The sequence below is a fragment of the Eikenella longinqua genome (assembly GCF_001648355.1).
In the GTDB taxonomy this organism is placed as follows: Bacteria; Pseudomonadota; Gammaproteobacteria; order Burkholderiales; family Neisseriaceae; genus Eikenella; species Eikenella longinqua.
In genome coordinates this window covers 273,746-328,717 of the sequence record NZ_LXSL01000028.1, presented here as the reverse complement: position 1 = coordinate 328,717, position 54,972 = coordinate 273,746, and the positions used below count along the sequence as shown (strand labels likewise).

The window sequence follows — 54,972 nt, the reverse complement described above, 5'->3', positions numbered from 1 at the left end:
AAGCGAAGTTGGACTTGGAAGAGGTGTTGCTGGGGTAGGGGAGTAATGATGTAGTGGGGCATTTGGGTGGATTTCGTTTAATTTGAAAGGAGGGGATGGTTTTGGCTTTGCTGAGGCGGTGTTTGCCGGTTTTCAGGTAGCCTGCTTGTGTTAAAAATAAAAAGATGATGTGTATTTTTGTGGTTATAGTGTGTGTTTTGTTTTAAAATATACCGCTTAAACTGTGCGCAGTCTATGTTGGACGGACCGGCGGCGGTTGCTTTTCATATTAAAAATAAATCGGACACGGCGGCAAGGCTTTGCCGGCAAAGCCGATATTGAAGTGTACAGCCATCTTTATGGAGGGTTTTCATGGAAACACAAACCTATAACTACAAGGTAGTGCGGCAGTTTGCCGTGGTGACGGTGGTGTGGGGTGTGGTTGGGATGCTGGTTGGGGTGATTGTGGCGGCTCAGCTCTATCTCCCCCAGCTGAATTTGTCTGAAGTCGGCCCGTGGTTTCACTTCGGCCGTCTGCGCCCGCTGCACACCAATGCCATTATTTTTGCGTTCGGCGGCTGCGGCTTGATTGCCACGTCTTATTATGTGGTGCAGCGCACCTGTAACGCCCGCCTATACGGCGGCTGGTTGCCGGCCTTCACTTTTTGGGGCTGGCAAGCAGTGATTGTGCTTGCTGCCATCACCCTGCCGTTGGGCTACACCCAGGGCAAGGAATATGCCGAATTGGCCTGGCCGATCGATATTTTAATTGCCGTAGTGTGGGTGGCTTATGCCATCGTGTTCTTCGGCACCATCGCCAAGCGCAAAATCAAGCATATTTATGTGGCCAACTGGTTCTACGGTGCTTTCATTTTGGCAGTGGCGCTGTTGCATATTGTGAACAATATTGCCGTGCCGGTGGGCTTGTTCCGCATGACCTCCTATCCGATTTACGGCGGCGCCATCGATGCGATGGTGCAGTGGTGGTATGGCCATAATGCGGTGGGCTTTTTCCTGACCGCAGGCTTCTTGGGCATGATGTATTACTTCGTGCCCAAACAGGCCGGCCGCCCGGTGTATTCCTATCGTTTGTCGGTGGTGCACTTCTGGGCGCTGATCTTTACCTATATGTGGGCCGGCCCGCACCATCTGCACTACACCGCTCTGCCCGACTGGACTCAATCTCTGGGCATGGTGTTGTCGCTGATTCTGTTTGTGCCTTCTTGGGGCGGCATGATCAACGGCATCATGACCCTCTCCGGCGCGTGGGACAAACTGCGCACCGATCCAATCCTGAAATTCCTGGTGGTTTCCCTCTCTTTCTACGGCATGTCTACCTTTGAAGGCCCGATGATGTCGATCAAAACCGTGAACGCCTTGAGCCACTACACCGACTGGACGGTCGGCCACGTGCATGCCGGCGCCTTGGGCTGGGTGGGTTTCGTAACCATGGGTTCGATTTACTATCTGATTCCGCGCCTGTTCGGCCGCAAAGAAATGTACAGCACCAAGCTGATTGAAGCCCATTTCTGGATTGGCACCGTGGGTATCGTGCTCTATATCGCTTCCATGTGGATTGCCGGCGTGATGCAGGGCTTGATGTGGGGGCAGCTCACCGACAACGGCACTTTGGCTAACCCGGATTTCGTTACCAGCGTGGCAGCCACGATGAAGTATTACCTGATTCGTTTGATGGGCGGCTTGCTGTATCTGTCCGGCATGCTGCTGATGGCCTACAACGTGTACCGCACCGCAACGGCGGGCAAGCCGGTGGATGCCGAGATCCCCGCGCTTACGCACAGCCAGCAGCATTAACACGATAAAATAACAGAAGAAAGAACAGGCTACCAAAATGCAACTACAAAAACTTGCCGAAGGAAAAGTAGGCTACCTGATTGTTTTTACCTTTCTGCTGGTGAGTATCGGGCTGTTGGTTGAAGTCGTGCCGCTGTATTTCAGCCCGGTGGTAACCGAGCCCATTCCCGGCGTGAAGCCCTATACCGCTCTTCAGGTAGCCGGCCGCGATATTTATATTCGCGAAGGCTGCTACAACTGCCACTCGCAGATGATTCGTCCGTTCCGTGCGGAAACTGAGCGCTATGGCCATTATTCCGTGGCCGGAGAATCGGTGTACGACCATCCCTTCCAATGGGGTTCCAAACGCACCGGTCCGGATTTGGCTCGTGTGGGCGGCCGTTATTCCGACGAGTGGCATCGCCGCCACTTGATGGATCCGCGTTCCGTACAGCCTGAATCCAATATGCCGGCTTTCCCCTGGCTGGCGCGTAAGCGTGTGGACGGTGCGGAAGTTGCCCGCCATATGCGCGCCTTGCGTGCGGTAGGCGTGCCTTATTCCGATGAGGAAATCGCCGCCGCCCCGGCCGAGGTGGAAGGCAAATCCGAGATGGAGGCAGTTATCGCCTACCTGCAAGGCTTGGGTTTGGCGCTGAAAAATAACAATATTGGAAAACAATAATAAAGGCAGGGTAATCGATGGAAGCGGGTATCGTATGGGCTAAAGTGTCGCCCTTCTTGGTTGGTATCGTATTCTTGGCGATTGTGCTGATCGCGTTCAGCCGTAAAACCAAACAATACTATCAAGATGAGGGTTGGCGCGTGGTGGAGGATGAAGACAGCGTTGTGTCTGCCGAATCTTCCGCCGACAGCCCCGATATGCCGCATTCAAGAGATAACGGAGCACAATAATGAATACATCCCACTTCACCAGCAATTTTTGGAACTACTATATCGCCGTCATTGTCGTGGTCAGCTTTATCGGGCTGTTGTGGCTGATTTTGTCGCAAAACAAGGTTAAGCTACCGCCCAAAGGCGAAGACGTGAAAACCACCGGCCACGCTTGGGACGGCATCGAGGAATACAACAACCCGCTGCCGCGTTGGTGGTTTTATCTGTATATCCTGATTTGGTTGTTCGGTATCGGCTATTTGTATGTGTATCCCGGCTTGGGCGACTACAAAGGCGCCATCGGCTGGACCAGCACCAACCAATACGAAACCGAAGTAAAAGAGGCTAATGCCCAGTTTGCGCCGGTATATGCCAAATTTGCCGGTATGAGTGTGGAACAGGTGGCCGCCGATCCTCAGGCGCAGCTCATCGGTAAAGACCTGTTTGACACCTATTGCATCCAGTGCCACGCGGCCGACGCGAAAGGCCAAACCGGCTTCCCCAACCTCACCGACAACGACTGGCTGTGGGGTGGCTCGCCCGAGCAAATCCACCAGAGCATCGCGAAAGGCCGCATCGGCGTGATGGCAGCATGGGGGCCGGCATTGGGTGAAGAAGGCGTGAAAAACGCCGCCAACTATGTATTGTCTCTGTCTGGCGCGGCACACGACGAAGAGCGTGCCAAACGCGGCGACGCCATTTTCCACGGCCCGCCCGCCAACTGCTTCGTTTGCCACGGCGACAAAGGCCAAGGCGTGCCCGGCGCCGGTCCGAACCTGACCGACAAAGTCTGGTTGTGGGGCGGCAGCGAAAAAGCCATCATCGAAACCATCACCAACGGCCGCCACAGCCAAATGCCGGCCTGGGAAGGCTTCTTGGATGAAAACAAAATCCACATCCTGACCGCCTACGTATGGGGCAAATCCCATCCCAACGGCGCAGACAAGCCGGCTGCCGTGCCCGCTTCCGCCCCGGCAGCGCCGGCATCTGCCGCCGCTGAAGCCTCTGCTGCTTCAGGAAGCGCTTCGGCCGCAGCAAAATAAACCCTGTCGCCGCATAGCTGAGGCTACCTGAAAAACAAAATCCCGTTTTTCAGGTAGCCTTTCCCTTATCCCACGTTTACAATATACGGCCGAAATCATTGCATTCCCGCCCAAGCGGCCGAGCCGCCCCGGGAAGCCACCTTTTGGCAACCGCCGAACTTTCACAGGAGCAACGCCATGCTAGACATCCAACTCCTCCGCCACGATGCCGCCGCCGTAGCCGCCAAACTGGCTCAGCGCGGATTTGTTTTCGATTCCGCCGCCTTTGATGCCTTGGAAACACAACGCAAAGCCCTGCAAATGCGCACCGAAGAATTGCAGTCGCGGCGCAACAGTGTGTCCAAACAAATTGGCGCGCTGAAAGGGCAGGGCAAACACGCCGAAGCCGAAGCTGCCATGGCCGAAGTGGCGCAAATCAAAACTGATTTAGAACAAGCCGATACCGATTACCAAGCCGTGCAAGCGCAAATCGACGCCCTGCTGCTAGGCATTCCCAACCTGCCGCACGACAGCGTGCCCGTGGGCAAAGACGAAACCGAAAACGTAGAAGTGCGCCGCGTGGGCGAGCCGCGCCAATTTGATTTCGAAATCAAAGACCACGTGGATTTAGGCGAAAAACTCGGCCTCGATTTCGAAACTGCCGCCGCCCTTTCCGGCGCCCGCTTCAGCCTGATGAAAGGCCCGGCCGCCCGCCTGCACCGCGCCCTGGCGCAATTCATGCTCGACACCCACACCCAGCAGCACGGCTACACCGAATGCTACACGCCCTATATCGTGAGCGACAGCACCCTGGTCGGCACCGGCCAGCTGCCCAAATTCGGCGAAGACCTGTTCCACGTTACCCGCGGCGGCGACGAGAGCAAAACCACGCAATATCTCATCCCCACCGCCGAGGTAACGCTCACCAACACCGTGCGCGAGCGCATCCTGCCCGCCGACGCCCTGCCCATCAAGCTCACCGCCCATTCGCCCTGTTTCCGCAGCGAGGCCGGCTCGCACGGCAAAGACACGCGCGGCCTCATCCGGCAGCACCAGTTCGACAAAGTGGAAATGGTGCAAATCGTCCACCCCGAAGCCTCCTACGCCGCGCTGGAAGAAATGGTTGGCCACGCCGAGCGCATCCTGCAACTGCTCAAGCTGCCCTACCGCGTCATTACCCTGTGCACCGGCGACATGGGCTTCGGCGCTGCCAAAACCTATGACCTGGAAGTGTGGGTGCCCGCGCAAAACACCTACCGCGAAATTTCCAGCTGCTCCAACTGCGAAGACTTCCAAGCCCGCCGCATGAAAGCCCGCTTCAAAGACGAGAGTGGCAAAAACCGCCTTGTGCATACCCTCAACGGCTCCGGCCTCGCTGTCGGCCGCACCTTGGTGGCCGTGCTGGAAAACCACCAAAACGCCGACGGCAGCATCAACATCCCCGCCGCCCTGCGCCCCTATTTGGGCGGTTTGGAAAAGCTCGTTCCGTAAATTAAAAGGCTACCTGAAAACTGATTTTCCGTTTTCAGGTAGCCTTTAATGCTGCCAACTACCTGATTGAATGATAGATTTACACTGCCACTCCAATATCTCCGACGGCGCCCTGCCACCGCGTGAAGTGGTGCGGCTGGCGCACGCCAACGGCTGCACCCTGCTCGCCCTTACCGACCACGACCATACCGGCGGCCTGGCCGAAGCGCGGCAGGAAACAGACGCCTTGGGCATGCGCCTGATTAGCGGCGTGGAAATCTCCGTGAGCTGGCGCAAGCGCACCATCCACATGGTCGGCCTGAATTTCGACGAGCACAACAGCGGGCTGCAAAATCTGCTTGCGCGCGTGCGGCAGGGGCGGCTCGAACGCTTTGCCCGCATGGCCGAAAAACTCGAGCGCAGAGGCATGGCCGGCGCCTATGAAGGCGCGCTCGCGCTGGTGCCCAACCGCGAAATGGCCAGCCGCACCCACTTGGCGCAATGGCTGATCGAGCAAGGGCATGTGCGCAACAAACAGCAGGCCTTCAAAAAATACCTGGGCGATGGCAAACCCGCCTGGGTAAAGCACGAATGGGCATTGCTGGAAGAGGCGGTGGCAGCTGTGCTCGGCGCAGGCGGCATCGCGGTGATTGCTCATCCCATCCGCTACGGTTTGTCGGCCACCGCGCAGCACAATTTATTTAACGAATTCAAAGCACTAGGCGGACAAGCCATCGAAGTGCACAGCGCCACCACCAATCTGAACGACCGCCTCAACTACGCCCGACTGGCCGAGCAGTACGGTTTTCTCGCCAGCGCCGGCAGCGATTTCCACCGCGTGGGCGACTTCGGCAGCGGCAGATTGGGCGCCTGCCCGCCGTTGCCGGAGCGTTGCCGGCCGGTTTGGCAGGAATTTTGCTTGTAAACCAGAATCGGGCGGCCGCGGCCGCCATGCCTCATCCTAGGAAAACGGTATCAGAAGGAAATAACATGTTGAAACAATTTGAAATCAACAACTACGTGAGAAAACAGCTGCAAGATTACCTCAACGAGAAAAAACTCACGCTGGAGCAGGCCATGGCCGAAGAAGCCAGCAACAACGAGATTGCCGCCATCGTGCACGGCGGCCTGCCCGGCATGGTGCGCAAAATTTATTCGCTGGGCAAAATGCAAGCTTTCTTCTGGGAAAAGCGCGATTTAATTCAGGGCTTTATTGCAGAACGTCTGCAAGCGCCCGCCAAACCGGCCAAGAAGAAATAAGCCGCGTCGGCGGCGTTTGGCTTGAAGCACGGGTTTGAACGGCGCCGGGGCTTCGTTTTCAGGTAGCCTGCCTGTGCGGGCTGCCGCCAATAGTTTCCACGTCAGAGCAGGGCGTGGGAAGTCAATATTTAGCAAATGAGAAAGGGTTGAAATGTTTTTAGTATGGTTGGCAATTATTTTGGGCGGCGTGGTGGCTTTCTTCTTTTTCCGCAACCGCAAAATCGAGCAGGAATTGGAACGCGAGCGCCGCGAAGAAGAAATCGAAAAGATTTTGGAACGCAAACGCAAAGAAATCGAGCAGGATAAAACGCTGAACTGATCCGTTTGGGTTTTGGCCCGCACGGTTTGCTTGGCAAATCCGTGCAATGCCGCCTGTCAGTCGGCCGCTTTCGGGCGGCCGATTTGCTTTGCTTTCAGGGTAAGGCTACCTGAAAGCGCAGCTTCAACGAAGTTAAAACAAAATCTTGCCGCAGCCGAAATAAAGTTTCTGCAAAGTTAAGCTAACTTGTCGGCTTCGGGCGGCTGCTTCTGCATACCAAACGCCAACGGCTTAATTCCAGCGTGGCAACGCGGTACAATTGGGCGCAAGCCCAATCTGGCATATAACAAGCGCCATGTTCCACATCCTCAAAACCATCTGGCAAGGCCTCAACCAGTCCGGTCGTACCTTTCCCCACCAGCTTGCCCGCCACGGCTTCACTTCAGCCGCGCAATTCGGCAACGAGAGCAATTACACGCTGAATTTCTGCAAAACAGATTTTCAGGTAGTCTGCACCCCCCTCCCACCCCATTACGGAGCCAACCATGCCATCAGATCCCCTTGCCACGCTGCGCCAAAAAATCCACCAAGCGCGCGACGGTCTGCTCGCCGCCGTGCGCCGCGCCGGCTTGCCCGACGACAGCTTTGCTTGGCTGTATTTCGCCGACAGCACCACCGAAGCCTTTCCCGACGGCTGCACCATCGCCTACCGCCAAACCGCCGCGCACGGCTCATACCGCTACATCATTGCCGAGCGTGGCAGAATACTGCGCGACGACCGCTCAACCAGCCTGCACCGCTTTCTCTACTACCCCCTGCAAGACATCACCCACCAAGCCGCCTGCCGCCACGAGCTGGACCACCGGCAGCCCAACCAAGATTTCCGCCGTATCCTGTTTGTCAAGCAGCTCAAACTCTTGGCAAAAATCCACCCTGATTACGCCGCTCGCCGCCAAGCCGAAATCGACGCCATATTGCGGCAACACCCCTATCGCGACGATGCAGCCTGAAACGCCCAATCCGATTTCTGTTTCGCAGAAATTCCGTTACGCTACGTTTTATAGTGGATTAAATTTAAATCGGGACAAGGCGGCGAGCCGCAGACAGTACAAGCAGTACGGCAAGGCGAGCCAACGCCGTACCGGTTTAAATTTAATCCGCGATAGCTTCGCAGAAACCCAGCCTTGCTCCACAAAGACACCACTTCCAGGTAGTCTCCCTCCCCAGCCAAAGGCTACCTGAAAAATAACCCCACAAAGGACCCCCATGGCCAAAGCCCCCAAAACCCTCTACACCTGCACCGAATGCGGCGGCACCGTGCCCAAGTGGCAGGGCAAATGCCCGCACTGCGGCGAATGGAACACCCTGCAAGAAGGCATTGCCGCGCCCGAGCCGAAAAACGCCCGCTTCCAGTCGTGGGCGGCGGACACCTCGCAAGTGCAGGAATTGTCCAAAGTAACCGCCGCCGAAGTGCCGCGCGAGCCCACCGGCATGGGCGAACTTGACCGCGTGCTCGGCGGCGGGCTGGTGGACGGCGCGGTCATCCTGCTCGGCGGCGACCCGGGCATCGGCAAATCCACGCTGCTCTTGCAAACCATTGCCCTGATGGCGAAAAAGCGCAACGTGCTGTATGTGTCCGGCGAGGAATCCGCCCAACAGGTCGCCCTGCGCGCCCAACGGCTCGGCCTGAACGCGGACGGCGTGCATCTGTTGGCGGAAATCCGTTTGGAAGCCGTTCAGGCTGCCTTAAAGCAGCACCAACCTGCCGTGGTGGTCATCGACTCCATTCAAACCATGTATTCCGACCAAATCACCTCCGCGCCCGGCTCCGTGTCGCAGGTGCGCGAGTGCGCCGCGCAGTTCACGCGCATGGCCAAGCAGATGGGCACCGCCATGATTTTTGTCGGCCATGTAACCAAAGACGGCGCGATTGCCGGCCCGCGCGTGCTCGAACACATGGTGGACACCGTGCTGTATTTCGAGGGCGACCAGCATTCCAACTACCGCATGATACGCGCCATCAAAAACCGCTTCGGCGCGGCCAACGAGCTGGGCGTGTTCGCCATGACCGAAACCGGCCTCAAAGGCGTGTCCAACCCCTCCGCCATCTTCCTCGCCAGCTACCGCGACGACGTGGCGGGCTCGTGCGTGCTGGTTACCCAAGAAGGCAGCCGCCCGCTGCTGGTGGAAATCCAAGCCTTGGTGGACGACGCGCACGGCTTCACGCCCAAACGGCTCACCGTGGGCTTGGAGCAAAACCGCTTGGCCATGCTGCTGGCCGTGCTCAACCGCCACGCCGGCATCGCCTGCTTCGACCAAGACGTGTTCATCAACGCCGTGGGCGGCGTGAAAATCAGCGAGCCAGCGGCGGATTTGGCGGTGATTCTGGCGATGGTGTCCAGCTTCCGCAACAAGCCGCTGCCCGAAAAAATGGTGGCCTTCGGCGAAATCGGCCTGAGCGGCGAAGTGCGCCCCGTGGCGCGCGGGCAGGAGCGGCTGAAAGAAGCGGAAAAACTCGGCTTCCAGCGCGCCATCGTCCCCAAGGCCAACCTGCCGCGCAATAAAAAAGAATTCCCCAAGCTCGAACTCTTCGGCGTGGAGCGGCTGGACGAGGCGGTGCGGTTGTGCAGGGATTTGGTAGATTAAGTTTCAGGTAGCCTGCAATCGGCGAAAGGCTACCTGAAAAGTATATCTGTAAGGCTGAAATGCACACGGTAAATTTATGATGAACCTATCCCCCATTATCGAAAAACTGCACCGCGCTTACACCGATTTCCTCGCCTGGAAAACCGCCGAATTCGGCAGCCTGCCCGAGCAGGAAATCGGCGGCGAATGGGAATGCAACTATGCCGCCATGCCCGAAGTGTGGGCGGCGTGTTTCGATTTCGCGCAGCAGCTTCCCGCGCACCAATGGCAGCCGGAGCAGGCCGCGCAGCTGCTTTATCCTCACCGCCCGCGACAACGAAAGCGAATACATTGCGGGAATGCTGCCCGAGCCCGCCCTGCTGCGCCTGTGCGACACCTATCGGCAGCAGCCCGTGTACGATGCGGGCTGGCAGCTGGCTGTACAGCTCCCGCGCCTGTCCGACCGTGCCGCCGCATGGCAATGGGCGGAATATTTCTGCAACGACCCCGACGAATACACCTGCCGCCGTGCCCTGACGGTATCCGGCAGCCTGCACGCGCCGCACACCGAACGCTACGCCGAATGGTTTTGGCAGCGCGACACTTTCCGCCATACCAAAGGCTGGGATGCCGAGGAATACCAGAGAATCGCCGTGTTGCAGGCTTTGGCCGCGATGGGCTCGCCCTTGCTGCCCCAATATTTACGCTTGGCGCGGCAAGACGGGCGGCAGTATTTGGTGCAGCAGGCGCAGGCCTTGGGCGGCTAGGCAGCTTTTGGTTTCGCAGAAAATGCGCTGCCGTTTTTCAGGTAGCCCCTTATTCAAAATTCTTTGACATAGAGAGCAAACATCATGACCCAGTTTCCCATCCGCACCCTGCAAGCCGCCGGCAAAACCGTTTATCTTGCCGAAACCGCAGACTGCCGCCCCGACAGCCCGCTGGTGCTGACCTTCCTGTCCCAAAAAGAAACCGCAGAGCTGGCCGCCCTGCTGCCTGAAATCCCGCTGCGGCTGGCGGCGGTGGACGAACCGGATTGGGAGGCGGCGTTCACGCCGTGGGCGGCACCGCGTGCGTTTAAGGGCGCGGCCGATTTCGGCGGCGGGGCGGATGATTACTTGGCCATGCTGGAACAACGGCTGCTGCCGCAGTTGGAGGCGGAGTTGGCAATACAGCCCGCATGGCGCGGGCTGGCGGGCTTTTCGCTGGGCGGGCTGCTGGCGGCATATGCGGCCTACCGCAGCGGTGCGTTTGCCCGTCTGGCGGCGGTGTCGGCTTCGCTGTGGTTCGACGGCTGGCCGGAGTTTGCCGCCGAACACGCCTTCCGCACGCCGCCGCAGCGCGCCTATTTTTCGGTGGGCGACAAGGAGAAAAACAGCCGCAACCCGCGTTTGGCCTGCGTGGAAGACAATATCCGCGCCACGGCCGAACTGTGGCGGCAGCGCGGCGTGAACACGCGCTTCGAGCTGAACCCGGGCGGCCATGTGGCCGAGGTGGCGCAGCGGATGGCGCGGGCGGTCGCTTGGCTGGCGAAATAGGTTTCCGCTTCGCCGAAGCTCAAATTGGCTGCGCGAAGGCATGGTGTTCACTGCGTTGAGGTTTACGCTTTTAGGTTGCCTAGGGCGTGCTTGAGGCTACCTGAAAAATATAGTGGATTAACTTAGACTAGGGTTGCGTTGCCTCGCCTTGGCCGGATTTTTGTTAATCCACTATAATTTGCATGAAAATCAGTGGGTAATATTTTCAGGTAGCCTAATGTGCGCTAGAGGCTACCTGAAAACCGGCAAACGGATTGCGCACGCATGAAAAAACAGCCCGAAGGCTCGGGCTGTTTGCGTATCCGGTGGAAAGTTTAGCGGCAGGACAAGCCCAAGATGGTGGGCGGGTTGCCGTTGGACAGTTTGATGCGGCAGGTGGTGCCGGAAGTGCCGGATACCACGGCGTAGCGCGCGCCGCCTTCGCTGCGGACGCTCACGTTCATCGGCTCTTTCACGCCCATGGATTTAGACGTGTGCGCCAGGTTTTGCACCAAATCCGGCGGCAGGCCGGAAGAATCGTTGGCGATTTTTACGCTGTCGGCCGCCCATGCGGACGCAATAGGCAGCAAGGCCAGCATCAGAATAGTCAGTTTGCGTTGCATAGTGGTTCTCCTGTGAAAAACGGCTGCCTTTAGCGGCAGCTGTGGGCACTCTACTACATCGGTATGCGGTTTGACAACGTTTGTGCGCCATTTTTACCCGATTGCACGGCGGCGCTGTCGTGTTTTGCGGGAAACGGGGCGGGCAAAGCAAAAAAATCTGCTTTTTTATAAACAGTTTGGCGTATAGTGCAGCCTGACCTTGCCAAGCGGGCGATAGCAAACTGCCTGCCGCCGCTTAAATATTTTCAATGGATTCAAGCATGACACAAAATCTGGCAAACTGCCTGCCGGCCTATCATCCGCCCGTGTGGCTGCGCGGCGGGCATATGCAGAGCATCTGGCCCAAGCTCGTGCGCATCGGCAGCCCGGCCTACCGGCGCGAGCTGCTGCCCGACAGCCGGGGCGAAACCGAAGTGGCCTACGATTTTGCCGACGGCAGCCGCGCCGACGCGCCCTTGCTGATGCTGTTTCACGGGCTGGAAGGCGGCAGCGAAAGCCACTACGCCCGCGCCCTGATGCTGGCCGCGCAAAGGCAGGGCTGGCACGGCGTGGTGGCGCATTTCCGCAGCTGCGGTGGCGTGGAAAACCGCGCCCGCGTGTTCTACCATTCCGGCGACACGGCCGAAGTTGCGCATATGCTCGGGCTGATGGCGGCGCGTTATGCCCGCGTGTATGCCGTGGGCATTTCCTTGGGCGGCAACGCGCTGGCCAAATACCTGGCCGAGCAGGGCGCCGCCGCCATCCCGCAGGCTGCCGCCGTGGTGAGCGCGCCGTTGGATTTAATCGCGGCTTCACGGCGGCTGGAGCAGGGCTTGAGCAAAATGCTGTATGCGCCGTATTTCCTGCGCTCGCTGCTGCCCAAAGCCGCCGCTTCGGCCGCGCGTTTCCCACAGATTGACGCGGCGGCGGTGCAGGCCTCGGCCAACCTCACCGACTTCGACAACGCTTTCACCGCGCCGCTGCACGGTTTTGCCGATGCCGCCGACTACTACCGCCGCGCCAGCGCCAAGCCGCTGCTGCGCCAAATCGCCGTGCCCACGCTGATTCTGAACGCGCGCAACGACCCCTTCATTCCCGCCTATTCCCTGCCGGATGCGGGCGACGTGTCGGCAGCGGTAACGCTGTTGCAGCCCGAATACGGCGGCCACGCCGGCTTCCCCGGCCGCGCCGATTTGGATTGGCTGCCGGATACCGTGTTGCGCTATTTCGATTTGGCTGCGCCCGCAGAGTGAAGCCGAGTGATACAGGCTACCTGAAAACGATGTCTTGCGAAGCAAGGCGGAGTTTCTGCGAAGCTAAAACGCGGCTTCAACGAAGTTAAAATTGCCACCCACATTTTTCAGGTAGCTTCAAACAAATGAACATGAAAAGGAACACGCCATGAGCACCACCCAAACCTACCTCGCCGGCCTGCAACAAGCCTACGCCCAGCGCGGCGGCGCAGACGAATGGGCGCGCTTTGCCCAAGTGAAACAAGGCATCAGCCCCGCCGATGCCGCCGCTCTGCAAGCCGCCTATCCGCACACGCCCGCCTCCCTGCTCGAGCTGCTCACCTTCGCCGACGGCACCTACTGGCACGAATACCAAGGCCAAACCTTCAGCCTGTTCCTGCTCGGCTCCGACGTGATGGAATACCCCTACTATCTGCTCTCCGCCCGGCAGATGCTGGAAAGCAAATCACAGCAATATCTGTCCGACTACATCGCCCGCGTTTACCCGGCCGAAGACGTGGCCGTGGATGATCGCCTCACCCGCGATGCCGATAACGCCCGCTGGCTGCACTTCTCCGACTGCATGAACAACGGCGGCACCTCCCAGCTCTTCATCGATTTCACCCCGTCGCCTTCCGGCAAGGTAGGGCAGATTGTCCGCTATCTGCATGACCCCGACGAGCTCTACGTGATTGTCGACAGCTTCGATGAATATTTGCAGCACCTTATCGAAGACGGCTACGACTTCATCCAAGAAGACTATTTTTAAGCAGGGAAAGAGGCTACCTGAAAACCGAAAATTTTCAGGTAGCCTTTGTTAACAAACCGCAAAAATCTGCCAGCCGAGCCAGCCGAAAGCGCGTATAATGCCGGGCGTTTGCATTCACCAACCAGAAACAAGAGAGACCGCCATGACTATCCGCTACAAACGCGTTTTATTGAAACTTTCCGGCGAGGCCCTGATGGGCAACGACGCCTTCGGCATCAACCGCACCACCATCATGGGCATCGTGAAGCAGATTGTGGAAATCGCCCAGATGGGCGTGGAAGTGGGCGTGGTAGTGGGCGGCGGCAACCTGTTTCGCGGCGTAGCGGCGCAGGCCAGCGACATGGATCGCGCCACCGCCGACTACATGGGCATGCTGGCCACGGTGATGAACGCGCTGGCGCTGAAAGATGCGTTTGAAAGCCTCGGCCAGCCCGCGCGCGTGCAGTCTGCGCTTTCCATGCAGCAGATTGCCGAAACCTACGCCCGCCCCAAAGCCATCCAGTATCTGGAAGAGGGCAAAGTGGTGATTTTCGCCGCCGGCACCGGCAACCCCTTCTTCACCACCGACACCGCCGCAGCCCTGCGCGGCGCGGAAATGAACTGCGACATCATGCTCAAGGCCACCAATGTGGACGGCGTGTACACCGCCGATCCGAAAAAAGACGCTTCGGCCACCCGCTATCAAGACATCACGTTCGACGAAGCCATTGTGAAAAACCTGAAGGTGATGGACGCTACCGCGCTGGCGCTGTGCCGCGAACGCAAGCTGAACATTGTGGTGTTTGGCATTGCCAAAGAAGGCGCGCTCAAACGCGTGGTGCGCGGCGAGGATGAGGGCACGTTGGTGCACGTTTGATTGATTGCCGTGGCATCGGTTTCAGGCCGCTTTCCGTTGGGAGGGCGGCCTGAAGTTTTGGCTTGCACCGTTTTCAGGTAGCCTCTTTTTGTGCATGAGGCTACCTGAAAAATTTGGCGTGCAGGGAGGGGCGATAAAAAACGCCCGTTGCGGCAACGGGCGTGGTGTGCTTGGGAAGCGGGTTTATTTTTCCAACAGGGCGCGCAGCATCCAGGCGGCTTTTTCGTGGGTCTGCATGCGGTTGGTGAGCAGGTCGTTGGTGGGCTCGTCGCTGGCTTCGTCCACGGCGGGCAGCAAAACGCGGCAGGTGCGCACCACGGTTTCCTGGCCGTCCACCAGTTCACGAATCATGGTGGTGGCGTCGGTGTTGGGTTTGGCTTCTTTGATGCTGGTGAGCGCGGCGTATTCGCTGTAGGAGCCGGGGGCGTAGTAGCCCAGGGCGCGGATGCGTTCGGCGATTTCGTCGATGGCGGCGGCCAGCTCGGTGTATTGCTCTTCAAACATCAGGTGCAGGGTGCGGAATTGGGGACCTTCTACGTTCCAGTGGTAGTTGTGGGTTTTGAGGTAGAGGGTGTAGCTGTCGGCCAATACTTTGGTGAGGCCTTCGGCGATGGTTTTGCGTTGGGTTTCGGTCATGCCGATATTGATGCTCATGTTTGACTCCTTAAATGGAAATTGAACGGGAATGATGGTGCACGCTGCGGTGCGCTTTGATTGCTTTGTTGGGCGGGATTGTAGGCTTGTTGTTTGTTTTAGTCAATTAAAAATTGCTTTTCGATTGATTTTTTATTTTAATGCGCTTGGGCGGATAGGTTTTATCAACGGGCGGGCGGCTTTATACGGCGCGGAAGCCGGCATTTTCAGGTAGCCTTTTGCCTGCCCGGGCGTGATGGGCGGCGTTTTGCGGCTGGGGTATAATGCCGGCTGTTTGTTTCAATCTTTGGCCGATTGTTGAGGAGGGATGATGTTTCAATCGTTGAAAACGGCGGTGGCGGGGGCGCAGATTTTGTTTGTGGCCTTCGGGGCGATGGTGCTGGTGCCGCTGCTCACGGGGCTGAACCCGGCGATGGCGCTGCTGGGTGCGGGCATCGGCACGCTGCTTTTTCAGGTAGCCACCAAGCGCAAGGTGCCGATTTTTTTGGGCTCGTCGTTTGCTTTTATTGCGCCGATTATTTATGCCTTGCAGGAATGGGGCATGGGCGGCACGATGTTTGGCCTGTTTGCGGCGGGCTTTATGTATTTTGTGTTTGCGGCGCTGATTAAGTATTTCGGGCTGCCGATGGTAAACCGTTTGCTGCCGCCGGTGGTGATTGGGCCGGTGATTATGGTGATCGGGCTTTCGGTGGCGGTGGTGGCCAGCAGCATGGCGATGGGTCAGGCCGGCGGCCGGCAGGTGTTGGACTACGGCCATTCGCTGCTGCTTTCGGGCTTTACTTTTGCGGTAACGGTGATGGTGGCGGTGTTCGGCAGCAAGATGATGAAGCTGATTCCGATTTTGATCGGGGTGGCGGCGGGCTATCTGGCGGCCTTGGCGATGGGCATGGTGGATACCGCGCCGATTGCGGCGGCGCCTTGGTTTGCCGTGCCGCATTTCCATTCGCCGCAGGTGAATTGGCAGGCGGCGCTGTTTATGCTGCCGGTGGCGATTGCGCCGGCGATTGAGCACATCGGCGGCATCATGGCCATCGGCAAGGTAACGGGCAACGATTATGCGGCCGACCCGGGCCTGCACAAAACGCTGGCGGGCGACGGCTTGGGCGTGTGCGTGGCCGGGCTGATCGGCGGCCCGCCGGTTACCACTTACGGCGAAGTAACGGGCGCGGTGATGCTCACGAAAAACAGCAATCCGGTGATCATGACTTGGGCGGCGGTGTTTGCCATCTGCATGGCGTTTTTCGGCAAATTCAATGCCTTCCTGGCTTCGATTCCGCTGCCGGTGATGGGCGGGGTGATGATTTTGCTGTTTGGCACGATTGCTTCGCTGGGCTTGAAAACGCTGATTGATGCGCGGGTAAACCTGATGCAGCCGAAGAATTTGGTGATTGTGAGCTCGGTGCTCACGGTGGGCGTGGGCGGCATGGAGATGAAGCTGGGCAGTTTCAGCTTTGCTGGCGTGGGCCTGTGCGCGCTGCTGGCAATTCTCCTGAGCCTGCTGCTGCCGGATGTGCGGCATGATGATTAGCGGATGAATTGGACGGCTTGAGGCTACCTGAAAAGTGTTTGGGCGTAGCTCAAACCGGATTTCGGCGAAACGGAAAGCGGCCTGCCTAATATTTTCAGGTAGCCCCAAGCCGTGTGAATAATATATTGAAAGAACAATGAACAGAAAACAAAACAAATGGTTGTGGCTGCTGGTGTTGCTTTGTATGGCGGCTTATGTGCACTTTGCCGAACAGCCGGCCAAGCCGGAGCAGGCCGCCGCGCCGCAACAGACCGCTGTAATCGAGCAGCCGCGCGCGAACTCTGCCGGCCACGCGGGCGGCGCAGGCAATCCCACCGGCGACAACGGCGCCGAGCTGATTGCCCGCGCCTTTGCCGAGCAGCGCAGCGACGTGCAGGTAACCGGTAGCGGCAAAGTGCACCGCACCCTGCCGGACGACACGCAAGGCTCGCGCCACCAGCGTTTCATCATGAAGCTCGCCAACGGGCAAACCGTGCTCGTGGCGCACAATATCGACCTCGCCCCGCGCATTCCGCGTTTGCAGCGCGGCGACACGGTGGGCTTTTCCGGCGAATACGAATACAACGCCCAAGGCGGCGTAATCCACTGGACGCACCACGACCCGGCCGGCCGCCATGCCGACGGCTGGCTGGAACACAACGGGCAGCGCTATCAATAGCCGGCCCGCAAAAGGCTACCTGAAAAATCAGCGAGAGGGGAAACGGGTTTTCGCTTCGCAGAACCCGGCCTTGGCTATGCCGAAACATCGTTTTTCAGGTAGCCTCCATCAGAAAACGTCTCAACCACAATAAGAAAGGAAGCATCATGCAAGATTTCCGTACCCGTTCATCCGGCCGCAGCACGGTGGAAAAATTCCGTCAGGCCTACTATTCCTCCGCCCTGCAAGGTGATAGCGACGACGACGGCATGAAAGTGGAGCTGGCCGAACCGTGGCGGCGCGTGGTGGCTTTTGCGCTGAATGCGGTGTTGATGTTTGTGTTTGCCCTTGGGGTGGGCTTTATCCTCGGTTTTGTGGGCAGAGCGTTGGGGAAAAACATCACCGACGGCTGGAATAATGCCGTGGTCGGATTGGTGGTGATGCTGGTGTACGCCATCGGCCAAACCATGATGATGGTGAAAACCGGGCAGAGTTTGGGCAAACGAATCATGCGCATCCGCGTGATTAGCGCAGACGGCGAGCCGATCGGATTGCTCAAAGGCGTGCTGCTGCGCGAATGGGTGGTGTTTCTGGTGCTGCAAATCGTGGCGGCCTTGCTGCCCGTGGTGGGCGCATTGCTGGCACTGGTGCTGCTGGCCGCCAGCATCATCATGATGTTTATGGACGAAGAAGGCCGCCGTTCGCCGCAAGATTGGCTGGCCAACACCCTGGTTATTCGCGCCTAAGGCTTGAGGCTACCTGAAAAATGTATGACGTGAACACGCAGGATGTGCGCCGCTTTTTTGCCGTAGTGTGGCGGCAGCGGCTCTCGCCCCTGCAGCTGAGCAAATTGCAGCAGAAGGCGCTGCGCATTATTGAAGCGCACCCCGAATACCACCATTATCTGGAAAATATCGAGCGCTATCTGGAGCATAACTGGACGCCCGAGCAGGGCGAAACCAACCCCTTCCTGCACCTGTCGCTGCACCTTTCCATTCAGGAGCAGAGCGACATCGACCAACCGCCCGGCATCCGCGCCATCCACCGCCAGCTGCAAGGCCGCTATGCCGGCGACTGGGTGCGCGCCGAGCACGACATGATGGAAGCCCTGGCCGAAACCATCTGGACGGCGCAGCGCAGCGGGCAGGGTTTGGATGTGAACCTGTATATGACCCGCCTGCGCCGCCTGGTGGGCTTGGGGCAGGAAGACGAGGCACGGCTCAATCCGCATGAAGTAGCAAAGATGGGGCAGGCGGAATAAATAGTACGAATGCCCGCAATCAAGGTAGGGCTACCTGAAAAATGTTGGCGACTATTGGCGGGGTAGGGCTGAATTACGCAAAGCTTGTTGCACTGCTTGGGTTTGGCTGGGCGCACCGGTTTTCAGGTAGCCGCGCAGGGGTGGCGCGGGCTTGCGGCCAAACAAAATCCGCCAAGCTCGGCAAACTTGGCGGATAAGGCAAAACGCGCGGCTTATTCTTTCACCGTGATTTGGCTCAGCAGGGTGTCCAGCTCGGCCAGCGAGGCGGTACCGCTGGTGGCGCAGACGTTGTAGATGTTTTTGGCATACACGGCCACGCAGCTTTCGTTTAGGGCGTTGTCGTCTTTGCCGTGGCTGAAGCGGTAGGCCATGCGCTGTTCGGCGGGGGCGTCCACTTCGGTGTTTTCCAGGCCTTCGCCGGCGCGGATGCTTTCGGCCAGTTTGGCGAAGTAGGCGTCGGCGGGCTGTTTGGGCGCGCCGAAGTTGTTGATGTAGATGGTGATGTCGTTTTCGGCGTCGTGTTGCAGCAGGATGGGTTTGTTGCTGTCGGCGCCGTCGATGTATTGGGCGGCTTCGGCGGATTTGTCTTCAAAATGGCCGTTTACAACCAAGCTGATTGCGCCGTCGCTGGAAGTGAGCGTTTGGCTGGGGCTGGCTTCGGATGCGGCAGCGGCTTGCGAGGCGGCGGCCACTTCGCTGGCGCTGGGGGCAACCACGGAGGTTTCGGCTTTTTGTTCGCAGCCGGCCAGGAGCAGGGCGCTGCCGATGGCGAGCAGGAAGAGGGAGGGGCGCTTGTGTTTCATGATGATCTGATTGTGTTGGAATAAATGGGGCGCAGTATAGCAAAAACGGGCGGGCTAACGCAGGGGGTTTGCAGGATTTTGCTCTTGGCCTTCGAGGCCGGCGATGGTGCGGGTGAATTCGGCCACGTCTTTGAAACTTTTATATACGGAGGCGAAGCGCACGTAGGCCACTTGGTCGAGCCGGGCGAGCTGCTCCATGGCGAGCTCGCCGATGAGGCGGGAGGGCACTTCTTTGCTGCCGGTTTTGTAGAGCATCTCTTCGATGTCGCGCACGGTTTGCTCGATGGTTTCGGCGGAAATGGGGCGTTTGTGCAGGGCGCGCTGGAGGCTGGTTTGCAGTTTGAGGGGGTCGAACATGACGCGGTCGCCGTTGGTTTTGATGATTTGCGGCATGCGCAGCTCCACGGTTTCGTAGGTGCTGAAGCGGCGGTCGCAGGCGGCGCAGCGGCGGCGGCGGCGGATGCTGTTTTGCTCTTCGAGCAGGCGGGAATCGATAACTTGGGTGTTGCTATGGTGGCAGAAGGGGCATTTCATGGGCGGGGTTGGTGTGCTAATCGGTTAGGGAATAGTATGGTGAATTCAATTTAAACCGCTACGGCGTTGGCTCGCCTTGCCGTACTGCTGGTACTGTTTGCGGCTCGCCGCCTTGTCCCGATTTAAATTCAATCCACTATGGTTTGGAATTATACTCTAAGGTTTGGTGCTCCAACACTGAATTTATTGCAGGCGGTGTGGCTTTGCCCAGCCGGGGGCAAGAGGCTACCTGAAAACCGTATAGCTAACTCCCTTTTAAATCGCTACAGCGTTAGCTCGCCTTGCTGTACTACTGTACTATCTGCGGCTCGCTGCCTTGTATCGATTTATAGTGAGTCAGCTATATCAATTGAGTTGGCTGTTTTCAGGTAGCCTGGCTGGCGCACGAAAAACTGCCTGCGCGGGGCAGGCAGTTTGCGGAACACGCGGAGCCGGTTATTTGGCGGCGGCGGTGCCGAAGTATTGCTGGTGGATGCGGTCGTATTCGCCGTTGGCGCGGATGGCGGCCAGGGCTTTGTTGAGCGTGTCGCGCAGCTCGGTGTCTTCTTTACGCAGGGCGATGCCGTAGTGTTCGGCTTCGAAATCGGGCACTTTGATCATGGTGAAGCCTTTATCGCCGTTGTGTTTGATGAATTCCATCACCACGGAGCTGTCACTCACGGCTGCGTCCACGCCGCCGTTTTGCAGTTCTTTGAGCAAGAGGGGCAGGGTTTCGAAGCGGGTTACTTTGGGGTTGGTGGCGCCGAGGATTTTGGAGGCGGCCAAGTCGCCGGTGTTGCCGGTTACCACGCCGACGCGGTTGAGGTTTTTCAGGTCTTCAACGGAAGCCACCTGTTTGCCTTCGGGCACGGCCACCACTTGGGTGATTTCGAAGTAGGGCTCGGTGAAGAGCATGGTTTGCTCGCGCTCGGGGGTGATGGTTACGGCGGCTACTACGATGTCGGCATCGCCGTTGCGCAGGCTGTTGAACAGGCTGTCCCAAGATTGGTCTTTGAATTCCACTCGGTAGCCGGCTTCTTTGGCGATGGCGTTAATCAAATCCACATCGAAGCCGCTCACGGAGCCGTCGGCGTTTTTGAATTCGAAGGGGGCGAATTCGGCGTTGGTGGCCACGCGCAGCACTTTGCCTTCGGCCGGGGCGGAAGCGGTGCTGGCGGCGGCGTCGGAGCCGGCTGCGGGCTGCGAGGCCTGCTGGGTGCTGCCGGAATTGCCGCAGCCGCTCAAGGCCATGGCGGAGCAGGCCAGGGCGGTGGCCAGCCATTTTTTCATGTTCATGATATCAGTCTCCTAGTAAAAGTTGGGTTGTATTTTGGCAATAATGCAATGGGTTCCCTTATCTTCGGGAAGTGAATCATACAACTATATTTGGAAATTCTAAAGGGGTGCGGCCGGTTTTTGGGGCGCTTGTGCTGTTGTTTGCAAAAATCCTGCTCGAAATATTGCGGTGTGAATGTTTGCTTTCAAACAAGGAAAGGCTACCTGAAAACTTGCGATATCCGTTTCAGGTAGCCTTGGTTGCGGGTTGGGCCGGATTTGGGGCTACCTGAAAACAGGCAGCCCCGCATTGCTGGATGATATAGCGAAGCAACTTAACTTTCGCTACAGCGTTAGCTCGCCTTGCCGTACTCTTGTACTGTCTGCGGCTCGCTGCCTGGTATCGAAAGCCAATTTGGTTCGCTATACAGGAAACGGCCTATTCGGCGGCGCTTTCGTCGTCTTCCGGCGTGATTTCGGCCAACACCAGCTGGCGCTGCTCTTCGGCCTGCTGCGGCTTTTCCATTTCGTCGAGCACTTTGGCCAGCACTAGCCGCGCCTGAGGGCTGGCTTGGGCGTGGATGCTGGCTTCCAGATAGCTTTGTGCCTTGCCCCACAGTTGTTTGGCGTAGGCCATTTGGCCGAGGTGCAGCAGCAGTTGCGCGTCTTGCGGGGATTCGCGCAGCCAGGCTTCCACGGTGTCCATGATTTTCTGCTGTTCGCGCGCGCTCAGGTAGCGGGCGGCTTCGATCATGGGCGGCAGCAGCCGGGCGTTGCGGGTGTTCGGGTAGTGGGTTTTCACCCATTTTACGGTGCGCGGATATTGGCCGATTTGCAGGAATTTTTCGGCAATCGGCACACACAGCTCGCCTTGTTGTATGTCTTTGGGAATGCGGCCGAGGCAGGCTTTGAGCGCGGGATAGTCGGCGGCGAGCGCGAGGAGTTCGCGGTAGGCCCATTCGCGGTATTGCGCGGCTTCGGCAGCATTGAGGGCGGCGGCCTTTTCCAGCTTGGCCACGCGGTCGAGCACTTCCATCGGGTTGTTTTGCTCAAACATATAGCGCAGTTGCAGGCGCACCAAGCGGGTGAGCTTGGGGTTGATGGCGCCGGCGGCGGCCAGGGCTTCTTCGGCGGCGGGGTAATCCTGCCGGTTGAGCGCAGATTCGGCTTCCAGGAGATAGCGCGAGAGCTGGGCTTTGTGCGGCAGCTGGGCGATTTCTTTCAGGTAGCCTTCGCGTTTGGCATCGTCGCCCATTTGGTCGGCGCTGTGCACGGCCAGCATCAGGGCCAGCGTGCGGTTGTGGCCGGCCTGTTTGTTTTCCAGCACTTTGGCGGCTTCCTGCTCGGCGTGTTGGAACTTGCCTTCAAAGAAAGCCAAGCCGGCTTTGTTGAGCGCGGTTTCGGCGTGGTGCGCCTGGCGGCTGCGGCCGAAGCGGCGCAGGCGGCCGGGAATGCTGATGAAACCGGCCACGAGGCGCAGCAGCAGATACAGCAGCACCACGAACAGCAGCATCGCGCCCACAAACAGATGCAGGTTTACCACCAGCATGGATTGGGTTTGATCTACGGTGATATACACATTGCCGCTGTAATGCTGCGCCGCGATGGTGAGGCCGACGGCGGCGGCAAACAGTACGATAATCCAAATCAGCCCTTTCATGATTCAATCCCCCTGCGTGCGGCGGAAGCCTGCGCCGGAGCGGGCGCGGCGGGAGCAGAGGTGGCCGGTGCGGCCGGTGCGGCCGGCGCGGAAACGGCCGGTGTTTGAGCCGGTGCGGCGGCGGGCTGAGAGGCGGCGGCGCCGATTTCAGGCTGGGATATGCTTTCTCCTTGGCGCAGCTGGCGGTAGTCGGCAATGGCTTTCAGGCTGGCAGCCAAGCTGTCGCCCACGTTGCCGGCGCCCGGCTGCAAGGCTTTGAGCTGCTCGATTTCGCGCAGCCAAGATTGGGCGGCGGGCGTGGCGGCATCAAAGTATTGGCGCACGGCGTTTTCGGAGGTGGCCAAGTCGTTTTGGTAAATATCGTTTTGGCGCTGCATCAGGGCCACGCGGGCGCTGAGCAGATGCAGGCGCAGGTTTTCGCGCACGTAAAACGCCTGCTCGGGCGACATCAGGATGGCATCCGAGTTATTTAAGCGGCGGATTTCCACCATGCCCCTGAGGCCGCTCACGGTGCGGTTCCAGGCATTGCGCCACCACGGCGCGTTCGGGGCGGCGGCAGCGGGCGCGGCGGCCTGCGGCGGGCGCAGGCTGGAATCGGCCAAGAGCGGCAGCCCGCCCACGGCGGCTTCCAGGCGGCTCAAGCGCAGCGCGGCGTTGGCGGTGTCGGTGAAGGGGCGTTGTTTGAGCTTGGCCAAATCGCTGCTCACCGCCTGCTTGAGCGGCAGAAGCTGCGGCTGTTCGAAGCGCGCCAGGCGGGCATCCAAGCCCTCCAGCACGGCCACGGCGGCGGGCACGTTGTCGGCAATCATCAGCTGCTGGCCGGCCAGGTTGAGCGCGGCTTCGGCTTCGTCCACCACCCAGTCGCTGCGGGTTTTCAGCAATTCTTGTAGCGCGCGGTTGTTGGCGGCGGCTTCGGCCTGCTGGGTTTGCATGTCGGTTTGCAGCTGCTTGAAGAGGGTTTCGCTGCTTTCCAGTTTGCGGCTGTTGTCGGCCAGGAGGGCGGCGTTTTGCGATTCGCCCAGCGCGGCCTGGCTGATTTTTTGGTCGAACTGCATTTCTTGCCGTTTGAGCAGGTTTTGCCCCTGCACGAACAAAAAGCCGCTGGCGCCGAGGCCGAGCACGGCCAGCACCAGGGCAAACAAGCCCAAGCCTTTGCTGCCGGATTTGATTACCACGGGTGCGGGGGGCGTGGCGGGAGCGGGCGGCTGGGGGGCGGGTACGGCTTCGTTTTCCGGTTGGCTCATGCTATTCCTTTCCTAATGTTCAATCTGTTCTGTGGCTTATGAGGCTACCTGAAAAATAGGGCGCGGCGTGCGCTGTATGTTTTCAGGTAGCCTGAATGAGGTTTTGCCGTTCGGCAATCAACGCGTTTTCCAGCTCTGCGGCCGAACCGAGCAGGCGGATGCGTGCCGCGCCGGCCTGGCTCAGGGCTTGGGCGATGCGCGGATGATGGGCGAAGTATAGCAAGGATTGCAGTGCCTGCGTTAGGTTTGCGGGCGCGGCGGCAAACAGCAGGCGCACTTGTTCGGCGGAAGTAATCCAAGCGGCGGCGGGCTGCGCGGCGCGGAATTGCGCCCAATCGGGCTCAAGCGGCAGGCGCTGGTAAATATCGGCGCAGGCTACCTGAAAACCGCGTTGGCGCAGGCTTTCGGGCAACAGATTGCGGCCGTGTGCGCCGCGCACAATCAGGATGTTGGCGCCTCGGTTCAGCGTGCGCCACACGGGCAGGCCGAGCACGGCTTCGCTGTCGTGGCCGCCGTCGGGAACGACGATATGCGGGCAGCCGGCCTGCCACAGGGCTTGGGCGGTGCCGCCGCCCACGGCGATTTGCGGCCGGGTTAAATGCGAAAGGCTACCTGAAAATGCGGGCAGGGCGGTTTCCACGGCGCCGGGACTCACCCACACGGCGGCTGCGGCCTGCCGCATCTGCACGGGCAGCTCGGCCAGCTCGGCGGCAATGCGGATGAGCGGGAAGGGCACGGGCTGCCAGCCGGCGCGGCGGCACAGGGCGGCGTCGGCGGGAATGCGGGCGGCGGGGCGGATAAGGAGGAGGGCGGGGGTAGGCATCGGCGGGGGGTAGATTGGGTGGGCTGGTGTTTTGGCCTCACAGAAATTGTGTTGAAACTTATGTTTTCAGGTAGCCTTTGGCATGGTGGAAGGCTACCTGAAAATGTTGGGAATGTTTGTGAATTTCATCTTGTGCGTCGTGTTTCAGGTAGCTTGGGTTTGGGTGGAGGCTACCTGAAAAATATGCGGGCTTCGGTGCGGTGGATGAACGGCGTGCGCGGAGTGTTTAGGCTGCCTCGGGCGGGCGGGGCTGTTTGAATTCTTTGGCGGCCATTTTGAGGTAGTAGAACATCGACCACAGGGTGAGCACGCAGGCGGCAAACATGAGGGCGTTGCCGAGCCAGAGGAAGTCGAGGCCGAGGGCGGGCCAGCTTTCCAGCAGCAGCAGGGTGATGGCGACCATTTGGGCGGCGGTTTTGAATTTGCCGATGGTGGCCACGGCCACGCTGTTGCGTTTGCCCAACTGTGCCATCCATTCGCGCAGGGCGGAGATGGTGATTTCGCGGCCGATGATGATGATGGCGTAGATGGCCCAGGTGCGGTCGAGCTTCACCAAGAGGATGAGGGCCACGGCCACCATGAGCTTGTCGGCCACGGGGTCGAGGAAGGCGCCGAAATCGGAGGTTTGCTGCCATTTGCGGGCGAGGTAGCCGTCGAACCAGTCGGTAACGGCGGCGAGCACGAACAGGGCGGCGGCGCACCAGTTGATGGTTTGGATGCTCACCCGCCAGGCCGCCGGCAGGTAGAACAGGGCGGTGAACAGGGGGATCATGATGATGCGCGACCAGGTGAGCAGGATGGGGACGTTCCACGGCATTTTGTTGTCTCTTTTATGGTTTTAGTGATGCAGGGCATCGTAGATTTTTTCGGCGAGGGCGCGGCTGATGCCTTCGGTTTGCGCCAGGTCGTCGATGCTGGCGGCTTGGATGCCGCGCAGGCCGCCGAAGCGGGTGAGCAGGCTGCGGCGGCGTTTGTCGCCCACGCCGGGGATTTCGGCCAGCGAGGAGGTAACGCGGGCTTTGCCGCGTTTGCGGCGGTGGCCGGTGATGGCGAAGCGGTGCGATTCGTCGCGCACGGTTTGCAATAGGTGCAGGGCGGGGTGGTGCGGCGGCAGCTGCATGGTAGTGCCCAAGTGGGGAATAATCAATTCTTCGAGCCCGGCTTTGCGCTCGGGGCCTTTGGCGATGCCGACCATGGGCAGGCTGATGCCCAAATCCTGCCACACTTGCCGTGCCATGTTTACCTGACCTTTGCCGCCGTCGATGAGCACCAAATCGGGCCATTTGCCGTCTTCGTCGTTGCCTTCGGCGAGTTTGCCATAGCGGCGGGTGAGCACTTCGCGCATGGCGGCGTAGTCGTCGCCGGGCTGGGCGGTGTGGATGTTGTAGCGGCGGTATTGGTCGGGGCGCATGCTTTCGTTTTCATACACGACGCAAGAGGCAACGGTGGCTTCGCCTTGGGTGTGGCTGATGTCGAAGCATTCGATGCGGTTAAGCTCGGCGGCGGGCAGTTGCAGCAGTTCGGCCAGGGATTGGAGGCGCTGCTGCTGGTTTTGGTTTTGCTGCCGGTGCTGGCTGAGGGCGAGCCGGGCGTTCTGCTCGGCCATTTGCAGCCAGACGCGGCGCTCGCCGGTGGTTTTGAAAACGAAGCGGATTTGTTTGCCTTGTTCTTCTATCAGGGCGGCTTGCAGGTTTTCAGGTAGCCTGAAGTTGCTGATGATGATGTCGGGCTTGTCGCGGCCGAGGTAATGCTGGGCGGTAAAGGCTTCGCCGTATTCGGCGGCTTCTTCGGGCGCGGTGTGTCGGCTGTCGGGGAAGAAGCTTTTTTCGCCCACGCGCCGGCCGTTGCGGATGCTGACCCAGTGGATGCAGACGCTGCCTTGTTCGGCAGCGAGGGCGAGGATGTCGATGTTGTGGGCGGCGTTGGGGTTGTTGCTGTCGATAAACTGCTGGCTCTGGATTTTGCCGAGGGCTTGGATTTGGTCGCGGTAGCGGGCGGCGTGTTCGAAGTCGAGCGTTTCGGCGGCATGCTGCATTTTGGCGGTGAGGCTGTGCAGCAGGCTGTCGGCTTTGCCGTTGAGGAAGGTAACGGCTTGCTCGACGCTGGTGCGGTAGTCTTCCTGCGAGATGTGGCCGACGCAGGGGGCGGAGCAGCGTTTGATTTGGTAGAGCAGGCAGGGGCGGTCGCGGTGTTCGAACACGCTGTCTTCGCAGGTGCGCAGCAGGAAAACTTTTTGCAGAATCTGGATGCTGTCGCGCACGGCGTAGCTGTTGGGGTAGGGGCCGAAGTATTGGTTGGGCTTTTTTAGGGTGCCGCGGTAGTAGGCCATCTGCGGGAAGGCGTGGCCGGTGAGCATCAGATAGGGATAGGATTTGTCGTCGCGGAACAGGATATTGTATTTGGGCGACAGGGCTTTGATGAAGTTGTTTTCCAGAATCAGCGCTTCGGTTTCGGAGCGGGTAACCGTGATTTCGATGTGGGCAATCTGCCGCACCATCAGGGCGATGCGCGGGGAGAGGTCGTTTTTCTGGAAATAGCTGCTCACGCGGCGTTTGAGGTTTACCGCTTTGCCGACATACAAAACCTGCCCGTCCTTGTCCAAAAAGCGGTAAACGCCGGGCAGGTTGGGCAGGTTGCCGAGTATGGTGTTCGGATCGAAATCAGACATGGCCGGATGGGGTCGGGAATGTTGCGGCAGACCGAAACGGCCGGCTGAATCGAAGCCGGGAGTTTGGTTCAACCGTTAGTTGCAGTATTGGTTGACGTTGCTTTGGTATTGCTGAATCAGCTGCTCGCGGTTTTGGATGCGGGCGGTTTGCGCGTGTTGCAGGTTGATGCGCGCCACGTTGCAGTTGCTGGCACGGGCAGCTTCGTTTTGCTCTTGCACTTTGCGGTTGGCTTCTTCAGTGGCTTTGTTTTCTTCCATCTGACGTTGGTTGGCCATGGCTTGCAAATCGGCGGCGGAAATTTCGCCGTTATTGTTTTGAATCTGCGGCAGCTGGTTTTGCTGCTGGCTCACCGGAGCGGCGGCGGGGCGGGAGGTTTGCGTGCGCACGTTCACAATGTTGCTGGTGGCCGGGGTGAGGTTTTTCGGCACGTCGGAATAGGTGGAAACGCGGCCGGATTTCCATTCATACACGTCTTCGGCCATCAGGCTACCTGAAAACAGCATCGCGGCCGCGCAGGCAGCCAAAAGAGAGAGTTTTTTATTCATTTGGAAGTCTTCCCGTTGAGTATGGTTACACAATCGGTTTCATTGTACTTCAAATAATATCGGCCTGTCATGCTTGGAGCGGGTTTGTGGCGGGGGTGCTTACTAAATGCCGGCAAATTTGCTACAATGCCGCCGCATTATTAGCAACCGACGAGAAGGTTTATAATCATGCGAATCGTTGAAAAAGCCTACACCTTTGATGATGTATTGCTTGTTCCCGCCCATTCCCAAGTGCTACCCAAGCACGTCTCCCTGCAAACGCAGCTCACCCGCAATATCTCCCTGAACCTGCCGCTGATTTCCGCCGCCATGGATACCGTTACCGAGGCGCGCCTGGCCATTTCCATGGCGCAGGAAGGCGGCATCGGCATCATCCACAAGAACATGAGCATCAAGCGCCAGGCCGAGGCTGTGGCCAAAGTGAAGCGCCACGAAAGCGGCGTGGTGAAAGACCCGGTAACGATTGCGCCGGATATGCTGATCGGCCAGCTTTTGGAAATGCGGGCGCAACGCAAGCGCCAGATGTCCGGCCTGCCGGTGGTGGAAAACGGCAAACTGGTGGGCTTGGTCACCAACCGCGATTTGCGCTTTGAAACCCGCCTCGACCAGCCGGTGTCTGCCATCATGACGCCCAGATCGCAACTGGTTACCGTGCCGGAGGGCACCAGCATTGAAGACGCGCGCGAACTCATGCATCAGCATAAGGTCGAGCGCGTTTTGGTTGTGAACGCGCAAGATGAGCTCAAAGGGCTGATTACCGTGCGCGATATTTTGAAAACCACCGAGTTTCCGCGTGCCAACAAAGATAACGACGGCCGTTTGCGCGTGGGCGCGGCGGTGGGCGTGGGCCCGGAAACCGACGAGCGCGTGGCCGCTTTGGTGGCCGCCGGGGTGGACGTGGTGGTGGTGGACACCGCGCACGGCCACAGCCAGGGTGTGTTGGACCGCGTTAAATGGGTGAAGGAGCACTTCCCGCAGGTGCAGGTAATCGGCGGCAACATTGCCACCGCGCAGGCAGCGCGCGATTTAGTGGCGGCCGGGGCAGACGCGGTGAAAGTGGGCATCGGCCCGGGCTCGATCTGCACCACCCGCATCGTGGCCGGCGTGGGTGTGCCGCAGCTGACGGCAATCCATAATGTGGCCGAAGCGCTGAAGGGCACCGGCGTGCCGCTGATTGCCGACGGCGGCATCCGCTTCTCCGGCGACGTGGCCAAAGCCTTGGCTGCCGGCGCCTCCACCGTGATGCTGGGCGGCATGTTTGCCGGCACCGACGAAGCGCCGGGCGAAATCGAGCTCTATCAGGGCCGTTCTTACAAATCCTACCGCGGCATGGGCTCGCTGGGCGCGATGAGCCAGGGCTCTTCCGACCGTTATTTCCAAGACAAGCAAGACAGCGCCGACAAATACGTGCCAGAAGGCATTGAAGGCCGCGTGCCGTATAAAGGCCCGATTGTGAATATTATTCACCAGCTGGTGGGCGGCCTGCGCTCCAGCATGGGCTACCTCGGCTGCGCCAGCATTGCCGAAATGCACGAAAAAGCCGAGTTTGTGGAAATCACCGCCGCCGGCATGAGCGAATCGCACGTGCACGATGTGCAGATTACCAAAGAAGCGCCGAACTACCACGTGCGCTGATGCGATGTGAGGCTACCTGAAAATACGGCATGCTGTTTTTCAGGTAGCCTTTTGCAGCGGCAAACCGATATGAGGCTACCTGAAAAATCCGAATTGCTTTTCAGGTAGCCTGTATGATGCCAACACTCTCCCTCTCTTTCAGATAAGGAAACCCCATGTCTTTTGCCTTTTTCTTTCCCGGCCAGGGCTCGCAGAGCCTGAACATGATGGCCGGCTTCGACGGCGTATCCGTGGTGCGCCACACCTTCGAGGAAGCCTCCGCCGCGCTGAATCAGGATTTGTGGGCGATGATGAACGGCGAAGACGCCGCCCTCATCGGCCAAACCGTGAATACCCAGCCGCTGATGCTGGCCGCCGGCGTGGCCACCTACCGCGCCTACCTCGAAGCCGGCGGCAAAGCGCCCGCCGCCGTGGCCGGGCACAGCCTGGGCGAATACAGCGCGCTGGTGGCCGCGGGCAGCCTGGATTTTGCCGATGCCGTGCGCCTGGTGCGCCTGCGCGCCGAGCTGATGCAGTCGGCCGTGCCGCAGGGGCAGGGCGCGATGGCCGCCGTGTTGGGCTTGGAAGACGATGCCGTGCGCCAAGTTTGCGCCGCTGCCGCGCAAGGGCAGGTGGTGGAGGCGGTGAACTTCAATTCGCCCGGCCAGGTGGTGATTGCGGGCGACGCGGCCGCGGTGGAACGCGCCATGGCCGCCGCCAAGGAAGCCGGCGCCAAACGCGCGCTGCCGCTGCCCGTATCGGTGCCTTCGCATTGCAGCCTGATGAAGCCCGCTGCCGAGAAGCTGGCCGCCGCGCTGCAAAACGTGGCCTTGCAGGCGCCGCAAATCCGCGTGATCAACAATGTGGACGTGGCTTCTTATGCCGACCCGGCGCAAATCAAAGACGCGCTGGTGCGCCAGCTTTACAGCCCGGTGCGCTGGACGGAAACCGTGGCGCTCCTGGTGCGCGAAGGCCTTGCCGAATCTGCCGAGTGCGGTCCGGGCAAGGTGCTGGCCGGCCTGGCCAAACGCATCGACAAATCTGCCGCGTGCGCCGCGCTCACTTCGCAGGAAGCCGTGGACGCGTTTATCGCCGCGCATTAATTTTCAGGTAGCCTCCAACGCTTGGAGGCTACCTGAAACCCCATTTCCCACTGAAAAGGAATCCCGATATGCTTACCCAAAATCTCTCTCAAAAAATTGCCTTGGTTACCGGCGCCTCGCGCGGTATCGGCGCGGCCATTGCCGCCACGCTGGCGCAAGCCGGCGCTACCGTTATTGGTACTGCTATTACCGAAGAAAGCGCCGCCGCCGTCGGCCGGCAGCTGGCGCAATGGCAGGGGCATGGCCGCGTGCTGGAAATCAACGAAGAAAACAGCATTGAAAACCTGATTGCCGGCATCGAAAAAGAGTTTGGCAAATTGGATATCTTGGTGAACAATGCCGGCATCACGCGCGACAACTTGTTGATGCGCATGAAAGAAGAAGAGTGGGACGAGATTATGCAGGTGAATCTCAAATCCGTGTTCCGCGCCAGCAAAGCCGTGTTGCGCGGCATGATGAAGCAGCGCGGCGGCCGCATCATCAGCATCACTTCCGTGGTGGGCGCGATGGGCAACGCCGGCCAGAGCAACTACGCCGCCGCCAAAGCCGGCCTCATCGGCTTTTCCAAATCCCTGGCGCGCGAAGTGGGCAGCCGCGGCATTACCGTAAACTGCGTGGCGCCCGGCTTCATCGATACCGCCATGACCCAAGCCCTGCCGGAAGAAGTCCGCGCCGCATTTACCGCGCAAACTTCGCTGGGCAAATTCGGCGAAGCAGACGACGTGGCCGCCGCCGTTTTGTTCCTCGCTTCCGAGCAGGCGCGCTACATCACCGGCCAAACCCTGCACGTGAACGGCGGTATGCTGATGCCCTAAGCCGCAGTGCAGCCGGATTTTCAGGTAGCCTTTATGCCCTGCGGCAGGCTACCTGAAAATTTATCATCATGAAAATTCAAATAGTTAAAGAGGCGTCTATGACCCCCACCGTCGAACTCAAAATCCTCAACCCCAAAATGCAGGAGCACCTGCCGCACTACGCCACCCCCGGCGCCGCCGGCCTCGATTTGCGCGCCTGCCTGGACGAAGCCGTCGAGCTCGCCCCCGGCGCCACCTACCTCGTGCCCACCGGCATCGCCATCCACTTGGCCAACCCCGCTTATGCCGCCGTGCTGCTGCCGCGCTCCGGCCTCGGCCACAAAAACGGCATCGTGCTGGGCAACTTGGTGGGCCTGATCGATTCCGACTACCAGGGCGAGCTGAAAATTTCGCTGTGGAACCGCAGCAGCGAAAGCTTCACCATCGAGCCGATGGCGCGCGTGGCGCAGATGGTGATTGTGCCGGTGGTGCAGCCCGAGTTTAAAGTGGTGGACGAGTTTGCCGAAAGCACGCGCGGCGAAGGCGGCTTCGGCAGCACGGGGCGGATGTGATGGGGGAATAAAGTTTTCAGGTAGCCTTTCGTACACCAAGAGGCTACCTGAAAATTTATCGGCCGTATCAGACAAAAACGGCTACCTGAAAATGGTTTCAGGTAGCCGTTTGCTGTGCGGCGGGGTTAGGGCTGCTGGTAGCTGAGGCGGATGGTGTCGCCTTCTTGGCTGGCGCCGGGCTGGGCGAGCAGTTTGTCGATAATCTGCTGGGTGTCGGCTTCGCTGTGGCTGCTGTTGGACCAGTCGGCGAAGGTGCGGCCGGCGGCGCTGATGAAGCCTTTGCTGATGCGGATGTCGGCGCGGTATTGCAGTTTGCTCAGCAGGGTGCTGGGGTTGACTTGGTCAAGGTTGGCGTATTGGCCGGGGGGCAGGGTGAGCTGGGCGTCGGCGGTGAGGGGGGCGCCGTCGAGCTTGATTTGGTTGCCTTGGGCTTGGATGCTCAGGCCGCTGTTGAGCACGGCGGTGGCGATTTCGCTGAGCTTGGCTTTGAGCTCTTCTTGCGGAATGCAGCTGCTGCGCTGGCGTGCCATGAGGTCGCTGAAGGCTTGCACGGCGGGGGTGGCGAGGCCGTTGAGCACGGTGTTGAGGCGCAGGTCTTGGATGGTGTGTGTGCCGTTGGGCTGGGTGATGTTGATGCGCTCGATGTTGAAGCGGCTGCCCCAGCCGATGTTTTGGCCGTTGATGTTTTGGCTGCTGGTGCTGGTGAGGTTGTTGAGCACGATGCTGTGGCCGGGGGTGCTGCTGAAGCTGAGGCTGGCGAGGGTGGTTTCGGCGTTGCCGGATTGGAGGCTGCCGTGGCCGATGAAGGCGTGGCGGCTGCGGTGGCTGATGTTTTGCAGGGCGAAGGTGGCGCGATCGGCTTGCACTTGGATGGAGGGGATGTTGAATTGCACTTCGTCGGGCACGAGCTCGTCGTTTTCTTTGTGTAGGGTGGCGCTGCCGCTGATGTCTTGCCAGGTGATGGTGGTGCCGTCTTTCTGCACGCTGCGGCCGGGCACTTGGATGCTGGTTTGCACGTTGCCGCTCCAGGAGATGTGGTGGCGGGCATTGAGCAGGAAGCCTTGGGGCAGGATGCGGTTTAATTCTTCGGAATCGGAAACGATGTAGACTTTGGTGTCGATTTGGTAGCCGGCGAAGGAGCGGCGCAGGGTGTCGGTGCCGCGGATGGTGATTTTCTGTTCGGGGCGGCAGGGGTCGGGCAGGAAGTCGCCTTGCCATTGGGCGGTGCCGTTGAAGGCGCCCATGTTGGTTTGGGCTTGGAAGTTGGCCAGGCCGAAGGAGCGCTGCATGAGCTCGGGGGAATATACGGTGTCGGTGAGGCGTTTGTCGGCGTAGAGGCTGCCGCCTGCGGCTGCGCCGCCGATGAGGAGGACGCCGGCAATGCCGCCGATGAGGATTTTTTTGTTCATGATGGGGTGCTTTCCGAGAGGGGGGAGATGGGTTGATTTTAACAGAAAGGGCGGTGGATGTTGGCGGCGGGAGGCTGGCTGGAAAAGGTTGGATGAGATGGCGGAAAGGTTTTCAGGTAGCCTGCCGATGGGTGGAGGCTACCTGAAAAATAGTTTGAACAAAATGAAAACTGATCGGCGGATTATTTGACGATTTCCACCGGGCCGTGGTCGTCGCAGTGGTCGCCGTGCTGGTGGTGCAGGCGGCCGTTTACGATGTAGTCGGTGTGGTTGCCGTGGGGCACGGCTTCGTGGCCGCAGCCGGGGCCGTGAACGTGGCTGCCGCAGCTGTGCACGGGGTGGCAGCCGTCGGGGTTGGTGGCGCTGACTTCGAGGCTGTGTTCGTCGTAGTGGCCGTTGTGGGCGTGGTGCAGATGGCCGTCGTGGATGTAGTCGATGTGGTCGCCGTGTTTGATGGCGGTGTGGCCGCAGCCGGCGCCGTGGATGTGTTCATGGTGGGGATGGGTGTGGCAGTTGCTCATTTTCGCGTCCTTTCTTGCGGGGTGATGGATGTGTGGGGATATGGTAGGCGCAAATAAGGCTGATGGCAAGTAATTTATTGATTTGTTTGATTTTATATTGCTGTATAACGTAACAGTCAGGGGCAGGCTTGAGGTTGGCGGGCTGAGGGGCAAGGGAAGGGGCAATAAAACCGCTGGAAATCCGGCTTTGCGGCCTTCCAGCGGTTTTTACTGCTCCCATTTTTGATTCGGCTGTATTTTCAGGTAGCCTTTTGCCGCATTGTTGCGGAGTGGGTTGAGTGAGCGGCTAATCCCAACGGCTTTTGGCTTCGTATTCTTCCGGCAGGGTGTCGAGGAAGCCTTGGCCGAAGCCTTTGAGGATGCTGTATTCTTCGGTCATTTTCACCATGCGCGGACGCAGGGGAGAGGTGGCAATGGCGAAGATAAGGCAGAAGATAATGATGCCGCAATACCAAAAAATAATCAGATCGGGCGTGAGGATTCCGCTTAAAAACGAAATGGATCCGGTGAGTATGGGCATCGGCAGCAACAGCAACACCAGCACCAAGGCGGGCACGCCCCAAAACAGCCGGCGCATCTGCCGCTGGTGTTGCGGGCAGAGGGCGGGGTGGATTTGTAGTGTTTTGCGCACGCACAGCGCGATGATTAAGGCAATGAGCCAAGCAATAAATATCAGCGGCACCAGCAGCAGATTCCAAGCGGGATGATACCAAAACAGCTTTTTTGCCCGGCGCGGCGGTTCGGCTTCCGCGCCGCAGCGGATGCAGCGGCAGGGCAGGTCGGCGCCGTTGGGCAGGAAGACGCGTTTGCCTTCCCGCCAGCATTCGGGGCTGCTTTGCGGGCGGTAGTCTTGGCTTTGCGGGGCTTGGTAGGGGTTGAAATCGCGGTTCATTTGCCGGCTGTGCTTAGATATACAGCACTTCGATCACTTCGTATTCGCGGATGCCGCCGGGTGCCTGCACTTCGGCAATGTCGCCTTCTTCTTTGCCGATCAGGGCGCGGGCGATGGGGGAACTGATGGAGATTTTGTTGTCTTTGAGGTCGGCTTCGTCGTCGCCGACGATTTGGTAGCGCACTTGGGTTTCGTTTTCCAAGTCTTCCAGCGCCACGGTGCTGCCGAACACGATTTTGCCTTCGGCGTGGATTTCGGTGGGGTCGATGATGTGGGCGATGGAGAGCTTGTTTTCCAATTCGGAAATGCGGCCTTCGATAAAGCCTTGTTTTTCTTTGGCGGCTTCGTATTCGGCGTTTTCAGACAAGTCGCCGTGGGTGCGGGCTTCGGCGATGGCTTCGATGATGGCGGGGCGCTCGATGCTCTTGAGGCGCTGGAGTTCTTGCTTGAGCAGCTCGGCGCCGCGTACGGTTAGGGGGATCTTTTGCATGGGTTTCTCCGCAGGAGGTGGCTGCGCATGGCAGCCGTTTTTACATAAAAATGCAAGCCGCCATAGGCCGGCGGCTTGTGGAATCAATTTTTTGGCCAATCAAAAGGTGGCTCTCACCACGCGCTGATTGACTGAATCGGGCGCTATTCTATCAGATGGCGGGCGGAACGCCAACTGTGGATTGGCTGCGGCGGCGGTTTTGGTAAGTTGTGTTAATAATTTGATTATTATTGTTATTGTTGGCTGCCGTGTAGTGAGGCGGCGCCTTGGTTGGCGAGCTGGTCGGCGCGTTCGTTTTCGGCGTGGCCGGCGTGGCCTTTGACCCATTGCCAGGATACTTGGTGCCGGACGACGAGCTGGTCGAGCTGCTGCCACAGTTCGGCGTTTTTCACGGGCTTTTTGGCGGCGGTTTTCCAGCCGTTGCGTTTCCAGCCGTGTATCCAGCTTTCCATGCCGTTTTTCACGTATTGGGAGTCGGTGTGGATGGCGACGCGGCAGGGGCGGGTGAGGGCTTGGAGGCCGCGGATGACGGCGGTGAGCTCCATGCGGTTGTTGGTGGTGTCGGGCTCGCCGCCGCAGAGTTCTTTTTCGTGTGCGCCGTAGCGTAGCAGTACGCCCCAGCCGCCGGGGCCGGGATTGCCTTTGCAGGCGCCGTCGGTGTAGAGGTGGACGGTGGTGTCGGTCATGGTGTTTCCTGTTTGGGGCTACCTGAAAATTTAGCTGTGCAGAACTTTGGCTGCGTTGTGTTTCATTTCACTGGAGTTTAGTTTTCAGGTAGCCTGCAATGCTGTTTGATTGGCAAAGAGTAAGGCTACCTGAAAAATGGTTTTTCAGGTAGCCTGATGCCGCTAAGGGCTTAGATTGCGGAAAGGATTAGATTTCCAGAATCAGGCGGGCCGGGTCTTCGAGGGCTTCTTTGATGGTTACCAAGGTGAGCACGGCTTCGCGGCCGTCGATGATGCGGTGGTCGTAGGAGAGGGCCAGGTACATCATCGGGCGTACTACAACTTGGCCGTTTTCCACCACGGCGCGTTCTTTGGTGGCGTGCATGCCCAAGATGGCAGACTGCGGCGGGTTGATGATGGGGGTGGACATCATCGAGCCGAAGGTGCCGCCGTTGGTGATGCTGAAGGTGCCGCCGGTGAGGTCTTCGATGGCGATTTTGCCGCTCTTGGCTTTGTTGGCGTAGTCCACGATGGCCAGCTCAATGTCGGCGATGCTCATCTGGTCGGCGTTGCGCAGGATGGGCACCACCAGGCCGCGCGGGCTGCCCACGGCGATGCCAATGTCGAAGTAGCCGTGGTACACGATGTCGTTGCCGTCAATCGAGGCGTTTACGGCGGGGAATTTCTTCAGCGCGGCCACGGCGGCTTTCACGAAGAAGGACATGAAGCCCAGTTTCACGCCATACTGTTTCTCGAACTTGTCTTTGTATTTGGCGCGCAAATCCATAATCGGCTTCATGTTCACCTCGTTAAACGTGGTGAGGATGGCGTTTTGCGACTGGGATTGCAGCAGGCGCTCGGCCACGCGCTGGCGCAAGCGGCTCATCGGCACGCGCTGTTCTACGCGGTCGCCCAGCGGCACGGCCACGGCGGGGGCGGCAGCGGCTTTGGGCGCGGCGGCGGGGATGGCGGCCACGTCTTCTTTCAGCACGCGGCCGTCGCGGCCAGAGCCTTGCACGCCGGATACGTCCACACCTTTTTCGGCAGCCAGCTTGGCGGCGGCGGGCATGGCCACGCCTGCTTGCGCGCCGGCAGCGGCCACATGGCCTGCGGCGGGGGCGGCAGCCGGGGCTTGGGCGGCAGCCGGAGCGGCAGCGGCGGCTTTGGCTTCGGTGTCGATTTTAGCCAAGAGCTGGCCGGCGGTAACGGTGGCGCCGTCTTGCTCGATGATTTCCACAATCACACCGGCCTGCTGGGCGGGCAGCTCGAGCACCACTTTGTCGGTCTCGAGGTCGATCAGGTTTTCGTCGCGGTTCACATAGTCGCCCACTTTTTTGTGCCAGCTCATCAGGGTGGCTTCGGTAACGCTTTCCGGCAGCGGGGGTACGGTGATTTCGATAATCATGGTTTTATCCTTTGAATAAGTGAAATAAATTGGTTTATCGCATTCTGGAGGCTACCTGAAAAACGGCTTTCGGTTTTTCAGGTAGCCTCTCTCTTGGGTTTAGAGCTTCATGGCCACTTCGAGCAGACCGTCGAGGCCGGCTTTGTGTTTCACCGCGTAGCCGACTGCCGGAGAGGCGCTGGCGGGGCGGCTGGTCATGGTGAGGCGCTGGTTGGTGCCGAGCACTTTTTCCAGGCGGTGGCGGATTTGGTACCAAGCGCCTTGGTTTTTCGGCTCTTCCTGCGCCCACATCACTTCGGCGGCGTTGGGGAAACGTGCCAGCTCGGCAGCCACTTCTTCGTAGGGGAAGGGGTAGAGCTGCTCGATGCGGACGATGGCGATGTCTTTTTCCAAGCCTTGGTCGGCGCGGGCTTTGGCCAAGTCGTAGTACACCTGGCCGGCACAGAGGATAACGCGTTTCACGTCGTTGTCGCGGCCCTGCACGGTGTCGCCGATTACCAGGCGGAATTCGCCGTCGGTGAAGTTGGCCAGCGGGCTGCTGGCGTCTTTGAAGCGCAGCAGGCGTTTGGACATGAAGATCACCAGCGGTTTGCGGTAGGGGCGCAGAATCTGGCGGCGCAGGGCATGGAACATCTGCGAGGCTTCAGACATCATCAGCACTTGGATGTTTTCTTCGGCACACAGTTGCAGCCAGCGCTCTACGCGGGCGGAAGAGTGTTCCGGGCCTTGGCCGTCGTAGCCGTGCGGCAGGATAACGGTGAGGCCGCACCAGCGTCCCCACTTGGTTTCGCCGGAGGTGATGAACTGGTCGATGGCGATTTGTGCGCCGTTGGCGAAGTCGCCGAACTGGGCTTCCCAAATCACCAAGTCTTCCGGAGCGGAGGAGGCGTAGCCGTATTCGTAGGCCATCACGGCTTCTTCGTTCAGGATGGAGTCGATTACATTGAAGTGGCCCTGTTTCTCGCTGATGTGCTGCAGGGGGATGTACACGCCGCCGGTGCGTTCGGCACGGTTTTGGTCGTGCAGCACGGCGTGGCGGTGCGAGAAGGTGCCGCGGCCGGAGTCTTCGCCGGAAATGCGGATGTCGTGGCCGGCTTCGAGCAGGCTGGCGTAGGCGATGGTTTCGGCCATACCCCAGTCAATCGGCAGCTCGCCGGCAGCCATGGCTTTGCGGTTTTCGATGATTTTGCTCACGGTGTTGTGCAGCTTCACATCGGCCGGAATGCTGGTAAACCTGGCGGCCAGGCGCTGGATTTCGGTGGCGGGCAGGGCGGTTTTCACCGGGGTGCGCCAGCTGATGGGCTGGTATTTGCTCCAATCCACGGCGTGTTCGCGTTTCTGCTCGGGCAGGATTTCCTGGATGCGGTCGCCTTTGTCCATGGCGGCGCGGTAGTCGCTGATCAGCTTGTCAGCTTCTTCCTGGGTTACCACGCCTTCTTTGATCAGCTGCTCGGCGTACACGGCGCGGGAGCCGGGATGTGCGGCCACCTGTTTGTACATCAGAGGCTGGGTGAGGGTGGGGTCGTCGCCTTCGTTGTGGCCGAGCTTGCGGTAGCAAACCAGGTCGATCACGATGTCTTTTTGGAAGGTAGTGCGGTAGTCCAACGCGATTTGGGCGGCGTGGCACACGGCTTCCGGATCGTCGCCGTTCACGTGCAGAATCGGCGCGCTCACCATCTTGGCGATGTCGGTGCAATACAGGGTAGAACGGGTATCGCGCGGATCGGAAGTGGTGAAGCCCACTTGGTTGTTGATCACAAAGTGGATGGTGCCGCCGGTGGTGTAGCCGCGGGTTTGCAACATATTGAAGGTGGATTGGTTCACACCGAGGCCGATGAAGGCGGAGTCGCCGTGGGTGAGGATGGGCAGCACTTGTTTGCGGCCTTCGGCACCGCGGTGGTCTTGGCGGGCGCGCACGGAGCCTTCAATCACGGGGTTGGTGATTTCCAAGTGTGAGGGGTTGTAGGCCAGGGAGAGGTGCACCGGGCCGTGCGGGGTGGGCACGTCGGAGCTGAAGCCCATGTGGTATTTCACGTCGCCGCTGGGGAATTTGGCGTCCACTTTGCCTTCGAATTCGTCGAAAATGGCCTGCGGGGCTTTGCCCAGGGTGTTCACCAACACGTTCAAGCGGCCGCGGTGCGCCATACCGATAACGATTTCCTGCACGCCTTTTTCAGTGGAGGCGCGGATGAGGTGGTTCAGCGCGGGCACGGTGCTTTCGCCGCCTTCGAGGGAGAAGCGTTTCTGGCCCACATAGCGGGTGTGCAGGTAGCGCTCCATGGTTTCGGCGGCGGTGATCTCTTTGAGGATGCGGCGTTTGGTTTCGGCATCAAACTGCGGACGGGCGCCGTTGGCTTCCAAGCGCGCTTGCAGCCATTCTTTTTCGCGGGTGTCGGGAATGTGGGTGTATTCCAGCGCGAGCGGGCCGCAGTAGATTTGTTTGAGATGGCGGATGATTTCGGCCAGGGGCAGCTTGGGGCTACCTGAAAGATCGGTGCCGACATGGAATGCGGTATTCATGTCGGCAGCGGTGAGGCCGTAGGTTTGCGGGTCAAGCTCGGGCAGCTGGGCGAGGTGGGTGCGGTCGAGCGGGTTGAGGTCGGCAGCACGGGCGCCCAGTTCGCGGTAGGCGGCAATCAGGCTCAACACGGCCACTTGTTTCTGCATGGCGGCAAAATCCACGCCGCCTGCGGCTGCGCCGCCGCGCTGGTGCGCGAGGTTGGCGAAGGCTTCCTGAATCGGGCGGTGCGCCACGTCTTTGGGGGTGTTGCCGGGCAGGGCGGCCACTTGGTCGAAATACTGCCGCCATTGGCTGTCCACGGAATCCGGGGAGGCGAGATAGGCTTCGTACAAATCTTCAATATACGGAACGTTGGTGCCGTATAGGTAGGACAAACTACTTTGTTCTTTCATCATGGCAAAGATCCTTAATCAAGTATGACGGTTTGAAGAGCAGCACGCTTGCTCGCAGGGTATCCCTGGTAGGGCAAATGAACCTTATCCTATGAAGCGAATGCCGATTCCGAATCGCCACACGGCTCTTGGCGCAACGGGGTATGGTGATTCGGAATGGGCATTTTCAGGTAGCCTGGTTTTTAGCTTCGCTGAAGCTTGCGCTTTCAGGTAGCCTGTGGCCGGAACGGTGTGGGCGGGAAAGGGAAGGATGGCGGGAAGCCGGTGGGAAGGAAAGAGACTTGGCAGATGATGAAACGGCCGGCACGGAAAACAGGAAAGCCGGCTACCTGAAAGTGATTGCATCATGATTACCAAGGTTCTTTGAACACCCAGCCTTTCGTAAGTTTAGCGGTTTACCGTAACGGCGGCGGACGGTTTTGCCTTTTGGGGCAATATTTTCTGTCGTCCGGGCAGTGGGGGCAATCATACGGCCCGATATGGGGTACGTCAATAAGGCGCAGTGTTTAGGCGGGCGGGTTGGACGTGGGGTTGCGAGCCGAGGGGCGGCGGCGCGGGGGAGGGAGGGGAATTGGGTGTTGATTAAACAGGAAGATAGCCGGAAAGGCTACCTGAAAAACGGAAATGTTAAAGTTTGTTTGCTATCGAGTTGGCACGATTTTACACGGCGGCGCGGCCGGCGCGGATTTTATCCAGCAGGGCGGCTGCGGGGGCGGAGGATGCTTCGGTTTGGCCGTTGATTTGGGCAAACAATTCGGGGTCAGGCAGGGCGAGCAGCTCGCTGAATACGGCCAGCTCGGTATTGCTGAGGCGCTCGAAGTCTTCGGCCATGAAGCGTTGGAGCAGGATGTCGAGCTCGAGCAGCCCGCGGCGGGTTTGGAAGCGGATGCGCCGTTTGGCGGTGTCGTCGAATTGGGGCATGGCTGGGCTCCTGCGTGTTGGAAGCAGGCCGCTTTGGGGGCGGTCTGAATGTGCGGATAATGCTAAACGGCGCGTTTGAGCATGATTTCTTTGATTTTGCCGATGGCGCGGGTGGGGTTGAGGTGTTTGGGGCAGACGTCCACGCAGTTCATGATGGTGTGGCAGCGGAACAGGCGGTAGGGGTCGTTGAGGTTGTCCAAACGCTCGTTGGTGATGGTGTCGCGGGTGTCGGCGATGAAGCGGTAGGCGTTGAGGAGGCCGGAGGGGCCGACGAATTTGTCGGGGTTCCACCAGAAGGAGGGGCAGGCGGTGGAGCAGCAGGCGCAGAGGATGCATTCGTAGAGGCCGTCGAGCTCGGCGCGCTCGGCTTGGCTTTGAAGGCGTTCGTGCTGCGGGTCGGCGGGGGTGTCGTTGACCACATAGGGCTTGATGGAGTGGTATTGCTTGAAGAATTGGGTCATGTCGACGATGAGGTCGCGCACCACGGGCAGGCCGGGCAGGGGGCGCAATACGATGGGCTGCTTGAGGCTGCGGATGTCGGTGAGGCAGGCGAGGCCGTTTTTGCCGTTGATGTTGATGCCGTCGGAGCCGCAGATGCCTTCGCGGCAGGAGCGGCGGAAGGAGAGGCTGTCGTCTTGGGCTTTGAGCTTGATGAGGGCGTCGAGCAGCTTGACGTCGGAGGGCTCGATTTGGAGCTCGTAGTCTTGCATATAGGGTTTGGCGTCGGCGTCGGGGTTGTAGCGGTACACTTTGAGGCGGATGGTTTCCATGGCGGGTGTTCCTTTTGCTTCGGTGCGGCTGCGGCTTGGATTGGTGTTTTTATTTTTCAGGTAGCCTCTATTCGGGGAGAGGCTACCTGAAAAATATGGGAGTGGTTTTCGGCAAAGCTGAAACCGGCAGCCGTTGGTGCTTTTTAGTAAACGCGTTTGGCGGGTTTGATGTAGTCCACGGTGAGCGGCTGGGTGTGCACGGGTTTGTAGGCCAGGCTGTTGTTGGCGGAATAGAACAGGCTGTGCTTCATCCAGTTTTCGTCGTCGCGATCGGGGTGGTCGTCGGAGGCGTGGGCGCCGCGCGATTCTTTGCGGGCTTCGGCGGCAATCATGGTGGCTTTGGCCACTTCCATCAGATTGTCGAGCTCCAGCGCTTCGATGCGGGCGGTGTTCCACACTTGGCTCTTGTCGCCGATTTCGGTGCGTTTCACGCGCTCGGCCAGGGCGAGGACTTTGTCGACGCCTTCTTTGAGGATGGCGTCGGTGCGGAATACGCCGGCGTGGCGCTGCAGGGTGCGCTGCAATTCGCCGCGCAGGGCATCTACGTTTTCGCCGCCGGTTTGGCCGTTGAGGCGAGCCAGGCGTTGTTCGGTGAAGGCGCCGGCGTTTTCGGGCAGCGGCTTGATTTCAGGGTGCTGCCTGATGAACTCGATCATGCTGTCGCCGGCGGATTTGCCGAACACCACCAAATCGAGCAGGGAATTGGTGCCCAAGCGGTTGGCGCCGTGCACCGAGGCGCAGGCGCATTCGCCGGCGGCATACAGGCCGGGCACGGGGGCTTCGGGGTTGCCGTTTTGTGGCACCACCACTTCGCCCAGATAGTTGGTGGGAATGCCGCCCATCATGTAGTGCACGGTGGGCACCACAGGAATCGGGTCTTTAATCGGGTCGACACCGGCGAAATTGATGGAAATTTCGCGGATGCCGGGCAGCTTGGACATGATTTTTTCCGCGCCGATGTGGTCGATTTTCAGCAGCACGTGGTCTTTGTTTTTGCCGCAGCCGCGCCCTTCTAAGATTTCCAGCGACATGGCGCGGGAAACCACGTCGCGCGAGGCGAGGTCTTTCACTGTGGGGGCGTAGCGCTCCATGAAGCGTTCGCCGTCGGCATTGAGCAGGATGCCGCCTTCGCCGCGCACGCCTTCGGTGATCAGCACGCCGGCACCGGCCACGCCGGTGGGGTGGAACTGCCAAAATTCCATGTCTTCCAGCGGGATGCCGGCGCGGGCACAGATGCCCAAGCCGTCGCCGGTGTTCATGAAGGCGTTGGTGGAGGAGGCGTAGATGCGCCCGCCGCCGCCGGTGGCAAACAGGATGGCTTTGGCGTGGAAGATATACACGTCGCCGCTTTCCATTTCCATGGCGGTGATGCCCACGGCGTCGCCTTGCTCGTTACGGATGAGGTCGAGCGCGGTCCATTCCACGAAGAATTGGGTGTTGGCGCGCACGTTTTGCTGGTAGAGCGTGTGCAGCATGGCATGCCCGGTGCGGTCGGCCACGGCGCAGGCGCGCTCCACCGCAATGCGGGCGCTGTTCGGATCGTCGGGATCGCTCAGGCGGGTGTGGCCGCCGAAGGGGCGCTGGTAGATTTTGCCGCTTTCCACACGGTCGAACGGCATGCCCATGTGTTCCAGCTCAATCACGGCTTCGGGCGCGCGGCGGCACATAAATTCGATGGCGTCTTGGTCGCCGAGCCAGTCGGAACCTTTCACGGTGTCGTACATGTGCCAGTCCCAGCGGTCTTCCTGCACGTTGCCCAGCGAGGCGGAAATGCCTCCCTGCGCGGCCACGGTGTGCGAGCGGGTGGGGAACACTTTGGAGAGCACGGCGGTGTTGAGGCCGGCTTTGGAAAGTTGCAGCGCCGCGCGCAGGCCGGCACCGCCGCCGCCCACGATGACGGCATCGAATTTTCGGACAGGATAAGTCATCTCGTTCAACCCCAAATTACATTAACCGAATAAACCGTGCAGCCGGCGAGCCATACGATGGTGGCTACCTGAAGAAACAGGCGCAGGCCGAAAGGCTTGATGTAGTCCATCCACAAATCGCGGATGCCTACCCAAGCATGCAGAAACAGTGCGATAAGGCTCACTTGGGTAAACACTTTCACCCAAATTTGCCCGAAAAACGCCTGCCACGCGGCATAATCGCCCGGCAGCGCGAGCAGGAAGGCAACCAGCGCCAGAGTGTAAACCAGCATCACCACGGCGGTGGTGCGCTGCATGATCCAATCGCGCAGGCCGTAGTGCGCGCCGGTGAGTTTGCGGTCTACCATAGCCATACTCCCAAAACAGCGGTGCAAAGCAGAGCCAGCGCCATTACGGTTTTGGCCGTGGCGCGGGCGGTGTTGAGCTCCAGGCCTTTGTGCATATCCAAAAGCAGGAAGCGGATGCCGGCAAAGAAGTGGTGCAGATAGGCCCACAGCAGCCCGAGCAGGCCGAGTTTCACCAGCGGGTGCGCCACGAAGGCGCGGTAGCTTTCAAAGGCGTCGGCACGGTTCAGCGTGCCGGAGAAGAGCCACAGCAAAAGCGGCAGGCTGATAAACAGCAGCACGCCGCTGATGCGGTGCAGAATGGAAACAATCCCCGGAATCGGCAGCCGGATGCTGAGAATATCCAGGAATATCGGTCTGTTAGTCGTCCGCATGGCGAAACTTCCTCAGAGTTGGCAATATCCCAAAGCCGGCGCGAAACCGGCATCCATAGTCGAAGGGCTGCCTGCCGACGAGCGGTTTCAGGTAGCCTGACGCCGGCAACCGAAAAGCCGGCGGAATCGGCAACCGTGGCGCCATGTTTTGCCCTAGACGGCGCGCGGATTGCAGATGTGCGGATAATATAGCAGCTCTTGATTTAAATCAACTTAACATTGAACAATGCCGGCCGGAACTTGTGCGTTTGCCGCAACGGCTTGCCAGTTATGCCACACAGGCCGGCTTGCCCGATAGCCGGAGCCGCACCCCTTAATAAAAAATAACAAAAATCGCCTCAGCCGGGCGGCTTTGCGGTATCATTCGCCCCTTTAAACTTTTGTTATCCCAAACCGCCGCGCAGGCAACAGGCTACCTGAAAACGATGTTTGAGCGCAGCCCAAGCTGAGTTTCTGCGAAGCTAAAAATAGCACGGAGCCTTCAGCCCGCCCGCGCCGCTATCAAACATATCCCGCCATGATCACTTCCAGCACACAAAAAGCCCCCATCCGCGTGGCCGTTACCGGCGCCGCCGGCCAGATTGCCTATTCCCTGCTGTTCCGCATCGCCTCCGGCGACATGCTCGGCGCCGACCAGCCCGTGATTTTACAGCTGCTCGATTTGCCGCAGGCGCAGCAGGCCGTGCGCGGCGTGATTATGGAGCTGCACGACTGCGCCTTCCCGCTCTTGGCCGACGTGTTTGCCACCGACAACCCCGAAACTGCCTTCCAAGACGCGCAAATCGCCATCCTCGTCGGCGCCCGTCCGCGCAGCAAAGGCATGGAGCGCGCCGACCTTTTGCACGCCAACGCCAACATCTTCACCGCCCAAGGCGCCGCGCTGAACAAAGTGGCCAGCCGCGACGTGAAAGTGCTGGTGGTGGGCAACCCCGCCAACACCAACGCCTACATCGCCATGAAGTCCGCGCCCGACCTGCCCGCGCGCAACTTCACCGCCATGCTGCGCCTCGACCACAACCGCGCGCTCAACCAAATCGCCCTCAAAACCGGCCGCTCACTCAACGACATCGAGCAGCTTTGCGTGTGGGGCAACCACAGCCCCACCATGTATGCCGACTACCGCTTCGCCACAATAAACGGCCAAAGCGTGCCGCAGCTCATCAACGACGCGCAATGGTATGCTGAGCACTTTCTGCCCACCGTGGCCAAGCGCGGCGTGGCCATCATCGAAGCGCGCGGCCTTTCCTCCGCCGCTTCCGCCGCCAATGCCGCCATCGAGCATGTCCGCGACTGGGTGCTCGGTAGCAAGGGGCGCTGGGTTACCATGGGCGTGCCTTCCGACGGCGCTTACGGCATTCTCGAAGGACTGGTGTTCGGTCTGCCCGTGGTGTGCGAAAACGGCGAATACCGCGTGATCAAAGATTTGCCGATCGACGATTTCAGCCGCGAGCGCATCGGCATCACGCTCAAGGAGCTGGAAGACGAACGCGCGGCGGTGGCGCATTTGCTGTAACGCTTCGGCGGTGCAGAAAATTTGTCGCGCTGTATTTTTAGCTTCGCAGAAACTCAGCTTGGGCTGCGCTCAAACATCGTTTTCAGGTAGCCTTTTATGTGTAAGGGGCTACCTGAAAATCTATAGCGAATCAAATTGGCTTTCGATACAAGGCAGCGAGCCGCAGGTAGTACAGGAGTATGACAAGGCGAGCTAGCGCCGTAGCGAAAGTTAAGTTGGTTCGCTATATCGGCAAAGAAAAGGTAAAGGCTACCTGAAAACCTAGATAACGGTTTTCAGGTAGCCTTTTTGTTGTGCGGAAAGAAGCCGCTTAATCGTGCACTTTCAGCAATTCCACATCAAACACCAGCGTGGCGTTGGGCGGAATCACGCCGCCGGCGCCGCGTGTGCCGTAGCCCATTTCCGGCGGGATGGTGAGCTTGCGTTTGCCGCCTTCGCGCATGCCGCCGAAGCCTTCGTCCCAGCCGCGGATAACCTGGCCCACGCCCAAGATGATGGTGAGCGGCTGGCCGCGGTCGAGGCTGGAGTCGAACTTGCTGCCGTCGGCGAGGTAGCCGCTGTAGTGCACGGTGATGCGTTTGCCTTTTTCGGCGGCTTTGCCGCTGCCGGTTTCGATGTCTTCGATAATCAGATTGCTCATGGCTTTTCCTTGTAAGGTGGGGGAGGGCAGGCTACCTGAAAACTGCACACGCTCAGCCGGCCTGCCGATGCGGGCTGCATTCTCAAGCATAAAATGCACTTCGGCAACCTTTTTGCCTCCCCGCCATTCTTTCCGCGCGGCAATTGGACTAAAATATCGGTTTTCCCACCACCCACCCGCCAACCCATCATGACCACCATCCCGCTGAAAAAAATCTACTCCGGCAAAGTGCGCGATTTGTATGAAATCGACAGCCAAACCATGCTCATCGTCGCCTCCGACCGCCTCTCCGCCTTCGACGTAATCCTAAACGAACCCATTCCAGGCAAAGGCGAAATCCTCACCCAAATCTCCAATTTCTGGTTTGGCAAACTCGCCCATATCATGCCCAACCACTTCACCGGCCAAACCGTGTACGACGTGTTGCCGCACGACATCGCCGCCGCGCTGGAAAAACGCGCCGTGGTGGCCAAGCGGCTCGAACCGCTCAAAATCGAAGCCATCGTGCGCGGCTACCTTGCCGGCAGCGGCTGGAAAGAATACCGCCAAACCGGCGCCGTGTGCGGCATCAGGCTACCTGAAAACCTGCGCGAAGCCGAAAAACTGCCCGAAATCATCTTCACCCCCTCCACCAAAGCCGCCGTGGGCAACCACGACGAAAACATCAGCTTCGAGCAATGCGCCCAAATCATCGGCCGCGAGCTGGCCGAAGAAGTGCGCCGCAAAGCCATTGTCCTTTATCGCGAAGCCGCCGAACACGCCCGCAGCCGCGGCATCATCATCTGCGACACCAAATTCGAATTCGGCCTCGACCAAAACGGCACGCTCACCCTAATGGACGAAGTGCTCACCCCCGATTCCAGCCGCTTCTGGCCCGCCGACCAATACCAAGTGGGCAGCAACCCGCCCTCCTTCGACAAACAATTCATCCGCGACTGGCTCGAACAAAGCGGCTGGAACAAACAGCCCCCCGCCCCCGCCGTGCCCGCCGAAGTCATCGAAAAAACCTTGGCCAAATACCGCGAAGCCTTGGAGCTGCTGACCAAGTAGCCGAAATTTTCAGGTAGCCCCAAATAGCAGCTGAGGCTACCTGAAATTTATTCCACCACCAAACCAAACGTTTACATCATGCCAGCAAGCAAACAAGCCGCCCTGCAAGCCGCCGCCAAAATCAAACAGGGCAAAACCGCCAAACTCAAAGAATGGCAGGCCGTATCCGAGCAGCGGCAGTTCGCCAACGAATTCACCGTGGCCGCCCGCCTCGGCGAGCCCGCGTTTACCGAAGAACAGGCCGAGATGGTGGCGGCGCTGTTTGGGAAATAGCGGATACGGCCGGCATGGTTTTCAGGTAGACTTTTATTGTTTGGGCGAAGCTAGTAGGGCAGCCGTTGCAGGCGGGCGATGCGGTCGTCGAGCGTGGGGTGGGTGCTGAACAGGGAGCGCAGGGTGTTGTCGTTGATGCCCATGGCGCTCATGTCTTGCGGCAGGCCGCCGGTGCTGCCTTTGAGCCGTTGCAGCGCGGCAATCATTTTCGGCGCGCCCACCAGCTTGGCGGCGCCGGCGTCGGCGCGGTATTCGCGCTGGCGGCTGAACCACATCACGATGATGCCGGCAATCCAGCCGAAGATTACCTGAAACACCATGCTCACCAGCAAATACACGCCCTGGCCGCCGCTGCTGTTTTGGTTTTGCCGCAGCGAAGAGGCCACCACGCCGGCAATCAGGCGCGAGAAAAACAGCACGAAGGTGTTCACCACGCCCTGAATCAGCGTGAGCGTAACCATATCGCCGTTGCCCACGTGCGCCATTTCGTGCGCCAGCACGGCTTCCACTTCGTCGCGGGTCATGCTGCGCAGCAGGCCGGTGCTCACGGCTACCAGGGAATTATTGCGGCTGGCGCCGGTGGCGAAGGCGTTGGGCTCGGGCGCTTCGTAAATGGCCACTTCGGGCGTTTGCAGGTTCCACTGCCGCGCCTGCGCCTGCACCACGTTGAGCAGCCAGTGTTCGGTTTCGTTGCGCGGCTCGCGGATAACGTGCGCGCCCACGGCGTGCTTGGCGGTGCTTTTCGACATGAGCAGCGAAATCAGCGAGCCGGCAAAACCGGCCACGGCGGAGAGGATGAGCAGGCCGGAGAGGTCTTGCGGGTTGGCGCCAAACAGCCCGAGCAGGAGGCGGACGGCCAGCAAGACGGCCATATTGGTAACGAGGAAAAGGAATATGCGCTTCACGATGATCCTGGTCGGGTGGTGGGTGGTTTGGCGGCTACCTGAAAAATGCTGCGGCTGTTTCAGGTAGCCTTTTGGTTTGCTGTTGCTATTCTAATCTAAATGCTTCCGGTGTGGTGTGTGTTTTTATTAAGCCGCTTGCAACCGTGCAGCCGGCTGCGGCGGCGAGCCCGGCTGCCGCTGTTAATCCAGCTGGGCAACGGTTTTGCCGATGCCGCGCAGTTGGGCGAGTTTTTGTTCTACGGCTTGCTGCTGGCGGCGGAATTCGGCCAGCTCGGCGGTGGTGAGGCGTTTGGCGGGCAGGGCGACGCCGGCGGGGTTCACCGGCACGCCGTTGAGGCGCACTTCGTAGTGCAGGTGCGGGCCGGTGCTGCGGCCGGTGCTGCCGATAAAGCCGATCACGTCGCCGGCGCGCACGCGCTGGCCGGGGGCGGCGTTGGCGGAGAAGGCGCTCATGTGGCCGTAGAGGGTTTGCATGCTGTCGCTGTGGCGGAGGATGACGGTGTTGCCGTAGCCGCCTTTGGGGCCGCGGAATTCGACCACGCCGTCGGAGGGAGCGTGGATGGGCGTGCCGGTGGGGGCGGCGTAGTCGATGCCGGTGTGCATGCGCAGGTAGCCCAGCACGGGGTGGACGCGGATGCCGAAGGGGGAGCTGATGCGGCTGCCGGGCACGGGCTGGGTTTCGAAGCCTTTTTTCAGCGGCTGGCCGTGTTCGTCGTAGTAGCGGCCGTTGCCGTCTTCGCCGAAGTAGTAGGCGCGGTAGAGCTTGCCTTGATGGGTGATTTCCACGGCGAGGATGTCGCCCATGGAAATCTGCTGGCCGTGGAAGTAGTTGACGTTGTAGAAGATGCGCACGGTGTCGCCGGCGTCGAGCTTGTAGAGTTCGAGCCGGTTGCTGAAGAGCTCGCGCAGGGAATCGCGCACTTCGGCGGGGATTTCGGCGCGCGACATGGCGCCGGCGGTGGTGCCGCTGGAGCGGATGATGACGGATTTGAGCGTGGGGATGACGGTGGTTTTCACGTCGTCCATTTTGGCCTGCCATTGCTGGTTGGCATACACCAAATCCACGAGCTGGGTTTCGCCGTTGTTGTCGTCGTTGAAAAACTGCACCTGCACGGGCTGGTGTTGGGCGTCGCGGCGGATGCTGACGATTTGGTCGGGCTGCAGATGCGGCTGCTTGCCTTCGGGGGCGGCGGCTTGGGCGATGCTTTGCAGCTGGGCGGGGGTGAGGCTGAAGCGCTGGAGCACGTCGCGCAGGGAGTCGCCGGGCTGGACGACTTCGTCGCTCCAGTAGCCGGTGGCGGCGGGGCTGCCTTTGGCCTGCACGGCGGGTAGCGTTTCGGTAACGGGCGCGCTTTGCATAGGTTCGTCGGTTTTCGCACTGCCGGCGATGGCGGCAAGCAGCACGAAAACGCCGAGCAGGGCGGCTGCGGCATAAGCGGCCAGGCGGATGCGGCGCGGCAGGCGGAGGAATCGGACAAATAAGGCGGGCATGTGTTGCAAAAACGGGCGGCGCGGGGCGCCGGCGGGGCTTATCAAAGATGCGCTATTTTAATGGATAGGCTGCGGGGGCTGCCTGCCGTTTTGCGGTTTTTTACTTGCACTCGGGCGGGGGTGCGGCTGGAATGAAACAGCGGCGGGGCGGGAGTGGGCCCGGGCGGGCAGGCTACCTGAAAAACAGGCGGGCCGGCGGGCTTCGTTAAGATTTGAATTGGGGCGGGGATGCAGTTTCTTTTTCAGGTAGCCTTGAAAAGTGTGGACGGCTTTTAACAAGGGAGGGATGACAGCGAAACAGGCTACCTGAAAATCGGTTGGCAATTTTCAGATAGCCTGTTGTAATGGTGGGATGCTTGATAGCGGATCAAATTGGCTTTCGATACCAGGCAGCGAGCCGCAGACAGTACGGAGCAGTACGGCAAGGCGAGCTAACGCTGTAGCGAAAGTTAAGTTGATTCGCTATGGCTGCGCTTGGGGTCGTGGGGACGCAGCTCGGCGGCAAGTTTGTCGAGGATGCCGTTTACAAATTTGTGGCCGTCGATACCGCCGAAGGTTTTGGTAACTTCGATGGCTTCGTTGATGATCACGGGGTAGGGCGTTTCGGGCATGTCGCGCAGCTCGAAGGCGGCGGCCAGCAGCACGGCGCGTTCGATGGGGCTGAGGTCTTTTTCGTCGCGGTCGAGCAGGGGGCGGATGATTTGCATCAGCTCGCTGCGTTTGGCCTGCACGCCGAAGAATACGGCGGTGAAGAGCTCGTTGTCGGCTTTGGCGAAGTGTTCGTTTTCACGGATGTTTTTGGCGATTTCGGCGGCGGGCAGGTCGTTGAGCGCGGCTTGGTAGAGCGCTTGTACGGCAAATTCGCGCGCGCGGCGGCGGGCGGTTTTGTTGGGTTTCATATTTGGCTTTCCTGATTGTGCGGCGGGCGGCGCGGGGTTAAACGAGGGCGTCGGGCAGCTCACTGCCGGCGGGGTTGAGGCGGCGCAGCAGGTTGGCGCATTCCACGGCCACGATGGCGGCTTCGGCGGCTTTGCTTTGGATGCGCGCGTGGGCCTGTTCGTCGTTTTCGGTGGTGAGGATGGCGTTGGCAACGGGGATGTTGAAATCCAACCCCACGCGGCTGATGCCGGCGGCGGATTCGTTGGATACCAGCTCGAAATGGTAGGTTTCGCCGCGAATCACCGCGCCGAGCGCCACCAGTGCGTCGAAGCTGTGCGACTGTGCCATGTTTTGCAGCGCCAGCGGCACTTCCAGCGCGCCGGGCACGGTGGCGATGGTGATGTTGCCGTCGGGCACGCCCAGCTCAACCAGTTTTTGGGTGCACACTTCCAGCATGGCGCTGCCGATTTCGTTGGAAAAACGCGCTTGGATGATGCCGATGCGCAGGCCGGCGCCTTGGTGGTCGGGGGGAATGATGGTCATGTCCGCTGCTCCGTTGTAGTGAAATAAGCAAAAGCGGCATGCGCCGCAAAGGAAGCGGATTTTACACCAAAGCGCGCGTTTTGGGGCTGTGAAGGCGGGAGGCTTGCGTTACAATGGCGGCGTTTTGCCCCTATTTTCAGGTAGCCTCCCATGCAAACCATCACCCTCATCGCCGCCGTGGCCGATAACGGCTGCATCGGCAGCGGCAACGCCATGCCCTGGCACATTGCCGAAGACTTCGCCTTTTTCAAACGCTACACCCTGGGCAAGCCCGTGGTGATGGGGCGCAAAACCTGGGATTCGCTGCCCAAAAAGCCGCTGCCCGGCCGCCGCAACATCGTGATCACCCGCCAGGGCGGCTGGCAGGCCGAAGGCGCCGAGCGGGCCGCCAGCCTGGCCGACGCGCTTGCCATGCTGGCCGACGCGCCCGAAATCATCATCATGGGCGGCGCGCAGATTTACACCCAAGCTCTGCCGCTGGCCACCGACCTGCGCCTCACCGAAGTGCGGCTCACCATTGATGGCGACGCCTTCTTTCCCGCCTTGAATGCCGCCGATTGGCAGGAAGCCGAACGCAGTAGCCACACCGCCGCCGCCAACGGCATCCGCTTCGATTTCGCGCACTACCGCCGCGTGCCGCAGGCTACCTGAAAAAGCTCAAGAGGCCGCCCGAACATGCTGCACCGCCTAATCGAACGCCACTGGCGCAAGCCCAACCCGCTGCTCACGCCGCTATTGCGGCCTTTGGCGCGGCTGTTTGGCGTATTGGCGGCGCGGCGGCGCGAAGGCTACCTGAAAGGCCGGAAACCCAGCGAAAAGCTGCCCGTGCCCGTGGTGGTGGTGGGCAACATCCAAGCTGGCGGCAGCGGCAAAACGCCCGTGGTGCAGGCCTTGGCGCGCGCCTTGCAAGAGCGCGGCATCCGCCCCGGCATCATCAGCCGCGGCTACGGGCGCACCGGGCGCGGCGTGCACGTTTTGACTAACGAAAGCACCGCCGCCCAAGCCGGCGACGAACCATTGCTGCTGCACCGCAGCACCGGCGCCCCCGCCGCCGTGGGCAGCCGCCGCGCCGAAGCGGGCAGGGCGCTTTTGGCCGCGCACCCCGAAGTGCAAATCATCATTGCCGACGACGGCCTGCAACACTACGCCCTGCAACGCGATTTCGAGCTGGCCGTGTTCCCCGCCGCCGAAGTGGGGCGGCGGTTGGATTTGCTGCCGCACGGCAATTTGCGCGAGCCCTTGCAGCGGCTGGAAAGCGTAAACGCCGTGCTGCTGGCCAACAGCACGCCCGAGAGCCCCGCGCCGGATTGGCGGCTGCCGCCCGAAGTGCTGCTGTGCCGCAGCTGCCTGCAATGCGGGAATATTTACCGCCTGCACCGCCCGCACGAGCTGCTGCCGGCAGGCTACCTGAAAAACCGCCGCGTGATTGCCGCCGCCGCCATTGCCAAGCCCGAGCGTTTCTTTGCCGAGCTGTCGCGGCTGGGCATCGAGCCTGTGCAACACATCGCGCTGCCCGACCACGCCGCCTGGCAGGTTGCCGGGCTTCCCGAGGCTGACAGCTACATCGTGACCGAAAAAGACGCGGTGAAGCTCGCCGCCGATACCGCGCGGGAAGTGTGGGTGCTGCCCGTGCGCGCCGAATTGCCGGAAGAATTGGTGCAGGCCATAATCCGCCGCTGCCTGCCCGGCTTGATTGAGGCTACCTGAAAACTTTATCCGCTCTCCATAAGAGAGGGCGGCAAACCAAAGGCGGCACGCCATGCGAATTATTTTTCAGGTAGCCTCCAATATCACTCAAGGCTACCTGAAAACAGCCAGCCGCCAAACCAAAAGGAAGATTTATGCGCCAAGCCCTTACCCTGCTCGCCCTGGCCTGCCTGCTGCCGCTGCCCGCGCTGGCCGACATCCCGCAAAGCCGTAACACGCAATGCTTTCAGGTAGCCGCCCGCGGCAAAATCGGCCCCGCCCGCCCTTGCCGCGCCGAAGCGGTGGATTCCGCGCCGCGCCCGAACTTGCCCGACACCCGCTCGCTCCGCTACCAAATCGGCAGCCGCAGCTACCAGTTTTCCGCCGACTACGACGCCGAGCGCCAAAGCTGGCAGCCGAGCTACCAAGGGCAGCCGCTTACCGTGTATTACCGCAGCCGCGCCTTCCGCCGCCTGGCCGCCGACGGCGCCGCCGCCCGCTACGTTTGCTTCCGCGCCCCGGGCGTGCATTTTTGTTCGCGCAAACTGCCCGCGCCGTTTTGGTAAACTTGAGGCTACCTGAAAACACGCCATCCCTCCCACACCAGAGAACCATCATGGACAAAAAATACCTCGACATCCTCGTTTGCCCGCTCACCAAAAGCCCGCTCGAATACCATGCCGCGCGCCAAGAGCTGTGGAGCCGCCAAGCCCGGCTCGCCTTCCCCATCCGTGACGGCATACCCGTGATGCTGGAGCAAGAAGCCCGCCCCCTCACCGACGAAGAATTGCACGCATGAGCACCCCGTTTACCGTCATCATTCCCGCCCGCCTCGCCTCCAGCAGGCTACCTGAAAAAGCCCTGGCAGAGATTGCCGGCAAGCCCATGGTGGTGCGCGTGGCCGAACGCGCCAGGCTGAGTGAAGCGCAGCGCGTGGTGGTGGCCACCGACCACGCCGCCATCGCCGCCGCCTGCTCCGAATACGGCATCGAAGCCGTGCTCACCGGCAAACAGCACGCCAGCGGCACCGCCCGCCTGGCCGAAGCCGCCCTGCTCTTGGGCATGGCCGACGAAGACATCGCCGTCAACGTGCAGGGCGACGAGCCGCTGATCGACCCCGCCCTCATCAACCGCACCGCCGATCTGCTCGGCAGCGGCAGCGCGCAAATGGCCACCGCCGCCCACCCGATTGCCGATGCCGCCGAGTTTCTCAATCCCAACTGCGTGAAAGTGGTGCTCGACCAGCGGCGCAACGCCCTCTATTTCAGCCGCGCCCCCATCGCCTGGCCGCGCGACGCCTTCGCCGGCAAGCCAACCGCGCTGCCCGAAGGCTACGCCCCGCTGCGCCACATCGGCCTGTATGCCTACCGCGTCGGCTTTTTGCACCAATAC

The 54,972-nt window shown here is 60.1% G+C and carries 58 protein-coding genes and 3 pseudogenes (2 of these 61 only partly in view); 32 read left to right on the top strand and 29 right to left on the bottom strand.

Annotated elements, in window-relative coordinates; all coding sequences use genetic code 11:
* Window positions 1-62 (bottom strand): annotated as a pseudogene (locus tag A7P95_RS09120) (M61 family metallopeptidase) (it extends 1,711 nt beyond the left edge of the window).
* Window positions 63-351: 289 nt separating this feature from the next.
* Between A7P95_RS09120 and ccoN the strand changes: the two are divergent.
* The 13 genes and pseudogenes from ccoN (at window position 352) to A7P95_RS09065 (ending at window position 10,835) form a co-directional block, all read left to right on the top strand.
* Window positions 352-1,794, top strand: coding sequence for a cytochrome-c oxidase, cbb3-type subunit I (ccoN, locus tag A7P95_RS09115; protein WP_067594283.1), 1,443 nt, complete (start codon window positions 352-354; stop codon window positions 1,792-1,794).
* 37 nt (window positions 1,795-1,831) lie between these two features.
* Window positions 1,832-2,455 (top strand): cytochrome-c oxidase, cbb3-type subunit II, encoded by a 624-nt coding sequence (gene ccoO / locus A7P95_RS09110; RefSeq protein WP_067594281.1) that lies wholly within the window; start codon window positions 1,832-1,834, stop codon window positions 2,453-2,455.
* Window positions 2,456-2,472: 17 nt separating this feature from the next.
* Entirely contained in the window at window positions 2,473-2,685 is a 213-nt protein-coding gene (locus A7P95_RS09105; protein ID WP_067594279.1) for a hypothetical protein, read from the top strand.
* Window positions 2,685-3,701, top strand: a pseudogene (gene ccoP / locus A7P95_RS09100) (cytochrome-c oxidase, cbb3-type subunit III); the annotation flags it as partial. The gene A7P95_RS09105 and the pseudogene ccoP, both read left to right, overlap by 1 nt.
* Window positions 3,702-3,884: 183 nt before the next feature.
* Complete coding sequence (serS, locus tag A7P95_RS09095; protein WP_067594275.1) at window positions 3,885-5,177, top strand: serine--tRNA ligase; 1,293 nt, start codon at window positions 3,885-3,887, stop codon at window positions 5,175-5,177.
* 70 nt (window positions 5,178-5,247) lie between these two features.
* Entirely contained in the window at window positions 5,248-6,081 is an 834-nt protein-coding gene (locus A7P95_RS09090) for a PHP domain-containing protein (protein ID WP_067594273.1), read from the top strand.
* Window positions 6,082-6,146: 65 nt separating this feature from the next.
* A complete protein-coding gene (locus A7P95_RS09085; protein WP_067594271.1) occupies window positions 6,147-6,416 on the top strand; it encodes a hypothetical protein in 270 nt (89 codons plus the stop codon).
* A 151-nt stretch (window positions 6,417-6,567) separates the two neighbouring features.
* A complete protein-coding gene (locus tag A7P95_RS11770; RefSeq protein WP_156503567.1) occupies window positions 6,568-6,735 on the top strand; it encodes a hypothetical protein in 168 nt (55 codons plus the stop codon).
* Between the two features lie 485 nt (window positions 6,736-7,220).
* Window positions 7,221-7,685 (top strand): Imm63 family immunity protein, encoded by a 465-nt coding sequence (locus A7P95_RS09080; RefSeq protein WP_067594269.1) that lies wholly within the window; start codon window positions 7,221-7,223, stop codon window positions 7,683-7,685.
* Between the two features lie 43 nt (window positions 7,686-7,728).
* Window positions 7,729-7,835 (top strand): annotated as a pseudogene (locus A7P95_RS11765) (IS5/IS1182 family transposase); the annotation flags it as partial.
* A gap of 106 nt (window positions 7,836-7,941) precedes the next feature.
* Window positions 7,942-9,321, top strand: a complete 1,380-nt coding sequence (radA, locus tag A7P95_RS09075; protein ID WP_067594268.1) for a DNA repair protein RadA — start codon at window positions 7,942-7,944, stop codon at window positions 9,319-9,321.
* A gap of 200 nt (window positions 9,322-9,521) precedes the next feature.
* Entirely contained in the window at window positions 9,522-10,067 is a 546-nt protein-coding gene (locus A7P95_RS09070; RefSeq protein WP_225748252.1) for a hypothetical protein, read from the top strand.
* Window positions 10,068-10,151: 84 nt separating this feature from the next.
* The gene (locus A7P95_RS09065; RefSeq protein ID WP_067594267.1) at window positions 10,152-10,835 is read left to right on the top strand and encodes an alpha/beta hydrolase; all 684 of its coding nucleotides are present in this window, start codon (window positions 10,152-10,154) and stop codon (window positions 10,833-10,835) included.
* 314 nt (window positions 10,836-11,149) lie between these two features.
* Here the strand turns inward: A7P95_RS09065 and A7P95_RS09060 are convergent, their stop codons facing one another.
* Window positions 11,150-11,437, bottom strand: a complete 288-nt coding sequence (locus tag A7P95_RS09060; protein ID WP_067594266.1) for a hypothetical protein — start codon at window positions 11,435-11,437, stop codon at window positions 11,150-11,152.
* Window positions 11,438-11,697: 260 nt separating this feature from the next.
* Between A7P95_RS09060 and A7P95_RS09055 the strand changes: the two genes are divergently transcribed.
* From A7P95_RS09055 to pyrH, 3 genes are all read left to right on the top strand, one after another.
* Window positions 11,698-12,669: a YheT family hydrolase gene (locus A7P95_RS09055; RefSeq protein ID WP_067594265.1), complete on the top strand. Its 972-nt coding sequence runs from the start codon at window positions 11,698-11,700 to the stop codon at window positions 12,667-12,669.
* Window positions 12,670-12,817: 148 nt separating this feature from the next.
* Entirely contained in the window at window positions 12,818-13,417 is a 600-nt protein-coding gene (locus A7P95_RS09050) for an SMI1/KNR4 family protein (RefSeq protein ID WP_067594264.1), read from the top strand.
* 142 nt (window positions 13,418-13,559) lie between these two features.
* On the top strand, window positions 13,560-14,273 hold the full coding sequence (gene pyrH / locus A7P95_RS09045; RefSeq protein ID WP_067594262.1) for a UMP kinase: 714 nt from the start codon (window positions 13,560-13,562) through the stop codon (window positions 14,271-14,273).
* A gap of 183 nt (window positions 14,274-14,456) precedes the next feature.
* Here the strand turns inward: pyrH and A7P95_RS09040 are convergent, their stop codons facing one another.
* Window positions 14,457-14,927, bottom strand: coding sequence for a Dps family protein (locus A7P95_RS09040; RefSeq protein ID WP_067594260.1), 471 nt, complete (start codon window positions 14,925-14,927; stop codon window positions 14,457-14,459).
* A gap of 310 nt (window positions 14,928-15,237) precedes the next feature.
* On the opposite strand from A7P95_RS09040, the gene A7P95_RS09035 reads away from it, so the two are divergent.
* From A7P95_RS09035 to A7P95_RS09020, 4 genes are all read left to right on the top strand, one after another.
* Window positions 15,238-16,455 carry a uracil-xanthine permease family protein gene (locus A7P95_RS09035; protein ID WP_067594258.1) on the top strand — a complete coding sequence of 406 codons (1,218 nt, stop codon included), beginning with the start codon at window positions 15,238-15,240 and terminating at the stop codon, window positions 16,453-16,455.
* Between the two features lie 136 nt (window positions 16,456-16,591).
* Entirely contained in the window at window positions 16,592-17,113 is a 522-nt protein-coding gene (locus A7P95_RS09030; protein ID WP_067594257.1) for a DUF3465 domain-containing protein, read from the top strand.
* A 146-nt stretch (window positions 17,114-17,259) separates the two neighbouring features.
* Complete coding sequence (locus A7P95_RS09025; RefSeq protein ID WP_067594255.1) at window positions 17,260-17,838, top strand: RDD family protein; 579 nt, start codon at window positions 17,260-17,262, stop codon at window positions 17,836-17,838.
* A gap of 20 nt (window positions 17,839-17,858) precedes the next feature.
* Window positions 17,859-18,353 (top strand): DUF1841 family protein, encoded by a 495-nt coding sequence (locus A7P95_RS09020; protein WP_067594253.1) that lies wholly within the window; start codon window positions 17,859-17,861, stop codon window positions 18,351-18,353.
* A 212-nt stretch (window positions 18,354-18,565) separates the two neighbouring features.
* Here A7P95_RS09020 and A7P95_RS09015 read toward each other — a convergent pair whose 3' ends face one another.
* From A7P95_RS09015 to A7P95_RS08975, 9 genes are all read right to left on the bottom strand, one after another.
* Window positions 18,566-19,156 carry a hypothetical protein gene (locus A7P95_RS09015; RefSeq protein ID WP_067594251.1) on the bottom strand — a complete coding sequence of 197 codons (591 nt, stop codon included), beginning with the start codon at window positions 19,154-19,156 and terminating at the stop codon, window positions 18,566-18,568.
* A gap of 54 nt (window positions 19,157-19,210) precedes the next feature.
* Entirely contained in the window at window positions 19,211-19,690 is a 480-nt protein-coding gene (nrdR, locus tag A7P95_RS09010; protein ID WP_067594248.1) for a transcriptional regulator NrdR, read from the bottom strand.
* A 435-nt stretch (window positions 19,691-20,125) separates the two neighbouring features.
* Window positions 20,126-20,965, bottom strand: a complete 840-nt coding sequence (locus tag A7P95_RS09005; protein ID WP_067594241.1) for a basic amino acid ABC transporter substrate-binding protein — start codon at window positions 20,963-20,965, stop codon at window positions 20,126-20,128.
* A gap of 418 nt (window positions 20,966-21,383) precedes the next feature.
* A complete protein-coding gene (locus tag A7P95_RS09000) occupies window positions 21,384-22,604 on the bottom strand; it encodes a heme biosynthesis HemY N-terminal domain-containing protein (RefSeq protein ID WP_067594238.1) in 1,221 nt (406 codons plus the stop codon).
* The gene (locus A7P95_RS08995; protein ID WP_067594236.1) at window positions 22,601-23,848 is read right to left on the bottom strand and encodes a uroporphyrinogen-III C-methyltransferase; all 1,248 of its coding nucleotides are present in this window, start codon (window positions 23,846-23,848) and stop codon (window positions 22,601-22,603) included. The genes A7P95_RS09000 and A7P95_RS08995 overlap by 4 nt, the downstream gene beginning before the upstream one ends.
* Window positions 23,849-23,930: 82 nt before the next feature.
* On the bottom strand, window positions 23,931-24,671 hold the full coding sequence (locus tag A7P95_RS08990; RefSeq protein WP_067594234.1) for a uroporphyrinogen-III synthase: 741 nt from the start codon (window positions 24,669-24,671) through the stop codon (window positions 23,931-23,933).
* Between the two features lie 226 nt (window positions 24,672-24,897).
* Entirely contained in the window at window positions 24,898-25,488 is a 591-nt protein-coding gene (gene pgsA, locus A7P95_RS08985) for a CDP-diacylglycerol--glycerol-3-phosphate 3-phosphatidyltransferase (protein ID WP_067594227.1), read from the bottom strand.
* A gap of 21 nt (window positions 25,489-25,509) precedes the next feature.
* Window positions 25,510-27,339, bottom strand: coding sequence for an excinuclease ABC subunit UvrC (gene uvrC / locus A7P95_RS08980; protein WP_067594225.1), 1,830 nt, complete (start codon window positions 27,337-27,339; stop codon window positions 25,510-25,512).
* Between the two features lie 75 nt (window positions 27,340-27,414).
* Entirely contained in the window at window positions 27,415-27,885 is a 471-nt protein-coding gene (locus A7P95_RS08975; protein ID WP_067594223.1) for a DUF4124 domain-containing protein, read from the bottom strand.
* Between the two features lie 168 nt (window positions 27,886-28,053).
* On the opposite strand from A7P95_RS08975, the gene guaB reads away from it, so the two are divergent.
* The 4 genes from guaB (at window position 28,054) to dut (ending at window position 31,968) form a co-directional block, all read left to right on the top strand.
* The gene (guaB, locus tag A7P95_RS08970; protein ID WP_067594221.1) at window positions 28,054-29,520 is read left to right on the top strand and encodes an IMP dehydrogenase; all 1,467 of its coding nucleotides are present in this window, start codon (window positions 28,054-28,056) and stop codon (window positions 29,518-29,520) included.
* A gap of 155 nt (window positions 29,521-29,675) precedes the next feature.
* The gene (gene fabD / locus A7P95_RS08965; protein WP_067594218.1) at window positions 29,676-30,602 is read left to right on the top strand and encodes an ACP S-malonyltransferase; all 927 of its coding nucleotides are present in this window, start codon (window positions 29,676-29,678) and stop codon (window positions 30,600-30,602) included.
* Window positions 30,603-30,670: 68 nt separating this feature from the next.
* Window positions 30,671-31,417 carry a 3-oxoacyl-ACP reductase FabG gene (fabG, locus tag A7P95_RS08960; protein ID WP_067594215.1) on the top strand — a complete coding sequence of 249 codons (747 nt, stop codon included), beginning with the start codon at window positions 30,671-30,673 and terminating at the stop codon, window positions 31,415-31,417.
* 98 nt (window positions 31,418-31,515) lie between these two features.
* Window positions 31,516-31,968, top strand: coding sequence for a dUTP diphosphatase (dut, locus tag A7P95_RS08955; RefSeq protein ID WP_067594214.1), 453 nt, complete (start codon window positions 31,516-31,518; stop codon window positions 31,966-31,968).
* A gap of 125 nt (window positions 31,969-32,093) precedes the next feature.
* Here the strand turns inward: dut and A7P95_RS08950 are convergent, their stop codons facing one another.
* The 12 genes from A7P95_RS08950 to sdhC form a co-directional block, all read right to left on the bottom strand.
* Window positions 32,094-33,377 carry a DUF945 family protein gene (locus A7P95_RS08950; protein WP_067594210.1) on the bottom strand — a complete coding sequence of 428 codons (1,284 nt, stop codon included), beginning with the start codon at window positions 33,375-33,377 and terminating at the stop codon, window positions 32,094-32,096.
* 182 nt (window positions 33,378-33,559) lie between these two features.
* Entirely contained in the window at window positions 33,560-33,898 is a 339-nt protein-coding gene (locus A7P95_RS08945) for a hypothetical protein (RefSeq protein WP_067594208.1), read from the bottom strand.
* 286 nt (window positions 33,899-34,184) lie between these two features.
* Window positions 34,185-34,790, bottom strand: a complete 606-nt coding sequence (locus A7P95_RS08940; protein WP_067594204.1) for a hypothetical protein — start codon at window positions 34,788-34,790, stop codon at window positions 34,185-34,187.
* Between the two features lie 13 nt (window positions 34,791-34,803).
* Window positions 34,804-35,280, bottom strand: coding sequence for a transcription elongation factor GreA (gene greA / locus A7P95_RS08935; RefSeq protein ID WP_067594202.1), 477 nt, complete (start codon window positions 35,278-35,280; stop codon window positions 34,804-34,806).
* A 233-nt stretch (window positions 35,281-35,513) separates the two neighbouring features.
* The gene (gene rnhA / locus A7P95_RS08930) at window positions 35,514-35,966 is read right to left on the bottom strand and encodes a ribonuclease HI (RefSeq protein ID WP_067594200.1); all 453 of its coding nucleotides are present in this window, start codon (window positions 35,964-35,966) and stop codon (window positions 35,514-35,516) included.
* 187 nt (window positions 35,967-36,153) lie between these two features.
* Window positions 36,154-37,350, bottom strand: coding sequence for a 2-oxoglutarate dehydrogenase complex dihydrolipoyllysine-residue succinyltransferase (odhB, locus tag A7P95_RS08925; protein ID WP_067594198.1), 1,197 nt, complete (start codon window positions 37,348-37,350; stop codon window positions 36,154-36,156).
* Window positions 37,351-37,449: 99 nt separating this feature from the next.
* Complete coding sequence (locus tag A7P95_RS08920; RefSeq protein ID WP_067594196.1) at window positions 37,450-40,266, bottom strand: 2-oxoglutarate dehydrogenase E1 component; 2,817 nt, start codon at window positions 40,264-40,266, stop codon at window positions 37,450-37,452.
* 657 nt (window positions 40,267-40,923) lie between these two features.
* The gene (locus A7P95_RS08915; RefSeq protein ID WP_067594194.1) at window positions 40,924-41,184 is read right to left on the bottom strand and encodes an FAD assembly factor SdhE; all 261 of its coding nucleotides are present in this window, start codon (window positions 41,182-41,184) and stop codon (window positions 40,924-40,926) included.
* 62 nt (window positions 41,185-41,246) lie between these two features.
* Window positions 41,247-41,954: a succinate dehydrogenase iron-sulfur subunit gene (locus A7P95_RS08910; protein ID WP_067594191.1), complete on the bottom strand. Its 708-nt coding sequence runs from the start codon at window positions 41,952-41,954 to the stop codon at window positions 41,247-41,249.
* A gap of 143 nt (window positions 41,955-42,097) precedes the next feature.
* Window positions 42,098-43,882 (bottom strand): succinate dehydrogenase flavoprotein subunit, encoded by a 1,785-nt coding sequence (gene sdhA, locus A7P95_RS08905; protein ID WP_067594187.1) that lies wholly within the window; start codon window positions 43,880-43,882, stop codon window positions 42,098-42,100.
* A 5-nt stretch (window positions 43,883-43,887) separates the two neighbouring features.
* Window positions 43,888-44,229: a succinate dehydrogenase, hydrophobic membrane anchor protein gene (gene sdhD, locus A7P95_RS08900; RefSeq protein ID WP_067594185.1), complete on the bottom strand. Its 342-nt coding sequence runs from the start codon at window positions 44,227-44,229 to the stop codon at window positions 43,888-43,890.
* Window positions 44,223-44,600, bottom strand: a complete 378-nt coding sequence (sdhC, locus tag A7P95_RS08895) for a succinate dehydrogenase, cytochrome b556 subunit (protein WP_067594181.1) — start codon at window positions 44,598-44,600, stop codon at window positions 44,223-44,225. Before sdhC ends, sdhD begins: the two co-directional genes overlap by 7 nt.
* Before the next feature lie 517 nt (window positions 44,601-45,117).
* On the opposite strand from sdhC, the gene A7P95_RS08890 reads away from it, so the two are divergent.
* A complete protein-coding gene (locus A7P95_RS08890) occupies window positions 45,118-46,113 on the top strand; it encodes a malate dehydrogenase (RefSeq protein ID WP_067594178.1) in 996 nt (331 codons plus the stop codon).
* 310 nt (window positions 46,114-46,423) lie between these two features.
* Here A7P95_RS08890 and A7P95_RS08885 read toward each other — a convergent pair whose 3' ends face one another.
* Entirely contained in the window at window positions 46,424-46,753 is a 330-nt protein-coding gene (locus A7P95_RS08885; protein WP_067594174.1) for an FKBP-type peptidyl-prolyl cis-trans isomerase, read from the bottom strand.
* Between the two features lie 189 nt (window positions 46,754-46,942).
* Here A7P95_RS08885 and A7P95_RS08880 point away from each other — a divergent pair, with 189 nt between their 5' ends.
* Together A7P95_RS08880 and A7P95_RS08875 are read left to right on the top strand one after the other, a co-directional pair.
* The gene (locus A7P95_RS08880; protein WP_067594171.1) at window positions 46,943-47,803 is read left to right on the top strand and encodes a phosphoribosylaminoimidazolesuccinocarboxamide synthase; all 861 of its coding nucleotides are present in this window, start codon (window positions 46,943-46,945) and stop codon (window positions 47,801-47,803) included.
* A gap of 78 nt (window positions 47,804-47,881) precedes the next feature.
* Window positions 47,882-48,076 (top strand): cyanate hydratase, encoded by a 195-nt coding sequence (locus A7P95_RS08875; RefSeq protein WP_067594169.1) that lies wholly within the window; start codon window positions 47,882-47,884, stop codon window positions 48,074-48,076.
* Between the two features lie 50 nt (window positions 48,077-48,126).
* Here the strand turns inward: A7P95_RS08875 and htpX are convergent, their stop codons facing one another.
* The 4 genes from htpX to ribH form a co-directional block, all read right to left on the bottom strand.
* On the bottom strand, window positions 48,127-48,981 hold the full coding sequence (gene htpX, locus A7P95_RS08870; protein WP_067594167.1) for a protease HtpX: 855 nt from the start codon (window positions 48,979-48,981) through the stop codon (window positions 48,127-48,129).
* A 180-nt stretch (window positions 48,982-49,161) separates the two neighbouring features.
* Window positions 49,162-50,517 (bottom strand): M23 family metallopeptidase, encoded by a 1,356-nt coding sequence (locus A7P95_RS08865; protein ID WP_245636594.1) that lies wholly within the window; start codon window positions 50,515-50,517, stop codon window positions 49,162-49,164.
* A gap of 404 nt (window positions 50,518-50,921) precedes the next feature.
* The gene (gene nusB / locus A7P95_RS08860; protein WP_067594161.1) at window positions 50,922-51,371 is read right to left on the bottom strand and encodes a transcription antitermination factor NusB; all 450 of its coding nucleotides are present in this window, start codon (window positions 51,369-51,371) and stop codon (window positions 50,922-50,924) included.
* 37 nt (window positions 51,372-51,408) lie between these two features.
* Window positions 51,409-51,894: a 6,7-dimethyl-8-ribityllumazine synthase gene (gene ribH, locus A7P95_RS08855; protein ID WP_067594158.1), complete on the bottom strand. Its 486-nt coding sequence runs from the start codon at window positions 51,892-51,894 to the stop codon at window positions 51,409-51,411.
* A gap of 150 nt (window positions 51,895-52,044) precedes the next feature.
* On the opposite strand from ribH, the gene A7P95_RS08850 reads away from it, so the two are divergent.
* From A7P95_RS08850 to kdsB, 5 genes are all read left to right on the top strand, one after another.
* Window positions 52,045-52,545, top strand: coding sequence for a dihydrofolate reductase (locus tag A7P95_RS08850; RefSeq protein WP_067594155.1), 501 nt, complete (start codon window positions 52,045-52,047; stop codon window positions 52,543-52,545).
* 24 nt (window positions 52,546-52,569) lie between these two features.
* Complete coding sequence (gene lpxK / locus A7P95_RS08845) at window positions 52,570-53,601, top strand: tetraacyldisaccharide 4'-kinase (RefSeq protein WP_067594152.1); 1,032 nt, start codon at window positions 52,570-52,572, stop codon at window positions 53,599-53,601.
* Between the two features lie 134 nt (window positions 53,602-53,735).
* On the top strand, window positions 53,736-54,146 hold the full coding sequence (locus A7P95_RS08840) for a hypothetical protein (protein WP_067594149.1): 411 nt from the start codon (window positions 53,736-53,738) through the stop codon (window positions 54,144-54,146).
* Window positions 54,147-54,196: 50 nt separating this feature from the next.
* Window positions 54,197-54,379, top strand: coding sequence for a Trm112 family protein (locus tag A7P95_RS08835; RefSeq protein ID WP_067594145.1), 183 nt, complete (start codon window positions 54,197-54,199; stop codon window positions 54,377-54,379).
* Window positions 54,376-54,972: the 5' portion of a 3-deoxy-manno-octulosonate cytidylyltransferase gene (gene kdsB / locus A7P95_RS08830; protein WP_067594143.1), read on the top strand. It continues 183 nt past the right edge of the window; only the first 597 of its 780 coding nucleotides appear in the window; its start codon is at window positions 54,376-54,378; its stop codon lies off the right edge, out of view. The genes A7P95_RS08835 and kdsB overlap by 4 nt, the downstream gene beginning before the upstream one ends.

Coding starts and splice junctions, on each gene's coding strand:
- ccoN (WP_067594283.1), top strand. CDS start 352: ATGGAAACACAAACCTATAACTACAAGGTAGTGCGGCAGTTTGCCGTG.
- ccoO (WP_067594281.1), top strand. CDS start 1,832: ATGCAACTACAAAAACTTGCCGAAGGAAAAGTAGGCTACCTGATTGTT.
- A7P95_RS09105 (WP_067594279.1), top strand. CDS start 2,473: ATGGAAGCGGGTATCGTATGGGCTAAAGTGTCGCCCTTCTTGGTTGGT.
- serS (WP_067594275.1), top strand. CDS start 3,885: ATGCTAGACATCCAACTCCTCCGCCACGATGCCGCCGCCGTAGCCGCC.
- A7P95_RS09090 (WP_067594273.1), top strand. CDS start 5,248: ATGATAGATTTACACTGCCACTCCAATATCTCCGACGGCGCCCTGCCA.
- A7P95_RS09085 (WP_067594271.1), top strand. CDS start 6,147: ATGTTGAAACAATTTGAAATCAACAACTACGTGAGAAAACAGCTGCAA.
- A7P95_RS11770 (WP_156503567.1), top strand. CDS start 6,568: ATGTTTTTAGTATGGTTGGCAATTATTTTGGGCGGCGTGGTGGCTTTC.
- A7P95_RS09080 (WP_067594269.1), top strand. CDS start 7,221: ATGCCATCAGATCCCCTTGCCACGCTGCGCCAAAAAATCCACCAAGCG.
- radA (WP_067594268.1), top strand. CDS start 7,942: ATGGCCAAAGCCCCCAAAACCCTCTACACCTGCACCGAATGCGGCGGC.
- A7P95_RS09070 (WP_225748252.1), top strand. CDS start 9,522: ATGCCGCCATGCCCGAAGTGTGGGCGGCGTGTTTCGATTTCGCGCAGC.
- A7P95_RS09065 (WP_067594267.1), top strand. CDS start 10,152: ATGACCCAGTTTCCCATCCGCACCCTGCAAGCCGCCGGCAAAACCGTT.
- A7P95_RS09060 (WP_067594266.1), bottom strand. CDS start 11,437: ATGCAACGCAAACTGACTATTCTGATGCTGGCCTTGCTGCCTATTGCG.
- A7P95_RS09055 (WP_067594265.1), top strand. CDS start 11,698: ATGACACAAAATCTGGCAAACTGCCTGCCGGCCTATCATCCGCCCGTG.
- A7P95_RS09050 (WP_067594264.1), top strand. CDS start 12,818: ATGAGCACCACCCAAACCTACCTCGCCGGCCTGCAACAAGCCTACGCC.
- pyrH (WP_067594262.1), top strand. CDS start 13,560: ATGACTATCCGCTACAAACGCGTTTTATTGAAACTTTCCGGCGAGGCC.
- A7P95_RS09040 (WP_067594260.1), bottom strand. CDS start 14,927: ATGAGCATCAATATCGGCATGACCGAAACCCAACGCAAAACCATCGCC.
- A7P95_RS09035 (WP_067594258.1), top strand. CDS start 15,238: ATGTTTCAATCGTTGAAAACGGCGGTGGCGGGGGCGCAGATTTTGTTT.
- A7P95_RS09030 (WP_067594257.1), top strand. CDS start 16,592: ATGAACAGAAAACAAAACAAATGGTTGTGGCTGCTGGTGTTGCTTTGT.
- A7P95_RS09025 (WP_067594255.1), top strand. CDS start 17,260: ATGCAAGATTTCCGTACCCGTTCATCCGGCCGCAGCACGGTGGAAAAA.
- A7P95_RS09020 (WP_067594253.1), top strand. CDS start 17,859: ATGTATGACGTGAACACGCAGGATGTGCGCCGCTTTTTTGCCGTAGTG.
- A7P95_RS09015 (WP_067594251.1), bottom strand. CDS start 19,156: ATGAAACACAAGCGCCCCTCCCTCTTCCTGCTCGCCATCGGCAGCGCC.
- nrdR (WP_067594248.1), bottom strand. CDS start 19,690: ATGAAATGCCCCTTCTGCCACCATAGCAACACCCAAGTTATCGATTCC.
- A7P95_RS09005 (WP_067594241.1), bottom strand. CDS start 20,965: ATGAACATGAAAAAATGGCTGGCCACCGCCCTGGCCTGCTCCGCCATG.
- A7P95_RS09000 (WP_067594238.1), bottom strand. CDS start 22,604: ATGAAAGGGCTGATTTGGATTATCGTACTGTTTGCCGCCGCCGTCGGC.
- A7P95_RS08995 (WP_067594236.1), bottom strand. CDS start 23,848: ATGAGCCAACCGGAAAACGAAGCCGTACCCGCCCCCCAGCCGCCCGCT.
- A7P95_RS08990 (WP_067594234.1), bottom strand. CDS start 24,671: ATGCCTACCCCCGCCCTCCTCCTTATCCGCCCCGCCGCCCGCATTCCC.
- pgsA (WP_067594227.1), bottom strand. CDS start 25,488: ATGCCGTGGAACGTCCCCATCCTGCTCACCTGGTCGCGCATCATCATG.
- uvrC (WP_067594225.1), bottom strand. CDS start 27,339: ATGTCTGATTTCGATCCGAACACCATACTCGGCAACCTGCCCAACCTG.
- A7P95_RS08975 (WP_067594223.1), bottom strand. CDS start 27,885: ATGAATAAAAAACTCTCTCTTTTGGCTGCCTGCGCGGCCGCGATGCTG.
- guaB (WP_067594221.1), top strand. CDS start 28,054: ATGCGAATCGTTGAAAAAGCCTACACCTTTGATGATGTATTGCTTGTT.
- fabD (WP_067594218.1), top strand. CDS start 29,676: ATGTCTTTTGCCTTTTTCTTTCCCGGCCAGGGCTCGCAGAGCCTGAAC.
- fabG (WP_067594215.1), top strand. CDS start 30,671: ATGCTTACCCAAAATCTCTCTCAAAAAATTGCCTTGGTTACCGGCGCC.
- dut (WP_067594214.1), top strand. CDS start 31,516: ATGACCCCCACCGTCGAACTCAAAATCCTCAACCCCAAAATGCAGGAG.
- A7P95_RS08950 (WP_067594210.1), bottom strand. CDS start 33,377: ATGAACAAAAAAATCCTCATCGGCGGCATTGCCGGCGTCCTCCTCATC.
- A7P95_RS08945 (WP_067594208.1), bottom strand. CDS start 33,898: ATGAGCAACTGCCACACCCATCCCCACCATGAACACATCCACGGCGCC.
- A7P95_RS08940 (WP_067594204.1), bottom strand. CDS start 34,790: ATGAACCGCGATTTCAACCCCTACCAAGCCCCGCAAAGCCAAGACTAC.
- greA (WP_067594202.1), bottom strand. CDS start 35,280: ATGCAAAAGATCCCCCTAACCGTACGCGGCGCCGAGCTGCTCAAGCAA.
- rnhA (WP_067594200.1), bottom strand. CDS start 35,966: ATGACCGACACCACCGTCCACCTCTACACCGACGGCGCCTGCAAAGGC.
- odhB (WP_067594198.1), bottom strand. CDS start 37,350: ATGATTATCGAAATCACCGTACCCCCGCTGCCGGAAAGCGTTACCGAA.
- A7P95_RS08920 (WP_067594196.1), bottom strand. CDS start 40,266: ATGATGAAAGAACAAAGTAGTTTGTCCTACCTATACGGCACCAACGTT.
- A7P95_RS08915 (WP_067594194.1), bottom strand. CDS start 41,184: ATGCCCCAATTCGACGACACCGCCAAACGGCGCATCCGCTTCCAAACC.
- A7P95_RS08910 (WP_067594191.1), bottom strand. CDS start 41,954: ATGGAAACCATCCGCCTCAAAGTGTACCGCTACAACCCCGACGCCGAC.
- sdhA (WP_067594187.1), bottom strand. CDS start 43,882: ATGACTTATCCTGTCCGAAAATTCGATGCCGTCATCGTGGGCGGCGGC.
- sdhD (WP_067594185.1), bottom strand. CDS start 44,229: ATGGTAGACCGCAAACTCACCGGCGCGCACTACGGCCTGCGCGATTGG.
- sdhC (WP_067594181.1), bottom strand. CDS start 44,600: ATGCGGACGACTAACAGACCGATATTCCTGGATATTCTCAGCATCCGG.
- A7P95_RS08890 (WP_067594178.1), top strand. CDS start 45,118: ATGATCACTTCCAGCACACAAAAAGCCCCCATCCGCGTGGCCGTTACC.
- A7P95_RS08885 (WP_067594174.1), bottom strand. CDS start 46,753: ATGAGCAATCTGATTATCGAAGACATCGAAACCGGCAGCGGCAAAGCC.
- A7P95_RS08880 (WP_067594171.1), top strand. CDS start 46,943: ATGACCACCATCCCGCTGAAAAAAATCTACTCCGGCAAAGTGCGCGAT.
- A7P95_RS08875 (WP_067594169.1), top strand. CDS start 47,882: ATGCCAGCAAGCAAACAAGCCGCCCTGCAAGCCGCCGCCAAAATCAAA.
- nusB (WP_067594161.1), bottom strand. CDS start 51,371: ATGAAACCCAACAAAACCGCCCGCCGCCGCGCGCGCGAATTTGCCGTA.
- ribH (WP_067594158.1), bottom strand. CDS start 51,894: ATGACCATCATTCCCCCCGACCACCAAGGCGCCGGCCTGCGCATCGGC.
- A7P95_RS08850 (WP_067594155.1), top strand. CDS start 52,045: ATGCAAACCATCACCCTCATCGCCGCCGTGGCCGATAACGGCTGCATC.
- lpxK (WP_067594152.1), top strand. CDS start 52,570: ATGCTGCACCGCCTAATCGAACGCCACTGGCGCAAGCCCAACCCGCTG.
- A7P95_RS08840 (WP_067594149.1), top strand. CDS start 53,736: ATGCGCCAAGCCCTTACCCTGCTCGCCCTGGCCTGCCTGCTGCCGCTG.
- A7P95_RS08835 (WP_067594145.1), top strand. CDS start 54,197: ATGGACAAAAAATACCTCGACATCCTCGTTTGCCCGCTCACCAAAAGC.